The following is a 56,138-nucleotide window of genomic DNA, read 5'->3' as shown; positions in this document are numbered from 1 at the left end:
TGGCGATGCGGAGTGGTTTTTCGCGGCGGCGGTAACGCTGATAGTCGAACAGGCCCGAGCCGAGGAACAGGTTCGAGGTCGGACAGAACACGGCGACCGAGCCCGTCTCCGAAAGCGCATCCGCCTCGCGTTCCGAAAGATGGATGCAGTGGCCGAACAGGCTTTTGCGTCCCAGCAGCCCATAGTGCTCGTAGACATCGGTATAGTCGCTTGCCTGCGGGTAGAGTTGCAGCGTAAAGGCGATCTCGGCGTGATTTTCCGACAGATGCGTCTGCATGTGCAGATCAGGATGTTCGCGGCACAGCGCGCCCGCCATTTCCAACTGCTCGGGTGACGAGGTGATGGCGAAGCGCGGCGTGATGGCATAATGCTGGCGCCCCTTGCCATGCCACTCGGCGATGAGCGCCTTGCTGTCGTCATAGGCCGATTGCGGCGTGTCGAGCACCCCTTCCGGCGCGTGGCGATCCATCATCACCTTGCCGGCGATGTTGAGCATGTTGCGGTGATGCGACTCGGCGAAGAACGCTTCGGCAGACTCCTTGTGGACTGAGCAATAGGCGGCGACTGTCGTCGTGCCATGACGCACCATCTCATCGAGAAACAGTCTGGCGACGCGGCGGCCATGCTGCGCGTTCTGGAATTTGGTTTCCTCGGGAAAAGTGTAGGTGTTCAGCCAGTCGAGCAACTCGGCGCCGTAGGAGGCGATGACCTGCATCTGCGGAAAATGCGCATGCGCGTCGATGAAGCCCGGCAGCAGCAGATGCGGGCGGTGGTCGATCTTTTTTACGCCTTCATCAACCTTTTTCTCGACCTCGGCATAGGCGCCCGCGGCAACGATCCTGTCGTCGCGGAGCAGCAAGCCGCCGTCGTCTTCGTAAAGCCAGGCGGAATGGTCGTCGACGGTCTCGGGCCAGCGCAGGAAGGACAGCGTGCGGCCGCGCAGGAGTGTGCTGGTCATGCTTATTTCCCTGCCTCCTCGAACCATGCCACCAGCAGCGCCCGTTCCTTGTCGGTGATATGGGTGACATTGGCCGGCGGCATGGCGTGGCTGCGGCCGGCTTGCAGGTAGATCTCGCGGGCTTGCTCGGCGACACCGGCGTCCGTGTCGAGCATCACACCTTTCGGCGCATGGTAGATGCCCTCGTAGGACGGCTCTTGCGCATGGCACATAGAGCAACGGCCAAGCACCGTGTCGCGCACCGCGGGAAAATGCGCCGAGGCGACATAGACCTGTGCCGCCGAGGACGCCTTGACTTCGCCGGTCAGCACTTTCGGCGCGGTCGACAGCCAGATGATGACGACGAACAGCACGGCCGCCGCCAGCCAGGTCCAGGTCGGGTTGCCCTTGCGCGCATGCATGGTGTTGAAATAGTGCCGGATCAGCACGCCGATGATGAAAACCAACGAGGCGATCACCCAGTTGAACTGGGTAGCAAACGCCAGCGGGTAGTGGTTCGACAGCATCAGGAACAGAACGGGCAGCGTCAGGTAATTGTTGTGCAGCGAGCGCTGCTTGGCGATCTTGCCGTATTTCGGATCTGGCTTCCTGCCGGCGATCAGGTCGGCGACGACGATCTTCTGGTTCGGGATGATGACCATGAAGACATTGGCCGACATGATCGTCGCGGTGATGGCGCCAAGATGCAGGAAAGCGGCGCGGCCGGTGAACAGATGAGTAAGACCCCAGGCGATGAACACCAGCACGCCATAGAGCACCAGCATCAGGCCGGTGTCGCTCCTGCCAAGCGGCGAACGGCATAAGAGATCGTAGACCACCCAGCCAACGCCGATCGTCGCCAGCGACAGCAAGATGCCTGTAGGCACCGACATGGCAAGCACGTTGGGATCGATCAGGAAGAGGTCCGCCCCGGCATAGTAGACGACGCACAGCATGGCAAAGCCCGACAGCCAGGTAGCGTAGGATTCCCATTTGAACCAGGTCAGGTGCTCAGGCATTTCGGCCGGCGCCACGAGATATTTCTGGATGTGGTAGAAGCCGCCGCCATGCACCTGCCATTCTTCGCCGAAGGCGCCGACAGGCATGCCCGGACGCTGGCGCAAGCCGAGATCGAGCGCGACGAAATAGAAGGACGAGCCGATCCAGGCTATGCTGGTGACGACATGCATCCAGCGCACGGCGAAACTCAGCCAGTCCCAGAAAATCGCGAAATCCAACATTGAAAAGTCGTCCCTGCCGATTGGGTGACTTTACGGACTGGAGCGCAAACGGAAAGGGCCGAGCGGCATGATGACTTTCAAAAAAAAATGGAAAATACTAGGCTATCTCTGCGCAACGCATGAGAGTTCCAAAGCCGCATGGCCTATCTCGACAACATCGCCGTCTTCGTTCGCGTCGTCGAGCTTGGCAATCTGTCGGCGGCGGGGCGCGACATGCGCATTTCGCCGGCGGTCGCCTCCAACCGCATCAAGGAGCTCGAGAAGTATCTCGGTGTCAGGCTGTTCAATCGCACCACGCGGCAGCTGATGCCGACCGAGCACGGCACCGTGTTCTACTCCGGCGCCAAGCAGGTACTGGAGGCGATCACCGAGGCCGAAGCCGCCGTCTCGGCGCTTTCCGGCCAGCCGCGTGGCACCATCAAGGTGACAGCGCCGCTTGGCCTCGGCCGGCGGCTGGTGGCGTCGGGAATCCCCGATTTCCACGACAAATATCCTGACATCGAGGTGCGGCTGAGGCTTTCGGACCACAATGTCGACATCATGAAGGAAGGCATCGACGTCGCGTTCAGACTGGGCATCATCGAGGATTCCAGCCTGAGAATGCGCGGGATCATGGAGTGCGAGCGGGTGCTGGTGGCGGCACCGAAATATCTGGAGGCGCGCGGCGAACCGACCGAGCCGCAGGAACTGATCGGCAAGAAGCACGACTGCCTGATGTTGCGCTATTCCGGCGCGCGCGAATACGTCTGGACGCTGCAGACGGCCGACGGTCCGCGGAAATTCGAGGTGCACGGACCCTATGACACCGACGATGGCGACGTGCTGACCGGCTGGGCGCTGTCGGGCCGCGGCATCATCAACAAGCCGCGCTTCGAGGTCGAGCCGTTCATCCGCGACCGGCGGCTGAAGGCGATCCTGCCCGACACGCCACCGACGCCGGTCCAGTTCGCCGCCGTCTACCCGCACAAGAAGCTGCAGGACCCGAAGGTGCGGCTGCTGCTCGATTTTATGGCCGAGCGCTGCCAACGGCTGATCAAGGATATTCTGGCCGGCAAATGAGGCGCGGCCGATTCAGGGCGTGCAGACGCTACGGAAGCGCGCCTGCACGAAATGCAGCGCGGCGGGATATTATCCGTCAGCCGGCCATTGCCTTGCCACGAGAGACGGGGTGCGGCGCGGCTCGTGCGCCAGCATGGGCGACCAGGGCCGTCATGATCTCGGCGGCGGCAAGCGCCGCGATCACTTGCGGACGCTTGTCCTTGACCGCCTCGCCGCCGATCGGCGAGACGAGGCCGGCAAATTGCGCCTCGCTGCCGTCCGCCGCCTTCAGGAACCAGCTCCTGAATGTCGCCTTTTTGGTCTTCGAGCCGATCATGCCGACATAGGCGGCATCCCGGCGTTTCAGCGCGTCGGCGACGATCAGGAAATCCAGCGCATGGTCATGGGTGAGGATGACGAAAGCGGCGCCGGCCGGAGCCTTGCGCACCAATGCCTCGGGCATCGGCGTCAGCCTTGTTTCGACCGCTTCTGGCATGCCTTCCAACGCCTCGGCCCGCGTCTCGACAACGACGACACGGACCGGCAGCAAGGCCACCGCCGATGCCAGCGCCTGGCCGACATGGCCGCCGCCGAAGATGTAGACATGCGGCAGCTGCGCCTGCTCGGCGTCCGCCGCCGCGACCAGCTCTTGCGCCAACGCCGTATCGACCAGCCGGATCAGCACCTCGACCCTGCCGCCGCAGCATTGCCCGATCTCGGGCCCGAGCGGGACATCGAGCGTCGTGCGCGTATCCCTCCCCCTTGAGGGGAGGGTGGCGGCGAAGCCGTCGGGTGGGGTCGCCGCGGCAGTGCTCGACGCTCTGGCGGTGCCTTCTGAGACGACCCCCTCTGGCCGCTCCGCGGCCATCTCCCCCTCAAGGGGGGAGAAAAGCAGCTGCCGCGCTTTGTCGATCGCCATATATTCGAGCTGGCCGCCGCCGATCGTGCCAAAAATCGCCGCGCCCGAGACGAGCATGTAGGCGCCCTTCTCGCGGGGCGTCGAGCCTTTGGTCCCGGCCACCTCGACCAAGGCAACCCGGCCGGCGCCGCCAAGAAATGCTTTCAGGCTTTGCACTTTCGAGGTCATGTTTTTGCTTTCCCTATCGGGAAACATAGGGTTTTTCGGCCCGGATTGCACGCCTTGTACGAACCCGGGACCGAGTTCAAGCACCGGTCTTGGCCTCCTCCTTCAGCCGTTCGATCGCCATCAGCACCCGCTCCGGCGTCGCCGGTGGGTCGAGGCGCGGGCACATCCGGTGGTCGGCAACGCTTGCCACCGCATCCGACAGCGCATGCAGCACCGAGATGCCGAGCGGCAGCGGCGGCTCGCCGACCGCCTTGGAGCGGTGCACCGTCGGCTCACTCGCTTCCGGCCAATCGGCCAGCGTCACGTTGAAGATCTTCGGTCGGTCCGAGGCGAGCGGAATCTTGTAGGTCGACGGCGCATGGGTGCGCAGCCGGCCCTTTTCGTCCCACCAAAGCTCCTCCGTCGTCAGCCATCCCATGCCCTGGATGAAGCCGCCTTCGACCTGGCCAAGGTCGATGGCGCGGTTCAGCGAGCGTCCGGTCTCGTGCAGGATGTCGGTTCGCTCGACGACATATTCGCCGGTCAGCGTGTCGACCGAGACTTCCGAGCACGCGGCGCCATAGGCGAAATAATAGAAGGGACGACCCTCGCCCTTGTCGCGATCCCAGTGGATTTTCGGCGTCTTGTAGAAGCCCGCCGCCGAAAGCTGGATGCGCGCCATATAAGCCTGCCTTACGAGATCGGCGAAGGCGATTTCCTGGTTGCCGATGCGCACCCGGTTGGGCAGGAACAGCACCTGGTCGCGCGGCACCTGATATTTTTCGGCGGCGAAGTTGGTCAACCGCTCCTTGATCTGCCGGGCCGCGTTCTGCGCCGCCATACCGTTGAGGTCGGAACCGGACGATGCGGCGGTCGCCGAGGTGTTCGGCACCTTGCCGGTCGTCGTCGCGGTGATCTTTACCTGGTCGAGGTCGATCTGGAATTCTTCCGCCACAACCTGCGCCACCTTGACGTAGAGGCCCTGCCCCATCTCGGTGCCGCCATGGTTCAAATGCACCGAACCGTCGGTATAGACATGCACCAGCGCGCCGGCCTGATTGTAATGAGTGGCGGTGAACGAGATGCCGAACTTGACCGGCGTCAGCGCCAATCCACGCTTGATGAAGCGGCTGTTGGCGTTGAACGCTTCGATGGTGCGGCGGCGCGTCGCATAGTCGCAACTCGCCTCCAGCTCGGCGACGATGCGGTGGATGATGTTGTCCTCGACCGTCTGGTGATAGGGCGTGATGTTGCGGTCGCTGGTGCCATAAAAGTTCTTCTTGCGGATTTCGAGCGGATCCTTGCCGACGGCAAAGGCGACCTCCTCGATGACGCGCTCGGCCCCGACCATGCCTTGCGGCCCGCCGAAGCCGCGGAAGGCGGTGTTCGACACGGTGTTGGTGTAGAGCGGCGCCGATTGCGCGTGCACCGCCGGCCAGAAATAAGTGTTGTCGCAGTGGAACAGCGCGCGGTCGGTCACTGGGCCTGAGAGGTCCGCCGAGAATCCGCAACGCGCGGCGAACATGAAGTCGACGCCAAGGATATTGCCGTCGTCGTCGAAGCCGACCTCGTAGTCAACGAGGAAGTCGTGGCGCTTGCCGGTGGCGATCATGTCGTCGTCGCGGTCGGGCCGAATTTTCACCGCGCGATGGTGTTTTTTCGCAGCAATCGCCGCGAGCGCGGCAAACTGGTTGCCTTGCGTTTCCTTGCCGCCGAAGCCGCCGCCCATGCGGCGGATCTCGACTGTGACGGCATGGCTCGGCACGCCGAGGGCATGGCTGACCATGTGCTGGATTTCGCTCGGATGCTGGGTCGAGGCATAAATCGTGACGTCCTGATCCTCGCCGGGAATGGCCATGGCGATCTGGCCTTCGAGATAAAAATGGTCCTGGCCGCCGATGCGCATTTTTCCCTTCAGCCGGCGCGGCGCCGCGTTGATCGCGGCCGCTGCATCGCCGCGCCTCAGGGTCAGTGGCGGCGTGACCAGCTTGTCCTTGCTGGGATCGAGGACGCCGATGTCGGTGACGAAAGGCAATTCCTTGTATTCGACCTTGGCCAGCCTGGTGGCGCGGCGCGCCTGCTCGCGGGTTTCGGCGATGACGCAAAAGATCGGTTGGCCGAAAAACTGCACCTTGCCGGCGGCCAGCACCGGTTCGTCGTGGCGGCCGGTCGGCGAAATATCGTTTTCGCCCGGCACGTCGCTCGCCATCAGCACGTCGATGACACCGGGCGCTGCGCGCACCGCCGACAGGTCCATGCTGGTGATGGTGGCGTGCGTGGCCGTCGAAAGCCCGAGGCAGCCATGCAGCGTGCCAGATGATTCCGGCATGTCATCGATATAGACGGCGGTGCCGCGGACATGCTTGTGCGCGGAATCATGGCGCTGGTCGGTGGCAACGCCACCGGAGATTTTTTGCGCCTTGAGGTTGGGAGCGTGCGTGGTCATCACGCTGCCTCGTGGCGCGATACCTGGATCGGCGCCTTGGTGCCGCTGGTCTCACCGAAGAAGCGCAGCAGCAGGTTCTTTGCCGCCAGCGCCCGGTATTCGGCGCTCGCCCGCATGTCGGTCAGCGGGGTGAAATCCCTGGCGTACTCGGCCATGGCGGTCTCGACCGTCGCCTCCGTCCAGGGCTTGCCGAGCAGCGCCTTTTCCACGCCGAAAGCGCGCTTCGGTGTTGCCGCCATGCCGCCATAGGCAATGCACACCTCCGCCACCGTGCCGTCCTTGGCCAGGGTCAGCAGGAATGCGCCAAGTGCTGCGGTGATGTCCTCGTCACGGCGCTTGGTGATCTTGTAGACGGCGAATTTGGTATCCCTGCCCGGCACTGGGACATGCACGGCCTCGACGAACTCGCCCGGCTGCCGGTCCTGCTTGCCATAGGCGATGAAGAAGTCTTCGAGCGGGATCGTTCGCCGCTTGTTGCCGCGGCGCAGCGTCAGCCGCGCACCGAGTGCGATCAATGGCGGCGGCGTGTCGCCGATCGGCGACCCGTTGGCAATGTTGCCGCCGATCGTGCCCATATTGCGCACCTGGTCGCCGCCGATGCGATCGAACAGCGGCCCGAACGCTGGTATGCGCTTCGCCAATATTGAGAAAGCTTCGGTATAGGTGACACCAGCGCCGATCGAGATGATGCCCCCATCCTCGGAAACCGCGCAGAGCCCGTCGAGATTGCCGATGAAGATCGCCGGCGATATCTCGCGCATTTGCTTGGTCACCCACAGGCCGACATCGGTCGAACCGGCAACGATGGTGGCGCCCGGCTCCTTGTCGAGCACCGCGGCGAGATCGTCGGCATCGGCCGGCACGACCAGGCGCTGCTTGCCGGCGCCGATCTCGATGCGCAAACCATCCTTCATCGCTTCGAGCTTGCCCGTGATGGCTTTGCGCTCCGCCGCCAGCGGATCCTTTGCCGCCTTGCCGTAGCTGGCGATGGCACGTGCCGCCCGCATGATCGCCTCGTAGCCGGTGCAGCGGCAGAGATTGCCCTGCAGCGCCTTTTCGATGGCTGCATCCGACGGCTCCGGCGACCGCATCCACAGGGCATAAAGCGACATGACGAAGCCCGGCGTGCAGAAGCCGCATTGCGAGCCGTGGAAATCGACCATCGCCTGCTGCACCGGATGCAGCCTATCGCCGTCGCCACGCAGATGCTCGACGGTCACGACATGCGTGCCATCGAGCGAACCAAGGAAGCGGATGCAGGCGTTGACGCTTTCATAGACCAGCCGGCCGCCTGACAGCCTTCCGACCAGCACGGTGCAAGCGCCGCAATCGCCCTCGGCGCAGCCTTCCTTGGTGCCGCGCAGCGAGCGCTCGAGCCGCAGCCAGTCGAGCAAGGTCTCGTCGGGCGCCACCGTGGTCAGCACAATTTGCTCGCCATTGAGGATGAAGCGTATCTTGCTGCGTATGTTGAGCGTGGCCATGCCTCAGCTCCCGCGATAGGTCGAATAGCCGTAGGGCGATATGAGCAACGGCACATGATAGTGCATCGGCTCGGCCATGCCGAAGCGAATCGGCACGCTGTCGAGGAAGGCCGGTTCCGGCAGCCTCAACCCCTGCCGGCGCAGATAGTCGCCGGCGGCGAAGACCAGCTCGTATTCGCCGGTGCGGAATTCCGCGTCGGCAAGCAGCGGCGCGTCACAGCGGCCGTCGGCATTGGTGACCGCTGTCTTCAGATGCGTCCGCATGTCGTTGTTGATGCGGTAAAGCTCGATCGACAAGCCGGCCGCCGGCCTGCCGGTCGCGGTGTCGAGGACATGGGTCGTCAGACGTCCGCCTTCGGCTTTCGACGTTTCCGCCACTGGCTGCTCCCATTCCCGATACACTCAAACGTGCCTGACGAATTGTGCGCTAATTAAAGGCGATGCATAAGTCCCGGTCGAGTGAAGTGCTGCAAAAACACTTTCAAAAATTTTCGGGGGAATGCGCAAGCAATCCTTTCGACTATCCTGATCACACTATCCGGCAGGAGCGACAATGCGTTACGAACGAGACATGCGCGGCTACGGCGCCAATCCGCCGGATCCGAAATGGCCTGGCGGGGCGCATGTCGCGGTACAGTTCGTCGTCAACTACGAAGAAGGCGGCGAGAACTGCGTCCTGCATGGCGACAAGGCTTCGGAAGCCTTCCTGTCCGAGATCGTCGGCGCCGCACCCTGGCCCGGGCAGCGCCACTGGAACATGGAATCGATCTACGAATATGGCGCCCGCGCCGGCTTCTGGCGATTGCTGCGCCTGTTCACCGAGGCTGAGGTGCCGGTCACCTGCTACGGCGTCGCCACAGCGCTGGCGCGTTCGCCCGACCAGGTCGTGGCGATGCAGGAGGCCAGCTGGGAGATCGCCTCGCACGGGCTGAAATGGATCGACTATCGCGATCATGCGCCGGAGGACGAGCGCCGAGACATGGAAGAGACAATCCGGCTGCACTACGAGGTGACGGGGGCGCGGCCGACCGGCTGGTACACCGGCCGCACGTCGATCAACACCGTGCGGCTTGCAGCGGAAGAGGGCGGCTTCGACTATGTGTCGGACACTTATGACGATGAACTGCCGTACTGGTTCGAGCATGATGGGCCGGACGGGTCGGCAAAGCCGCAGCTCATCATCCCCTATACGCTCGACGCCAACGATATGCGTTTCGCCACGCCGCAGGGCTTCAACTCGGGCGACCAGTTCTTCGCCTATCTCAGGGACAGTTTCGACACGCTCTATGCCGAGGGCAAGGCAGGGCGGCCGCGCATGATGAATATCGGCCTGCACTGCCGCCTCGTCGGCCGGCCGGGCCGGGTCGCTGCGCTGAAACGCTTCGTCGACTACGTCAAATCGCACGACAGGGTATGGCTGGCGCGGCGCATCGACATCGCCAGGCACTGGCAAAAAACCCATCCGTTCCGGCCGCCGACGCTGCGCCCGTCGAAAATGGAATTAGAGGCCTTCGTCCAGGCTTTCGGTGGCGTGTTCGAGCATTCGCCGTGGATCGCCGAGCGCGCCTACCAACTGGAACTCGGCCCGGCGCATGACAGTGCCGGCGGCCTGCACAATGCGCTGTGCCGTGTCTTTCGCGGCGCCAGCGAGGCCGAGCGGCTCTCCGTGCTCAACGCCCATCCCGATCTTGCCGGAAAACTGGCGCAAGCCAAGCGGCTGACGCCGGAATCGGCCAGGGAACAGGCTTCCGCCGGGCTCGAGGCGCTGACCGACAAAGAGCGCGAGCTGTTCTCCAAGCTCAATGCCGCCTACGTCACCAGTTTCGGCTTCCCCTTCATCATCGCCGTGAAAGGCAAGACCAAGGAAGAAATCCTGGCGGAGTTCGAGCCGCGCATCGGCAACAGCCGCGCCGTTGAATTCGAAACCGCCTGCAAACAGGTCGAGCGCATCGCGCTGCTCCGCCTCAAGGACATGCTTCCGCAATAGGCCTGGCTTCCGCAACAGGCTCTGAACCGATGGATACGATGAAAATGGCCGACCGAATCTATTACGCGCCGCAGGGCGGCCACCCCGGCCAGAGTGAGCTGCTGACCGGCCGGGCCGTCTTCACCGAGGCCTATGCCGTCATTCCCAGGGGGGTGATGCAGGACATCGTCACCAGCGCCCTGCCGTTCTGGGACAAGACCCGCGTCTGGGTGCTGTCCCGCCCGCTGTCGGGTTTTGCCGAGACGTTTTCGCAATACATCGTCGAGGTCGCGCCCGGCGGCGGCAGCGACCGGCCGGAACCGGATGCCGGCGCCGAGGGCGCCCTGTTCGTGGTCGAGGGCGAGCTGAGCGTTTTGCTGGCTGGCGAGAAGCATGTCCTGCAGCCGGGCGGCTTTGCTTTCCTGCCGCCGGCCAGCGGATGGACCGTTCGCAACGAGAGCGGCGCTGCTGTCCGCTTCCACTGGATCCGCAAGGCTTACGACGCCGTCGAAGGCATTGATGTCCCGCAAGCCTTCTTTGCCAACGAACAGGACATTGCGCCGACGCCGATGCCCGACACCGAGGGCCGTTGGGCGACGACGCGCTTCGTCGACCCTGAAGACATGCGCCACGACATGCATGTCACCATCGTCACGCTCGAACCGGGTGCGGTCATCCCCTTCGCCGAGACGCATGTCATGGAGCACGGCCTCTATGTGCTGGAGGGCAAGGCAGTCTACCGCCTCAACCAGGACTGGGTCGAGGTCGAGGCCGGCGACTATATGTGGCTGCGCGCCTTCTGTCCGCAGGCCTGCTATGCCGGCGGTCCCGGAAAATTCCGCTACCTGCTCTACAAGGATGTCAACCGGCACGCCAAGCTTGGTGGCGCCGGCGTCGGGAGGCGCGCGCCATGACCCGCATCGTGGCGCGGCCGCTAACCCGCGAAAATTTTGCCGAGTTCGGCGAAGTCATCGATATGGGCGGCGGCAATCACTACCCGATCAATGGCGGCAAGGCCGAGCGCTATCACGACCTCGCCACCGCCGAAGCGCAGGGACCGAATGGGCGCGTGCTGATCTCCATGGTACGCGGCACGCATTACGATTTTCCGCTGAAGCTTACCATGGTCGAGCGTCATCCGTTCGGCAGCCAGGCTTTCATCCCGCTGTCGCCACGGCCGTTCCTGGTCGTCGTCTGCCATGATGGCGACGACGGCCCGGGCGAGCCGCACGCCTTCCTCACCGCGCCCGGGCAGGGCGTCAATTATCCGCGCAATCGCTGGCACGGCGTACTGACGCCGATCGGCGAGGGCCAGGATTTCCTCGTCGTCGACCGCGGTGGCGACGGCGCCAACCTCGAAGAGTGCCATTTCTCGCACGCTTACGAGATCCATCTCCCCGACGGGACCGCATGATGGCCGACGTATCGCTGATCGACCGCCTGCTCGACGTCATCGAGCATGACATCGTGCCAAAGACGGCCGAAGGCGTCGCCCACGGCAACAAGCTGTTCGGCGCCGCGATCCTGCGCAAGAACGACCGCTCGCTGGTGCACGCCGAAACCAACAACGAGACGGAAAATCCGCTCTGGCATGGCGAAGTGCACTGCCTGAAGCGGTTCTATGAAATGCCGAAGGCTGAGCGAGTCGACACCAAGGACGCGATTTTTCTCGCCACGCATGAACCCTGCTCGCTCTGCCTGTCGGCGATCACCTGGACTGGCTTCGACAATTTCTACTATTTGTTTTCGCATGAGGATTCGCGCGACAGCTTCGCCATCCCGCACGATCTGAAGATCCTGAAAGAGGTCTTCACCCTCGACCCCGGCGGCTACAATGCCGAGAACGCCTATTGGAAGAGCTTTTCGATCCGCAAACTGGTGCGGTCGTTGCCCGAGGCCGAGCGCCAGCGGCTGGAAACGCGGATCGGCACGATCGCCGCGCGCTATGAAGAATTGTCCAGCGCCTATCAGACGAGCAAGGACGAAAACGACATTCCGCTGAACTGACGCGGGATGCCTAGCTTACCTTCGCCTTCTTCAGTACCTCATTTATCCTGGCTTGCCAGCCTTTGCCGGTGGCCTTGAATTTGCTGACGACATCCTGATCCAGGCGGATGGACACAACCTGCTTGGGCTTCTCTACGGCCGGCCGGCCACGAGCACGTCTGATGCTCTCGAAAAGCTCCGGAAACACTTCCGCGAAAGGCCTGGCTTGCGCCAGCTGTTCGTCGGTCGCCTCCGCGTCATCCGGATCAGCAACAATTTGTCTTTGGATTTCCGCCTCCTCCTCATCGGTAAGCGGTCGAACGCGCGATTTAGGATTGCTCATATCCTGACCTTTCCTTTCTGCTGGCACGACGCATCGAGATTACCGAAATCGCTTCGGAACCGAGCGGCTTGAAAATCACGGCGAGAATAGTCTCCTCGTATCTGCCAATCGCTTTGAGCCGGCCGGCTTTAGCTGGGAGGACGGTCGCGGTCGCAAAGAACTCAATATCGAGTCTGGCAAAGTCAAGACCCCGATTTTCGAGATTCGTGACACGCTTCGGCTCATCCCAAACGATTTTCAGACGAGACCATCCTCAGTGCGTCGGGTCCAAGCGAATAAACGTAATACATAAAATAACGGAACAGCGCAAGATGGAGTCGATTGACATCCCGCCAAATCGTCGTCGCGGCGACACAGACCGTCGCCGGTTTGACTTCATGCCGTGAGCGCTTCATGCGTCACTGAGATCCTGGAGAGCATGCATGAAGACCATCACTGAATTTCCCCGCAAGGTCGTCGAATTTCCGGACATGGGGATCGTCATGCCGGATGGCTGCCGGCTGTCGGCGCGGGTATGGATGCCAGCCGATGCAGCCGACGGTCCGGTGCCGGCGATCCTTGAGCACCTGCCCTACCGCAAGCGCGACGGCACCATCTTTCGCGACCAGCTGACGCATCCCTATTTCGCCGGCCACGGCTACGCCTCGATCCGCGTCGACATGCGCGGCAATGGCGATTCCGAAGGGCTGATGGACGACGAATATTCCGAGCAGGAATTGCAAGACGCCTGCGACGTGATCGCCTGGGCGGCGGCCCAGCCCTGGTGCAACGGCAGTGTCGGCATGATGGGCATCTCCTGGGGCGGCTTCAACTGCCTGCAGACGGCAGCCAAGCGGCCGCCGGCGCTGAAGGCCGTCATCAGCCTGTGCTCGACCGTCGACCGCTATGCCGACGACATCCACTACAAGGGCGGCTGCCTGCTGATCGAGAATTTCGGCTGGGCCTCGACCATGCTGTCGTACTCGTCGCGGCCGCCGGATCCGCTGCTGGCCGGCGACAACCGATGGCGCGACCTGTGGCTGACCCGGCTGGAGAACCAGCCCTTCCTGGCGCCGCTGTGGCTCAAGCATCAGCACCGCGACGCCTATTGGAAGCGCGGCTCGATCTGCGAGGACTATTCCGCCATCCAGGCCGCGGTGCTGTCGATCGGCGGCTGGCATGACGGCTATCGCAACACCATTTCCCATCTCGTCGCCAATATCGAAGCGCCGGTCAAAGGCATCGTCGGCGCGTGGATCCATAAATACCCGCATTATGCGGCGCCTGAACCGCGCATCGGCTTCCTGCAGGAGGCGTTGCGCTGGTGGGACCGCTGGCTGAAGGGCACCGACACCGGCGTCGAGGCCGACCCGGCCTATCGCGCCTATGTCATGGACAGCGTCCGCCCCGCGCGCTGGCATCCCGAACGGCCGGGCCGCTGGGTCGCCGAACCGGTGTGGCCATCGCCTGATATCGAGACACAGGAAGTCGAACTGATCGCAGAAGGCAGCAAGCCGGCCATCGTCGCTTCGCCGCAAAGCTGCGGCCTTGCCGGTGGCGAATATTTTCCCTTCACCTTCGGCCCGGAACTGCCCGGCGATCAGCGCCCCGACGATGCGCTGTCGGTGTGTTTCGACCAGCCGGTGCTGACCGAGGCGATCGACATTGTTGGCGCGCCGGAGGTGTTGGTTCGGGTCTCGTCGGACCGGCGCCAGGCGAACATCGCGATCCGGCTGTGCGACGTGCATCCCGACGGAGCGTCCGAGCTGATCTCCTACGGCGTACTCAACCTGACGCACCGCAATTCGCACGAATTCCCCGAGGCGCTGGTGCCGGGCGAAACTGTCGGCGCCCGGATGGTGCTCGACCAATGTGCCTATCGCGTTCCATCAGGGCACCGCCTGCGTATTGCCGTTTCGAACGCCTACTGGCCGATGATCTGGCCATCGCCGGAACCGGTCCGGCTCGACCTGTCGGCGGCAATGCTGAAGCTGCCGCTGCGGCCGCTGGCGAAAGGCGACGAAGTCGCGTTCCCCACGCCGGAGGCAGCCGCGCCCTGGGCGACGGAGACACTCCGCGCTGCCAATTCCGAGCGTCATGTCAATTGCGATGAAAAGTCCGGAATGATCACGCTTTCCATTGTCGACGATTTCGGCGAGGTGCGCGATCTGGAGCATGGCCTCGCCAATGACAGCATCGCGCGAGAGACATGGACGATCCACCCCGACGATCCGTTGTCGGCGTCGGGCAAGACGCATTGGACCCAGACGCTGTCGCGAAATGGATGGTCGGTGCGCACCGAATCGTCCGCCGAAATGCGGTGCGACGCGCATAGCTTCCGGGTTAACGCCAGAATCGAAGCCTTTGAGGGCGAGAAACTGGTTTTCGAGCGTAATTTCGAGGAGAGCATTCCGCGCAATCTGCTTTGAGCGCTTATGCGGATTGGTCCAATTACGACGTACGATTTACGCCACGGCATGTCGCATTCGGTCTTGCTTACGGCGTTCCCTTGCGGTCATTATTCTCCTCACAGGAAACCATAAAAAACGACCACAAGGTCGAACCAACAGAGTGAGGAACTCAACATGTCGAACGAACTGGAATTTCTTAGCCGGCGCGTCGCATCTGGCAAACTGAGCCGTCGTGATTTTCTTGGCCGGGCGGCAGCGCTCGGCGTCACCTCGACCTTCGCCAACTCGCTGCTTTCAAGTGCGGCGCGTGCAGCAGGTCCGGTCAAGGGCGGCACGCTGAAGGCCGGCCTGGTCGGCGGCGAGTCCACCAACAGCCTCGATCCGGCGCTGATGATGACGCAGGTTCCGTTCGCCTTCGGCAAATGCTGGGGCGAAATGATCGTCGAGCTGTCCCCCGACGGCAAGCTCGAAAACCGCATCGCCGAGGAAATTGGTTCGTCGGACGACGGCAAGGTGTGGACGCTGAAGATCCGCGACGGCGTCGAATTCCACAATGGCAAGACGGTGACTGCCGAGGACGTGGCCGCCACGCTCGAGCGTCATTCCGACGAGAAGTCGAAGTCCGGCGCGCTCGGCTACATGAAGGGCATCGATACCATTAAGGCCAGCGGCAAGGAAGTCGTGCTGACCTTGAAGGAGGCGAACGCCGACCTGCCCTACCTGCTCAGCGACTACCACCTGATCGTCCAGCCCAACGGCGGCAAGGACAAGCCCGACGCCGGCATCGGCGCCGGCCCGTACAAGATCGTGACCAACGAGCCTGGTGTTCGCCATGGTGCCGAGCGTTTCGCCAATTACTGGCAGGGCGACAAGATGGGCCATGCCGACCAGATCGAGGTCATCGTCATCAACGATGCCACGGCGCGCACCTCGGCTCTACAGGGCGGCCAGGTCAACATGATCAACCGCGTCGAGCCGAAGATCGTCGACCTGATCAAGCGTCTGCCCGGTGTCACCATCCGCAACCATGCCGGCCCCGGCCACTACGTGTTCATCATGCATTGCAACACGGCGCCATTCGACAACAACGATCTGCGCATGGCGCTGAAGCTGGCGATCGACCGCGAGGAGATGCTGGACAAGATCCTGCGTGGCTACGGCTCGCTCGGCAACGATTTCCCGATCAACGCGTCCTATCCACTGTTTACTGAGATCGAGCAGCGCAAGTACGACCCCGACAAAGCCAAGTTCCACTACAAGAAGTCCGGGCACGACGGCACCGTGCTGCTCAGGACCTCGGATGTCGCCTTCCCCGGCGCCGTCGATGCCGCGCAGCTCTTCCAGCAGAGCGCCGCCAAGGCCGGCATCAAGCTCGAGCTCAAGCGCGAGCCCGGCGACGGCTACTGGCACGAAGTCTGGAACAAGCAGCCCTTCTCCGCCTCCTACTGGGGCGGGCGCTCGACGCAGGACCAGATGTACTCAACCGCCTATCTGTCGACCGCGGACTGGAACGATACGCGTTTCCTGCGTCCGGATTTCGACAAGATGGTGCTGGCGGCGCGCGCCGAGCTCGACGAGGCCAAGCGCAAGCAGATGTACCACGACATGGCCGTCATGGTGCGCGACGAGGGCGGCCTAATCCTGCCGATGTTCAACCAGTTCATCGACGCGACGGGCGCCAAGGTCGCCGGCTGGGTGGACGATCCGCATCAGGAGCTGATGAACGGATACGCTCTGGCAAAGTGCTGGCTCGAAGCCTGAGCCCGGCCTTGCGGATATGTCCTCACCCATCGTGAAACTGGTGGCCCAGCGCATTGCGCTGGGCATCCTGCTGCTGTTGGCCGTATCGGTCCTGATCTTCGCCGGCACCCAAATCCTGCCCGGCGACGTCGCGCAAGCCATCCTCGGACAGTCGGCGACACCGGAGTCGCTCGCCAATCTGCGCGAGCAGCTCGGCCTCAACGATCCGGCCCTTATCCGCTATTTCCGCTGGCTCGGCGGCGTCGTGACCGGCGATCTCGGCACCGCCATGTCGAGCGGGCAGGATATTGCGATGTCGATCAAGGGACGGCTATGGAACACGCTGTTCCTCGCCTTCTGGGCTGCGGTCGTGGCCGTGCCGCTTGCGATCATCCTCGGCCTGATCGCGGTGCGTTACCGCAATGGCTGGGTCGACAAACTGATCTCCGGATTGGCGCTCGCCTCGACGTCGTTTCCCGAGTTCTTCATCGGCTACGTGCTGGTCTATTTCTTTGCCGTGAAATACCAGATCTTCCCCGGCATCTCGACGGTCTATGACGAAATGCCTTTCGGCGAGCGCATGCAGGCGATCATGCTGCCGGCGGCAGCACTGACGCTGGTGGTGCTCGCCCATATGATGCGGATGACGCGCGCGGCGATCCTCAATGTCATGCAATCGGCTTATGTGGAAACCGCCGAGCTCAAGGGGCTCTCGGCATTCGCCGTCATTCGCAGGCATGCCTTTCCCAATGCGATCGCGCCGATCATCAACGTCGTCATGCTCAACCTCGCTTATCTCATCGTCGGCGTCGTCGTGGTCGAAGTGATCTTCGTCTATCCCGGCATGGGGCAATATCTCGTCGACCACGTCACCAAGCGCGACGTGCCGGTGGTGCAGGCGGTCGGCCTGATCTTCGCCGCCGTCTACATCAGCCTGAACATCATTGCGGACATAGCGGCGATCGTCGCCAATCCGCGTCTCAGACATCCGAAATAGAGGAGCGGGCATGCTCGACATAAAACGCATCCCGGTCCCGGCGCTGATCGGCCTGGTGCTGACGGCGCTGTTCGTGCTGGCGGCGATCTTCGCGCCGTGGATCGCGCCCTATGGCAATGGCGAGATCGTCGGCGATGTCTGGGGGCCGATGTCGGCGACACATTGGCTGGGCACCGACAATCTCGGCCGCGACCTTCTTTCGCGCATGATCTACGGCGCCCGCGTCACGCTGTTCATCGCTGTGCTGGCCACCGCGCTGTCGTTCTCGCTCGGCGCCATCCTCGGCTTCTCGGCGGCGGTGTTCGGCGGCTGGTTCGACACGCTGCTGTCGCGCCTCGTCGATCTCCTGATGTCAATCCCGACGCTGATCATGGGCCTCGTCGTGCTCTCGGTGCTGCCAACCAATCTGGTGACGCTGATCCTGGTCATGGGCATCCTCGACTCGACCCGCGTCTACCGCCTGTCGCGGGCGGTCGCCGTCGACATCAACGTCATGGATTTCGTCGAGGCGGCCAAGCTGCGCGGCGAAGGCAGCGTGTGGATCATCTTCCGCGAGATCCTGCCCAATGCGTTGTCGCCGCTGGTTTCGGAACTCGGCTTGCGCTTCATCTATGCGGTGCTGTTCCTGTCGACGCTGTCCTTCCTCGGCCTCGGCGTGCAGCCGCCTAGCGCCGACTGGGGCGGCATGGTCAAGGAAAACAAGGACGGCATCGTCTTCGGCATCGCGGCGGCGCTCATCCCTGCGGCGGCGATCGCCATGCTGGCGATTTCCGTCAACCTTGTCGCCGACTGGGTGCTCAACCGCACGACGAGCCTGAAGGGAGGGCGCGGCTAATGGCTGACCAGCGAGCAAAGTCCGTGCTGCTCGATATCCGCAATCTGCGCATCGAGGCCACCGTGTTCCCGCCGGGCGAAGCGCCGAAGAACATCGTGCTGGTCCACGACGTCTCGCTGACACTCGAGAAGGGCAAGGTGCTCGGCCTGATCGGCGAGTCCGGCGCCGGCAAGTCGACCATCGGCCTGGCATCGATGGGCTATGGCCGCGGCGGCGTGCGGATCACCGGCGGCGAAGTCATCCTCAACGGCCGCGACATCCTCAAGGGCGGCAAGGAGGGCTTTCGCAAGCTGCGCGGCCGCGAGGTCTGCTATGTCGCGCAATCGGCGGCCGCCGCCTTCAACCCGGCGCACAGGCTGATGGACCAGGTGGTCGAGGCGACGCTGCTGCATGGCACGGCGACACGGGCCGCGGCCGAAAAGCGCGCCATCGCGCTGTTCAAGAAGCTCAGCCTGCCGAACCCCGAAAGCATCGGCGAGCGCTTTCCACACCAGGTGTCCGGCGGCCAGCTGCAGCGTGTGATGACGGCGATGGCGCTGTGTTCCGAGCCAGACCTGATCGTCTTCGACGAGCCGACCACGGCGCTCGACGTGACGACGCAGATCGACGTGCTGGCGGCGATCAAGGACGCCATCCGCGACACGCACGTCGCGGCGCTGTACATCACTCACGACCTTGCCGTCGTCGCCCAGGTCTCGGACGAGATCATGGTGCTGCGCCATGGGCGGCTCGTCGAATGGGGCGGCACCCGCCAGATCATCAAGGAGCCGCGCCAGGAATACACCAATGCGCTGGTGTCAGTGCACGAGATAGAGCACCAGGAGCAAAAGCCCGGCACGAACCCGTTCCTGTCGGTCAAGAACATCACCGCCGCCTATGGCCGCAGCCATATCAAGGTGCTGAAGAACGTCTCGGTCGACATCTATCCGGGCCAGACGCTGGCGGTGGTCGGCGAGTCCGGTTCGGGCAAGTCGACGCTGGCGCGCGCCATCACCGGCCTGTTGCCGCCCGAACAAGGCACCGTCACCTTCGACGGGAGGCCGCTCGCCAACCGGCTTGCCGACCGGCCCAAGGAGGATCTGCGCCAGTTGCAGATGATCTACCAGATGGCCGACGTGGCGATGAACCCGCGCCAGACCGTCGGCACCATCATCGGCCGGCCGCTCGAATTCTATTTTGGTCTGCGCGGCCGCGAGCGCGACAAGCGCGTCGCCGAGCTGCTCGACAAGATCGAAATGGGCAAGGGCTTTGTCGACCGCTACCCGGCCGAGCTCTCCGGTGGCCAGAAGCAGCGCGTCTGCATCGCCCGCTCGCTCGCCGCCAAGCCGAAGCTGATCATCTGCGACGAAGTGACCTCGGCGCTCGACCCGCTGGTCGCCAACGGCATCCTGAAGCTGCTGCTCGAGCTGCAGAAGGAGGAAAACGTCGCCTATTTGTTCATCACCCACGACCTCGCGACGGTAAAGTCGATCGCCGATTCGATCGCGGTGATGTATCGCGGCGAGGTGGTGCGCTACGGCGCCAAGAGCCAGGTGCTGGCACCGCCGTTCGACGCCTATACCGACCTTCTCTTGTCCTCAGTCCCCGAAATGGAGATCGGCTGGCTGGAAAAGGCGATCAAGGGACGGCGCATGGCCAGCGCGGGCAATTAGACATCCGACGATCCGCCACACCCGGTATGACGACGCCAGCACGCGCGCGCCCTTCCCTTCTCCCCTTGTTGTGGGAGAAGGGAAGAAGCCACCTCTGGCAACACTGCCGCTCTTCGGCTAGCTTTCAGAGAATTCCGGGCGGAAAGCGGTGAACCTTTTTGAGCCGATCAGCGACAGAGCAGACAGGAGCCAGGCGGCTCGACCGGCCATGACGGCAGCCACGGAAACCGATCGCGCGCTTGTCGGCCGGGTCGCCAAAGGCGACCGTGCCGCCGTGCGGCTCCTGTTCATGCGCCACCACGCGCGGGTCTACCGCTTCGTGGTGCGCCAGACGGGATCGGAAATGATGGCCGACGATATCGCCAACGAGGTGTTTCTCGAACTCTGGCGCCAGGCGCCCGGCTTCGAGGGGCGCTCGGAAGTCTCGACGTGGCTGCTCGGCATCGCCCGCTTCAAGGCGCTGTCGTCGCTGCGCAAGAAAAAGGAAGACTGGATCGACGACGATGACGCGGCCCAGGTCGCCGACGGCGCCGACTCTCCGGAAGTCGTCACCATGAAGGAAGACAAGGGCGCGGCGTTGCGCCGCTTCATCGATGCCTTGCCGGAAGAACACCGAACGGTGATCGACCTTGCCTACTACCACGGACAGTCGGTGAGCGAGATCGGCGAGGTGCTCGGCATCCCGGTCGCCACCGTCAAGACCAGAATGTTCTACGCCCGCAAGAAACTTGGCGAGGCCCTCAAGGCCGCCGGTTACGACAGGGGGTGGCCATGAGCGCCGCTGAAAAGATGTCGCGCCGCGATGAAATGGAAACGCTGCTACCGTTCTACCTGAATGGCTCGCTGGAAGGTGCAGAGCTCGAAGCCGTCGAGGAATGGCTGGCGACCGACCCGGCAGCGCTTGCCGCACTCGGCGAGGCCGAAGCCGAATTCTCCAGCACCGCTGCATCCAATGAGGCGATCCGTCCGCCGGCCGATGCGCTCAGCCGCTTCGCCCGGGCGCTCGACGCCGAGGCCGGTCCAGCGCGCGCGCCGGCGGCGTCGTCCTGGCTGGCGCTAGCGTGGGGCCGCTTCACGGCGGTGTCCGCCGGCGTCGCCTGGGCTGCGGCCGCGGCTCTGCTGGCGCTTGTTGTGGTGCAGTCGTTTGACCAGCCCGGCGGCATGGACAGCGATTTCGAAATTGCCGGCCAGCAAGCCGATCTTGCGAAAATGCCGTTCGCGCTGGTCAAGTTCAAGCCGGATGCAAAGATGGCCGACATTGTCGCTTTTCTTGGCGAGCACCAGCTGAAGATTGCCAGCGGCCCGACCGCCGAGGGCGTCTTCCGCCTTGGCATCCCGGCGGCGACCGCCGCCGACTATGAAAAAGTGCTCGGCCTGATTGCCGCCCAGCCGTTTGCGGAGGCTGTGGTCGAGGGAAGGAAACCGGTTGATGGCGGCTAAGGCGGTCATCCGATTTGCGGCGCTGCTTGTGGTGGCGACGATGATCACTGCTGCGCCTGCCTTGGCGCAGACCAATGATCCGAACCTTACGCAGACGGAAATCGACTGCCTCAACCGGGCGACGGCGGCGGCCGATTGCATCGAGGACGACACAAAGGATACCAGCGGCGAAAGGCCCGGCGCAGGTTCCGCCGTCACAAATGCAGTGTTTCTTCCCGCGCTGATCGTCGACCTGTTCCCCAATCCGGTCGGCGACGGCCAGGCGCCGCTGCCGACGCCCGATCCGCGCCGCGATCCGGCCAGCGGTGCGTTGCCGCCGCCGGTCCCGCCCGCCGCTGCGACAGCGATACAACAAGCCGCGGCAGGCGGGCCGATCGTTTCGCCCAGCGATCTCGTCGCGGCCGAGCCGCCGCGCGCCGTCGTCGGTGATTTCGTGCCGGACGAGGTGCTGGTGACGGTGGAGGGCGACGCCGTCCAGCAGATCGCCGCCTCCTTTGGCCTCGAGGTGCGCTCGCAGCGCCAGTCTCAGTTGCTCGGCGCCACGCTGGTGCGCTTCGGCATTCCCGATGGCCGCCCGGTCGGCGTCGTGCTGGCGCAGCTTGCCGCCGACGGCCGCACTTTGCGGCGCGAGCCCAACCATATCTACTCGCTGCAGCAGGCAGCCACCATCGTCAATTATGCCTTCGAGCGCATCGCGCTCGATGCGAAAGAGGCGAGCGGCGAGAATGTGCGCATCGCCGTCATCGACACCGCCATCGACGATACCAATCCAGCACTCTCCGGCGTCATCGCCGATCAGTTCGACGCCATGCCCGATGTGCCGATCGAGGCGCGCGATCACGGCACCTCGATCGACGGCCTGATCGCCGGCGTCGGCGCGCTCAAAGGCATGGCGCCGGGCGCCAGGATCTACCACGCCCGCGCCTTCGAGGGCGGCAAGTCGACCATGGACGTCATCCTTGCGGCGCTTGACTGGGCGGCGGAGCAGGATGTCCGCATTATCAATATGAGCTTCGTCGGCCCGAAGAACGACCTGCTCGGCGTCGCCTGCCGCAATGCTCGCGCCCTGGGCATCGTGCTGGTCGCCGCCGCCGGCAACAACGGACCGAAGGCGCCCTACGGCTACCCGGCCGCCTTCGACGGCGTCATCGCGGTGACTGCCACCGATGCCAAGGACGGGCTGATGCAGCAGGCCAATCGCGGCGCCTACGTCTTCCTCTCCGCTCCCGGGGTCGAGATGGTGGCGCCGAGCGGCGCCGGTTCGGATGTGGTCACCGGCACCTCGTTTGCCGCTGCGATCGTCACCGGCGCGATCGCCAATCTGCTGCATGCCGCACCCGACCGTTCCGCCGACTGGGTCGAGAATGCGCTGGCCGCCACGGCAAGGGACCTCGGCCCCAAGGGCAGGGACAATGATTTCGGCTATGGGCTGTTGGACACCAAGGCGGCCGCGACGGCGAAGGAATAAACGCTTCTAGTTACGCATACCGTTTCCTCGTCAAAAGCCTTCTTGGGTCGAAATTTGCCCTTTCGACATGCGATACCTCTAGACCTACGGAACTGGCCTCATGAAAGCGAAGTATCAGGGGCACCGAATCTTAGATGCCAGCTCATCCTCTCTAGAAAACTGGGACCCTCCCGATCCGACTGATTTCTCGGTGATGATTGACTTCTATGCCTGTCCAGAAGGAGAGAATACAGCAGACGCATTTACGGCACATGTCTGCTCTCCGAGTTGGTTCTTTCAGTCTCGAAAAGAGAAGGTTGTTTCTGGAGAAAACACTATCTTCATGCACCGGTTTGACGGGGTAGAGCTTGTGAATTTTCTTAAGGAGCGCTGTATGGCTACGGAGGGTGACACTTGGGAAGCCATAGCGGCGCAGCTAACGAGACTCGGGCGCTGGGAATTCGATTACCGTCTTTAGCTATTCCAGACTGCCCCACTACCACCGGATCTCGGGTAGGGATCGAACTCGGTCACTAGGTCGGTGCGCCGGCGACCGATCCCCTGATCACCAGATCGACCGGCCAGACTTCGCCGCGGGCGCCCTCTTCCGATCCGGAAATCCGTGCCGCCAGCCGCTCGGCGACGCGCGCGCCGGCCAGGCGGATCGACGAACGCGTCGTCGACAACGGCACCGAAAAATTCTCCGGCTTCAGCCAGGGGAAAACGTCGTCGTGAGCGATCAGCGACAAGTCGCCCGGAATGGTCAGGCCGAGATCGCGCACCGCGCGCACGACGCCGAGCGCCATGATCAGGCTGGAGCAGGCGATCGCGGTCGGCGCATCGCTTTGCTCGAGCAACCGCCTGGCGGCGCGGTAGCCGTTCTCCTCGGTCATGGTGAGGGAACAGACATCGCCTTCGTCAAGCACCAGGCCGCTCGCCGCCAGCGCTCGGCGCACGCCACGCTCGCGGTGGATGGCGAAGGTCTCGCGGCCGTCGCCGTTGATCAGCGCCAGCCGCCGGTGACCGAGCTGGACGAGCAGCCGTGCCGCCTCGTGGAAGGCGCCCTCATTGTCGATGTCGGTGAAAGGGTAGTCGAGATCGAGCCCTTCGCTGCGGCCATGGACGATGAAGGGAATGCCGAGCGTGCTGACCAGCGCCACCCGCCGGTCGAGCGGCCGCGGCGAGGAGATGTAGACGGCGTCGACCTGCCGGTTGGCGACGATACGCCGATAGGTCGTCTCCTGGTCGTCGGCATCGGCCGGGGACAGCACCAGGTCGAGTTCGTGCGAACGGGCGTAGTCGCCGAGACCGGACAGGAATTCGACGAAATGCGGGTCGATGTCGACGGCCGCCCCGGTCGGCAAGACATAGCCGATCATTCCGGTCTTGCCGGTGGCCAGCCGGCGCGCGCTCGGGTTGGGGCGGTAGCCATGGCGCTTGGCGGCGTCGATCACCCGCCGGCGCGTTTCCTCGTTGACTTCCGGGTAGCCGTTCAGCGCGCGGCTTACCGTCGTCTGCGAAAGCGCCAGCATGTGGGAGAGCTGTTTGAGGTTCACCGGAGGCCTCCAAGCCTCAAAGCGCTTTAACTATGGGTTACCCAGTCCGCTACCGGCAGCACTGCCCAACGCAAAGACCATAAGCACCGTTTCCGACCAGTTTGAAGCAAAATTTGCTGCTGCTGCGCCAAAAAGCATGCTGCAGCGCACGTTATCGCTCTTTATGTCAGCGCATTAAATCGATTGACTCTCCAGCCTCTTGACACCTGATTAATTCAGTGGCGTGATTGAAAACACCAAAGCGCTTTGGAAGGCTCTTCGAAAGGTTGCGGTTCCTTTGCGAGTGAGTCACAGTCCTGCAGCGTCGGCGGACGGAATGGAGGTTCCGTCCGGTGTCTGTCACCACTGGGAGGGAATAGCTATGAAGAAAATGCTTCTGCTGAGCGCCGCCTTTGCCGCGCTCGCCCTGAGCGCACCGGCGCAAGCCGAACTGAAGTTCAAGCCGGGCGAAGATCCCCGCTTCAACTGGGCGAATTACGAAGAGCTCAAGAAGGTCGACCTCAAGGGCGAGACGCTGTCGATCTTCGGGCCATGGCGCGGCGAGGACGAGGGCCTCATCCGCACCGTTCTCGACTATTTCTCGGAAGCCACCGGCGCCGAGGTCAAATACTCCTCGTCGGAAAATTACGAACAGCAGATCGTCATCGACACGCAGGCCGGCAGCCCGCCCAACATCGCCGTGCTGCCGCAGCCGGGCCTGATCCAGGACCTGGCGTCCAAGGGCCTGCTGACGCCGCTCGGCGACGACACCGCCAACTGGATCAAGGACAATTACGGCGCCGGCCAGTCATGGGTCGATCTCGGCACCTTCAACGACAAGGACGGCAAGCCGGGCTTTTTCGCCTTCCCCTACAAGGCCGACGTGAAATCGCTGGTCTGGTACTCGCCGGACAATTTCGAGGAAGCCGACTACGAGGTGCCGAAGACGCAGGAAGAGCTCGCCGAGCTCGAAAAGCAGATCATCGCCGACGGCGGCACGCCATGGTGCATCGGGCTCGGTTCGGGCGGCGCCACCGGCTGGCCGGCGACCGACTGGGTCGAGGACATCATGCTGCGCACCCAGACGCCCGAGACCTACGACAAATGGGTGAAGAACGAGATTCCGTTCAACGACCCCGCGGTGGTCAACGCCATCGACATTTTCGGCAAGATCGCGACCGACGACAAGATGGTCGACGGCGGCGCCAAGGCGGTGGCGGCGACCGATTTTCGCGATAGCCCGAAAGGCCTGTTCTCGGTGCCGCCGAAATGCTATTTGCACCACCAGGCGTCGTTCATCCCGACCTTCTTCCCGGAAGGCACCGAGATCGGCCAGGACGCCGACTTCTTCTACTACCCACCTTACGCTGCCAAGCCCGACCTCGGCACGCCGGTGCTCGGCGCCGGCACGCTGGCCATGATCACCAAGGACAGCAAGAGTGCCCGCGCGTTCATCGAATTCCTGAAGATGCCGCTCGCCCATGAGATCTGGATGGCCCAGGGCGGTTTCGTGACGCCGTTCAAGTCGGTCAACAAGGACGCCTATGCCAGCGACGCGTTGAAGAAGCAGGGGGAAATCCTTGCCGAAGCCTCGACCTTCCGCTTCGACGGGTCCGATCTGATGCCGGGCAAGATCGGCGCCGGCGCCTTCTGGACCGGCATGATCGATCTCGTCGGCGGCAAGTCCGCCGAGGATGTCGCCACCGACATCCAGAAGAGCTGGGACGCGATCAAGTAGGCGGCCCAGCTGAACGTTCGGACTGCCGATCCTGAATGGATCCGGGCCTCAGTGGCCCGGATCCGACCGGCGGCCCGCGCCGCAGTAATCTATGTTTGTGAGCACATTCCGGCATGACGCGCGACCAGCACGAGTAGAACCCCGCCTTGCATCCGGTCGCATTCCAAACAACTGAATCGGCCCATGATCCCGCCGCCAAAGCCATTCTCGACTGGCGGATCATGCGCAGAGGGAGGGACCCGTGGCGGCTCAGATTTTCTCGGCCATAACAGTCATCATCATCGGCGTCGGCGGCTGCGTCGCCTATTTCTGGGGCGCCAACAAACTGGTGGACATCATCTTCCCGTCGCGCGGCGTCGCAGGTGCTGCGGCCATCGACAATCTGCGCCGGCAGGGGCTGATCCGGCCGTGGCTGTTCGTCGGCCCGGCCATGATCATCCTCACCATCTACCTGATCTACCCGGTGGTGGAGACGCTCAGACTGTCGTTCCTCGATCGCGGCGGCGCCAATTTCGTCGGCTTCACCAACTATGAATGGGCGTTCGGCGACCGCGAGTTCCGCAGCTCCATCCTCAACAACATCATCTGGCTGGCGGTCGTGCCTGCCGCCTGCACCTTCCTCGGGCTGATCATCGCCGTCCTCACCGACAAGATCTGGTGGGGCACCATCGCCAAGAGCCTCATCTTCCTGCCGCTGGCCATCTCCTTCGTCGGCGCAAGCGTCATCTGGAAATTCATCTACGAGTATCGCGGCGCGGGCCAGACGCAGATCGGCCTGCTCAACGCCATCATCCAGTATTTCGGTGGCCAGCCGCAGGTCTGGATATCGCTGCCGTTCTGGAACAATTTCTTCCTGATGATCATCCTGATCTGGATCCAGACCGGCTTTGCCATGGTCATCCTGTCCTCTGCCTTGCGGGGGATTCCCGAAGAGACGCTGGAGGCGGCCGTCATCGACGGCGCCAATCCGTTTCAGATCTTCTGGAAGATCATGGTGCCGCAGATCTGGGGCACGATTGCCGTCGTCTGGACCACCATCACCATCCTGGTGCTGAAGGTTTTCGACATCGTGCTGACCATGACCAACGGCCAATGGAACAGCCAGGTTCTGGCCAATCTGATGTTCGACTGGATGTTCCGCGGCGGCGGCGATTTCGGCCGCGGCGCCACCATCGCCATCATCATCATGATCGCGGTCATTCCGATCATGGTCTGGAACATCCGGCAGGCGAACAAAGAGACGGGAGGACATTGAGATGGCCGTGGCGACCGGAAAGTCCTTTGCCAGCCGTTTCGGCGTCCATATAGCTGTCTTCATCTTCGTCGCGATCTGGACCGTGCCGACGCTCGGCATTCTCGTCTCATCGCTGCGCGACAAGGATCAGATCATCGCCTCGGGCTGGTGGAACTCGTTCGCCAGTTCCACCCAGACGGAAGCGGGCCGGCTGCCACCCGCCTCGGCACAAGTCGAGAAGGACGGCAAGTTCGTCCTCGAGGGCAACATCTTCGGCGACGATCCGGCCCGCGACATCAGCGCCTTCGGCGTCAAGTCGTCGGCGCCGACGCAATATCCCGCCGGCACCACAGCCGATCTCGGCGACGGCGAGACCTTGCAGCTCAACGCCGACGGCAGTTTCGTCATGACCTCAACCAAGCCGTTCGAGGGCGAGCGCGGCCAGCGCGTCTACTACGCCTCGTCGGCGCCGCCGAAATTCACCACCGACAATTACGATACGGTGCTGTTTTCGGAAGGCATCGGCCGCTCCTTCATGAATTCGCTGACCGTCACCATTCCGGCGACGGTCATCCCGATCCTGATCGCGGCGTTCGCGGCCTATGCGCTGGCCTGGATGCGCTTTCCCGGCCGGGCGTTGCTCATCGCGGTGATCATCGGGCTCTTGGTCGTGCCGCTGCAGATGTCGCTGATCCCGCTGCTAAAACTCTACAACGGCGTCGGCAGCTTCTTCGGCGTGCCGTCGAAAACCTATCTCGGCATCTGGCTGGCGCATACCGGCTTCGGCCTGCCCTTCGCCATCTATCTGCTGAGAAGCTACATTGCCGGCCTACCGCGCGAAATCATGGAATCGGCGCGCATTGACGGCGCCAGCGATTTCGAGATCTTCGTCAAGATCGTGCTGCCGCTGTCGTTCCCGGTGCTTGCCTCCTTCGCCATCTTCCAGTTCCTGTGGGTGTGGAATGACCTGCTGGTTGCGATGGTTTTCCTCGGTACCGAGGGCGACCAGATCGTGCTGACCGCCAAGCTCAACGCGCTGCTCGGCTCGCGCGGCGGCGATTGGGAGATCCTGACGACATCGGCCTTCATCACCATTGTGGTGCCGCTGATCGTGTTCTTCTCGCTGCAGCGATATTTCGTCCGCGGGCTGCTCGCCGGCTCGGTGAAGGGAGGCTGAGATCATGCAATCCGCTGTGAAAGCGACGTTGAGCCCCGACCTCGCCGTCGATCGCGACTGGTGGCGAGGTGCCGTGATCTACCAGACCTATCCGCGCAGCTATCAGGACTCGGATGGTGACGGCATCGGCGACCTCAGGGGGATCATCGGCAGGCTGCCCTATATCGCGGCGCTCGGCGTCGACGCCATCTGGATCTCGCCGTTCTTCAAGTCGCCGATGAAGGATTTCGGCTACGACGTGTCAGACTATTGCGACGTCGATCCGATGTTCGGCACGCTGGCCGATTTCGACGCCCTGACCGCCGAGGCGCACAGGCTCGGGCTCAAGGTGATGATCGACGAGGTGCTGTCGCATACGGCCGACATCCATCCGTGGTTTAAGGAAAGCCGCTCGAGCCGCACCAACCCGAAGGCGGACTGGTATGTCTGGGCCGACGCCAAGCCCGACGGGACGCCACCCAACAACTGGCTGTCGATCTTCGGCGGTTCGGCCTGGCAGTGGGACACCAGCCGCCAGCAATATTACCTGCATAATTTCCTGGCCGAGCAGCCCGATCTCAACTTCCACAGCCGCGCGGTCCAGGACGCGCTGCTCGATGTCACCCGCTTCTGGCTGGAGCGCGGCGTCGACGGTTTCCGCCTCGACACCATCAATTTCTACTTCCACAGCCAGGGCCTCGAGGACAATCCGCCGCTGCCGCCCGAACAGCGCAACGACCAGACCGCTCCTTCCGTCAACCCCTACAACTACCAGGACCATCTCTACGACAAGAGCCGCCCCGAAAACCTCAGCTTCCTCGAACGCTTCCGCGCCCTGCTCGACGAATATCCGGCGACGGCGGCGGTCGGCGAAGTCGGCGATTCGCAGCGCGGACTGGAGGTGGTGGCGGCCTATACCGCCGGCAGCAAGCGCGTGCACATGTGCTATTCGTTCGACTTCCTGGCGCCCGAAAAGATCAGCGCGGCAAAGGTGCGTTCGGTGCTGGAAGCCTTTGGCGAGGTCGCCAGCGACGGCTGGTCGTGCTGGGCCTTCTCCAACCACGACGTGATGCGCACTGCCTCGCGCTGGGCGGCCGGCGAGGCCGACCAGACCGCTTATCTCAAGGTGATCTCGGCGCTGCTGATGTCGCTGCGCGGCTCGGTCTGCATCTATCAGGGCGAGGAACTCGGTCTTGGCGAAGCGGAACTGCAATTCGAGGATCTGCAGGACCCCTACGGCATCCGGTTCTGGCCGGAATTCAAGGGCCGCGACGGCTGCCGCACGCCGATGGTCTGGAATGGCGCCGACAGCAATGGCGGCTTCTCCACGGCAAAGCCCTGGCTGCCCGTGCCTGCCAAGCACCTTTCGCAGGCGGTCGATGTGCAGCAGGGCGACGACAGCTCGCTGCTCGAACACTACCGGCGCTTTCTCGCTTTCCGCCGTCTGCATCCGGCGCTGGCCAAGGGCGACATCGAGTTCATCGAAAGCCAGGGCGATACGGTCGCCTTCACGCGCCGCGAGGGCAATGAGCAGATCGTCTGCGCCTTCAATCTCGGCAGCCGACCGGCCGAGGTCGATCTCGGCGGTCGCTCGCTGCAGCCCTTGCCGGGGCACGGGTTTTCGGGACAGACTGACGCCGGCTTTATCCGCCTCGGCGGCTACGGCGCCTGGTTCGGGCGTATCGATTGAATTTGCAATTCACTGGAGGGAACCCATGGCCGATGTCACGCTAAGGCAAGTGAAGAAATCATACGGCAATCTCAACATTCTCCACGGCATCGACCTCGACATAAAGTCGGGCGAGTTCATCGTCTTCGTCGGCCCTTCGGGCTGCGGCAAGTCGACCTTGCTGCGGTCGATCGCCGGGCTTGAGGAAATCACCTCCGGCGAGCTCAAGATCGACGGCGAGGTGGTGAACGACGTGCCGCCGTCGAAGCGTGGCATCGCCATGGTGTTCCAGTCCTATGCGCTCTATCCGCACATGACCGTCTACGACAACATGGCGTTCTCGATGAAGATCGGCAAGGAGAGCAAGGCCGAGATCGACAAGCGGGTGCGCCAGGCGGCGGAAATCCTGCAGCTGACCAAATATCTCGACCGCCTGCCCAAGGCGATGTCGGGCGGCCAGCGCCAGCGCGTCGCCATCGGCCGCGCCATCGTGCGCAACCCCAAGGTCTTCCTGTTCGACGAGCCGCTGTCGAACCTCGACGCGGCCCTGCGCGTCGCCACCCGCATCGAGATCGCCAAGCTCAAGGAATCGATGCCTGCTACAACGATGATTTACGTCACCCACGACCAGGTCGAGGCGATGACGCTGGCCGACCGCATCGTGGTGCTCAAGGAGGGCCATATCGAGCAGGTCGGCACGCCGATGGAGCTCTACAAGAGACCCGGCAATCTGTTCGTCGCCCAGTTCATCGGCTCGCCGGCCATGAACATCCTGCCGGCGACGATCGACAAATCAGGCGACCCGACCATCGTCAGTCATGTCGGCGGGCGCAAGGCAACGGTGCCGATCGCCACGCCGGCGTCGGTGAAGGGCGATTCGGTGAGCTTCGGCGTTCGGCCGGAGGATCTGATGATCGCCACCGGTGCGGATTATCTTTTCGAGGGAACGGTGGATTATGTCGAGCAGCTCGGCGAGGTCCAGCTCGTCTATGTCGACATCGGCCGCGCCGACCTGCCGCTGGTGACCAAGCTGCCCGGCAATGTCGAGGTCAAGCGCGGCGCGGCGCTGCGGTTGAATGCCGATGCCGGCGACCTGCATATATTCGATGCCGACGGACATTCATTCACGCTCCACAAAGCGGAAGCAAAGGCAGCCTGAGAGCGGCAGCTGAACTGCTGGATGTTGGTGACCCAAAAACGAGAGCGGCGGGCAAAGCCCGCCGCTCTCGTGCGTTCCGGTCGCTGTTAGAGCGACGTGCGTCCAGGTGGACGCACAAAGGTACGCTCTAACACTTTAACCCTGCGCATCGTGCTTTCCGAAAATCGGAACCGATTTTCGGGCCGATGCGCTAGCGGCCGAACAGGTTCCGGTCGCTGCCCTGCGGGGCGGACTTCTGTACGTTGCCCGACGAGTTGAGCAGCTTGTAGACCGGCGAACCGGTATTGCGTACCGAAGACGTCTGCGTGTTGTCGACGTTGATGGTCGCCTGCTTGTTGATGTCGGTTCCGCCAAAGTTGTCGCTACCGGCAAAAGCGCTGCCGGCAGCAATCAAAAGCGCGGCGGCGGTAAGAACGATCTTCTTCATTTTCAAAACTCCTGGATTTTCTTGATTTCACCAGCGCGGCGGACAAACGCCGCCGCTGCTGTTGGAACGAACTGTTAGTTGTTGCCGAACAGGTTACGGTCGCTGCCGTTGACGGGTTTCTCGTCAGCCGGAACCGGATTTTGCGCCGAAGCCGAATTCCGAATCGAAGCCGTGTACGAGTTGCTGTCGACCGCAGCGGCCGGCTGGTTGGCACCGTTCGATCCAAAGTTGTCGCTGCCGGCAAAGGCGCTGCCGGTGATGGCCAGAACGGCGACGGCAGCAAGAGCGATCTTTTTCATTTTTAGGACTCCAGTATCTTAGTTTTCCGTCCGTCTAGCGGCGTTTCTTGGGAGGAATGCGCGTCGTTCGGACAGCCCCGATGTGGGAAGGCCATTCTGTGGATTCCAATCACGAAGTTGTTCCGTGTGGACCAAGAATCTACACCTTGAAATTGTACCAGAGACATCTCCCGCCATGGTTTTATGTGTTGTTTTCAACTATTTAGGCCAAATTAGCCATTCATGATTTGACGGATTGGCGGACCTGCGTTCACAGGGTGCTGCACGCATTGTCAACAGAAACGAACCGTTCGGTTCGATTTTAGAAGCGGCTAATAGTCACTTTTGTAAACTGTTAACCTTCCTGGCTCCGCCGCGGGTCGGATTCGATGTCACGGCAGCCGACAATGGCCGCCGACAAAGTGAGGTTTCAGCCCTGCAGATATAAACCTGTAGGTTTCGCCGGCCGTGTCGCGCCGCATGGATACGATGTCGCTTTCATGCCGGCAGTCAGCCGCCCGTCATGATTAGATCACGCCATCTCAGGTGCCGCTTGGTGACGACGAAGCGGAGAATTGGGAAGCCGGTCAGAACCCGGCGCTGCCCCCGCAACGGTGGTGGAGTTCAAGTCGCAACGGGAGACCACTGGGCCACAAGCCTGGGAAGGTGTCGCGATGAGTCCGCAAGGACACTCCAGAGCCCGGAAACCAGCCCGAGATTTCTAGACTCGACTGATCGCGGTGGGCGGTCAAGAGGTGGATGATGCATGTCCGGCCCTGTCGCCAGCGGCGTGCAAGCGGTCCTCCCTCCATCACCACCAGTTCAGTCCTTACACGAGGACAGGACATGGACGCGCGCAACGACATGCTGAGGCTCTTGCACGGCCGCAGGCAAGGCTATTCGCTCGAGCAGCCATTCTACACCGATCCAGATTTCTTCAAGCTCGACATGGAGCTGATCTGGTATCGCGACTGGCTGTTCATCGGCCACGATTGCGAGTTGCCGAAACCTGGCAGCTACATCACCGCCCAGATCGGCGACTACCCGCTCGTGCTGGTCCGCGACCAGCAAGGCAAGATCAATGCCTTCCATAATTCCTGCCGGCATCGCGGAAGCCGTGTCTGCAATGCCGACAAGGGCACTGCGGCGAAGCTGGTCTGCCCCTATCACCAGTGGACCTACGAGCTGGACGGCCGGCTCTTGTTTGCTCGCCAGATGGCAGACGGCTTCGACAAGAGCCAGTTCGGCCTGAAGCCGGTGGCTTGCGAAAGCGTTGGCGGCTACATCTTCATCTGCCTGGCCAACGAGCCGGCGGACTTCGCGCCGATGCGCGCCATGATCGAGCCTTACCTCCTGCCGCACCGGCTGCGCGAGGCAAAAATCGCCTTCGAATCGACCATCGTCGAGAAGGGCAACTGGAAGCTCGTCTGGGAGAACAATCGCGAGTGCTATCATTGCGCCGGCAACCATCCGGAACTGTGCAAGACATTCCCGGAAGCGCCGACCGTCACCGGCGTGCAGGGCGCCGACAGCGATCCGGAGATGCTCGCGCACTGGGCGAAATGCGAGGCGGCGGGCCTGCCGAGCAAGTTCCGCATCGATCCGGCCGGGCAGTATCGCGCCACCCGCGCGCCGCTGCTGCGCGACGCCGTCAGCTATACGATGACGGGAAGACGCGCGGTGAAGAAGAACCTTTCCGACGGCGTCTCCACCGACCGTATCGGCTCGCTGCTGCTCTATCACTATCCGACGACCTGGAACCATGTCCTCGGCGATCATGCCGTCACCTTCCGCGTGCTGCCGATCAGCGCCACGGAAACGGCCGTCACCACCAAATGGCTTGTCCATGAGGACGCGGTCGAAGGCTTCGACTACGACCTCGCCGAGCTTACCCATGTCTGGACCGAGACCAACGACCAGGACCGTCGCATCGTCGAGGAAAACGCCTTCGGCATCCTGTCGCCGGCCTATGAGCCCGGCCCCTATTCGGAACTGCATGAGGGCGGCGTCATCCAGTTCGTCGAATGGTACGCCTCCTTCATCGGGCCGCGCCTTGCCGAGGCCGGGCGGCCGACGCTGCGCAGCGTCGCCTGAGCGAGGTCAAGGGGATGAATGCGATGACGGACCTTGGCCTCTACCGCCATCTCGACGAGATGGCGCCCTGGAACGACAGGCTCCAGGTGCTGGAAGTCATCGGCGTCAGCGACGAGGCGCCTGACGTGAAGACCTTCACCTTCCGCTCTGACAACCAGACCTGGTTCCGCTACAGACCGGGGCAGTTCGTGACGCTGGAACTGCCGACCACCGAGGGTCCGCTGATGCGGACCTATACGCTGTCGTCCTCGCCGTCGCGGCCGTTCTCGATCGCGGTGACGGTGAAAGCGCAGGCCGGCAGCCTCGGCACACGCTGGATGTTCGACAATCTGAAACCCGGCGTTCGCGTGAAGGCCTATGGGCCGGCGGGCGACTTTTCGCTGCACAGCCATCCCGCGGCCAGGTATCTGTTCATTTCGGCCGGCTCCGGCGTGACGCCGATGATGTCGATGCTGCGCTGGCTGAACGATTGCGCGCCATGGACAGATGTCGGCTTCGTCAACTGCGCGCGAAAGCCCGAGGAGATCATCTTCCGCAAGGAGCTCGAGTTGCTCGGCAGTCGCATGCCGGGCCTGACGCTCGGCTTCATGATCGAGGAGCGGTCCAGCCGTGAGGGCTGGTTCGGCCATATGGGCCGGATCGACGCGATAAGGCTGCCGCTGCTGGCGCCCGATTTTCGCGAGCGCGAAATTTTCTGCTGCGGCCCCGACCCGTTCATGCGCGCCGTGCGGCAGATGCTGGAGGCGGCCGGCTTCGACATGGCCAAATATCATCAGGAAAGCTTTGCGGCCCCAGGGGTGGAGGAAATACCGGCTCCGTTCGGTTCGCCGGCAGAAGGTGGGCCGGCAGAGGGCGGGATCGAGGTACCTGCCGAGGCCGCAATGCTGATCCGCTTTTCGCTCTCGGATGTCGATGCCGAATGCGTTGCCGGCCAGACCGTGCTGCAGACGGCGCGGGCTTCGGGCGTGCGCATCCCCGCGGCCTGCGAGTTCGGCCTGTGCGGAACCTGCAAGGTGAAAAAGGTCTCGGGCACAGTCGAGATGAGCCACAACGGCGGCATCCTCGATCACGAGATCGACGACGGCTTCATCCTTGCCTGCTGTTCGAAGCCGCTGACGGCGATCGAGATCGACGCCTGACCGGCGGGGAGCTTAAACCCCGTATCGTTCGGTGCGGATGAGGCTTGCCGGAACGCCGGCATCGATCAGCGCCTGGGCGGCGGCCGACACGAAGGCATTCGAGCCGCAGACAAAGGCGAACCTTGGCGGCGCGGGCAGCCGCAGCATCGATTGCTCCATCATCGCGGCATCGACCCGCCGCGAATAGTCCGCCGGGGGCCGGGCGGCCTCGCGGGTGAGCGCCAACACCAGATCGAAGCCATCCCGGCGATCGTGGAGGTCGATCAGCTCGTCGCGAAAGATCACCTCGTCCCAGACCCGTGCGGAAAATACCAGTGCCACGGGCACCGCCGATCTGCGCGCGGCACGATGGCGGATTATCGCCATCAGCGGCACCACGCCGGACCCGCCGCCGACCAGCAGAAGCGGGCCGCCGTCGCTGTCGGACCAGACGAAGTGGCCGCCGAGCGGTCCGCGCAACTCGACCTCGTCGCCGACCGCCGCGATATCGTGGAAGAAGGGGGAGACCTCGCCATCATCGAGCCTTTCGATCGCCAGTTCGATCGTCCCGCCGGCTTCCGGCGCCGAGGCGATGGAGTAGGAGCGGCGCGCCTGATAGCCGTCCGGCGCCGTCAGCCTGACATCGACATGCTGCCCGGGACGATAGGCGAAGGGTCGCGACGGCTGGAGGAAAAAGCTGGTGACGCGCGGCGTGCGCTTTTCGATGCGGGCGATGGTCACCGTCTGCCAGGGCGACTGCGCCGCCGGCCCGTCGCTCATGGATCGCCCGTATAGCGCTGCTCACGCCAAGGGTCGCCATAAATGTGATAGCCGCGCAGCTCCCAGAAGCCGGGCTCGTCGCGCTCGGTGAACTGCAGCCCGTTCAGCCATTTGGCCGACTTCCAGAAATAGAGATGCGGAACCAGCAGCCGCGCCGGGCCGCCATGGTCCGGCGTGATCGGCTTGCCTTCGTAAAGCAGCGCCACCATCGCCTTGCCGGCAGTGAGATCCTGCGTCGGCACGTTGGTTGTATAGCCGTCGAAGGACAGCGCCAGCACGAAGGCGGTCGGTGGCTCGATGCCGGCATCCGCCAGAATATCGTCGACCAGCACGCCTTGCCACGCCGTGTCGAACTTGGTCCATGCGGTGACGCAATGGATGTCGCGCGTCATCTTGGTCAAAGGCAGCGCGTTGAACTCTGTCCAGTTCCACGTCTTGATCGGCCGCGGTCCTTGCTTGAGCGTGAACGACCAGTCCTCGGTGCGCACACGCGGCGTCGGCCCGGCCGACAGCACCGGAAACCCTTGCTCGAGATACTGCCCCGGCGGGATACGCGCATCCGCATCCGTCGGGGGCTTTCGTCCTGAAGAGAAGCCGCGGGTGACCATCGAGACAATCCGTTTGCATCAGGCCGCCTGTCGGCCTTCACCAATGTTGTCAAAGATACTCTGGCGGGCAACCAGATTCTTGGCCTATGCGCCGTCTGTTCGCCTGAGATAACCGGTGGCGATCTCGCGCATCCGTTTGGCGTCGAAGCTTGGCCCATGGCCGCCATGGCCGATGCTGATAGGCAGATCGAGCAGCCGCTGCATGGTTCGGCGATAGGCTGATCGGTCGGAGTCCGGCAGGTCGTCGATCAGCATGGCGTCGTAGATGGCGTCGCCGGCGAAGAACAGGCCGTCGGCCTCATCGAACAGCGCGATCGAATCCGGCGAATGGCCGGGCAGATGCAGCACGCGGAATTGCCGGTCGCCAAGGTCGACCAGATCGCCCTCGTCAAGCGTCCGCGTCAGCGGCGCCGGCGGAATCTTGTAATCGGCTGCTCTCCAGCCGGGCGCCGGCAGCTTCGAAACAGCGCCGTCGAGATCATGAAACATATGGGCGTAGGTGACGGCGTCGTCCATGATGTCGAATTGCGCGGCACTCATCCTCGGCCCCGCCCGCACCGGGAATTCGTGCAGCGAACCGACATGGTCGAGGTGGATATGGGTGGCGACGACGAGCAGCGGCTTGCCATCAGGCGTGTCGATCTCCGGCGCCAGCGGGCAAATCCCCATGCCGGTGTCGACAAGCAGGTCGACGTCGCGGCCGCGCAGATGCCAGATGTTGGCGCGCACGAAATCATGCACGAACGGCTCGGTCAGCATCGTCGTATCGGCGTCGATGACGGTCTTGCTGAACCAGTCAAGCATCTAGGGGATATCCGGCATCACGAGATTCCCGGCTTCCGAAGCGAGCCGGCTCAGACGAACGGCTTTCCGACCTTGTACTTTTCGGGAACCAGCCGCTTCAGATAGGCCATTCCTGCGTCGGAGAGTTGGTTGGCATCCGGCAGCATGAAATCGTCGGGCATGTGACGGGTCTTGCCGGCAACGTTTTTCAGCGGCACCTTCTTCAGCCCGGTTTTCTCGCCGTCATATTGCAGCGCCACCGAGCCGCCGCCCTGTTCGGCGACAGCGACCGCAAAGACGCCGGCATCGAAGGCTTCCTGCGCATCGACGACATTGATGGCGCCAACATAGCCGCGCGGCATGTAGCCGAGCGCATCGACGCGCGCCCGCTTGCCCGGCAATCCTTCGGCCAGCGCGCGCTCGAGGGCGGCCGGCAGGTCGCTGCCCGACAGCTTGACGTTGCCATGCGCATCGCGCTCCAGTTTCTCCGGCGGGACAAGGCTTTCGACCAGCGCCTTGCCATCGGCGGTGCTGACGCCTTCGGACACGGCGACGATGCAGCGCTTGTGGCGATCGAGCGTGGCGCGAACATCGTCGATGAAGGCCGCGGCCGAGAACGGACGCTCCGGCACATAAACGAGGTGCGGGCCGCTGTCGGGATCAAGCTGCCATGCGGCGGCGGCGGCGGTGAGGAAACCGGCGTGCCGGCCCATGACGATGCCGACATAGATGCCCGGCAGAGCACGGAAATCGAGGTCGACCGAGAGAAAGGCGCCGGCGACGAACTCGGCTGCCGAAATGAAACCCGGCGTGTGGTCGTTCTCCTCGAGATCGTTGTCGATTGTTTTCGGCGCATGGACGAAAGCCATCTTGCCGCCGGCGGCGTCGGTCAGGATCTGCTGCGTGCCGGACGTGTCGTTGCCGCCGATGTAGATGAAGGCATCGGCGCCCGCCTTCTTCAGGCCGTTGAGGATGATCTCGCAATAGGCCTCGTCCGGCTTGTCGCGCGTCGAGCCAAGCGCGGCGCTCGGCGTCGCCGCAATCAACCGCAACCGGTCCTCGGCAATCGCCGAAAGATCGACATAGTTGCCGTCGCGGATGCCGCGCACGCCATGGATGGAGCCCAGGACCTTGGCGCCGGGATGCCGCTTGCGGATTTCGAGCGCGGCGCCCACCATCGTTTGGTTGATGACGGCGGTCGGGCCGCCGCCTTGCGCGATGACAAAAGTTCCGGACATGCTTCACGTCTCCCGAGCAGTGGCTTTGCAAGGCACATTCGCCTGTCTTGCGAGATCGCGCAACGGGAGAGTCGAGCGGCCGCGTCAGCCGCCTCGAGTGCAGACGACGACCGGGAGGGTCAGACGACGACGACCGGGTTCTTCCTGGAGACGCGGCTGTAGAGGTCGATGATGTCCTGGTTGATCAGGCGAACGCAGCCCGACGACATCGCCTGGCCGATGCTCCACCATTCGGGCGAACCGTGGATGCGGTAGCCGGTGTCCTGGCCGTTCTGGTAAATGTACAGCGCACGCGCGCCGAGCGGGTTGTCGAGGCCGCCGGGCTGCCCGGCCTGCCATTTCACCAGTTCCGGCTTGCGGGCGATCATTTCGGCCGGCGGCCTCCAGGTCGGCCATTCCTTGCCGTACTGGATGTTGGCGCGGCCGGACCAGCGGAAGCCTTCCTTGCCGATGCCGACGCCGTAACGGATCGCGTCACCGCCGGGCTGCACCAGGTAGAGCAGCCGCTCCTGCGAATGGACGACGATGGTGCCGGGCTGCTCGCCGGTCGGGTCGACGACGATCTGGCGGCGGAACTCCGGCTTGACCTTGAGGTAGGGCACTTCCGGCAGCGTGAAGCCGCCGTCGGTGACGGAGGCATACATCACACCAGGGCTGGTGATGTTCTTGTCGACGCTGATGCTCGGGCGGACAGGGGTGATCGCGCCGGTGGTGACGCCGTCGAGTTGCAGCGCCGACAGGTCGAGCGTCTGGCTGCAGCCGGCGACGCCGAGCAGCGCCAGCGCACCGGCGCCGGACAACACTGCGCGGCGGGAAAGCTGGATTTCGGAAATTTCGATTTCGTCGCCATTGTGCGGCGGCGTCAGACCTTGCGGCAACTCACGCATCTACCCAAACCCTACGCTGTCGGCGGGAAACACGGTCCGGCCGGATAGAGTGCATTTTCACCAATCATGGTTGAAAAAGCGTGAAGAACCGTCGCCCGATGTTTACCAGGGGCATTTTCGATTTTTGCCCCTTTACATCTTTGCGAGGCCAAGGATTTATCCTCTTCTTTGAGCTCAAGGAGATGAGCATGTCCTTCGAAAACTGGGCCGCCTTTGCCGCCGCCTCGACGATCCTTCTTGTCATTCCCGGCCCGACCATCCTTCTGGTCGTGTCCTATGCACTCGGCCAGGGCTGGCGCACCGCGCTGCCGATGGCGGTTGGCGTGGCGTTTGGCGATTTTACCGCGATGACGCTGTCGATGCTGGGCATCGGCGCGCTGCTGGCGGCGTCGGCCACCGTGTTCACGGTGCTGAAGGTGGTCGGCGCCGGTTATTTGATCTATCTCGGCATAAAGCTGTTTCGCGCCGGCGGCACACTCAAGGCCGAGCCGCGCCTGGACGCGGTGTCCTCGGCCAAGATGATGGCGCATGCCTGGCTGGTCACCGCGCTCAATCCGAAAAGCATCACCTTCTTCGTCGCCTTCCTGCCGCAGTTCCTCGACCGGCATGCCGATTTCTGGACGCAGATGCTGATCTTCGAGACGACTTTCCTGGCGCTCGCCTTCGCCAATGCCTTCGGCTACGCGCTGATCGCCGCAAGGGCGCGCAACGTCGTGCGCAACCCGAAGGCGATCCGCATCTTCAACCGCACCGGCGGCACGCTGCTGGTCGGCGCCGGCATCGCCACGGTGGCGATGCGCTCGGGCAATTGAGGACATGACATGGCAGTCAGGGATGCATTCGGCCTGACATTTTCGGGTGCGACCGAGGCCGCGTTCTCGTCCTACAGCCAGGCCGTCCGCGAACTGCAATGCTTTATCGGCGATCCGGTCGGCTCGGCCGATCGCGCCATCGCCGAGGATCCTGGGTTCGTCATGGCGCATGTGTTCAAGGGCTATCTCTTCGGCCTCGCCACCGAGCGCGAGGCGGCAGCCGTGGCCAGGATATGTCACGAGGCGGCACTGCCGCTTGCCGCCACGCCGCGCGAGCAGGCGCATGTCGCAGCACTTGGCCATCTTGCCGCAGGACGCTGGCATGAAGCCGCTCGTCTGCTCGAGGATATCGCCATCGAGTTTCCGCTCGATGCGCTGGCGCTGCAGACCGGGCACCAGATCGATTTCTTCACCGGCAATGCCCGCATGCTGCGCGACCGCATCGGCCGCGCGCTGCCGTCGTGGCAGAGCAGCATGCCGGGCTACCACGCCATACTCGGCATGCAGGCGTTCGGGCTGGAGGAAATGGGCGACTATGCGCGCGCCGAAAAGCTTGGCCGCATGGCAGTCGACATCGAGCCCCGCGACGGCTGGGCGCAGCACGCCGTCGCCCACGTCATGGAAATGCAGAGCCGGCAAAGGGACGGCATCGCTTGGATGCGCGCTAACCCCGAAGCGTGGACGAAGGAAAGCTTCCTGAAAGTGCACAATTGGTGGCATCTGGCGCTGTTCCACTACGATCTCGGCGAGACCGAGAAGGTGCTGGCGCTCTATGACGGGCCGATCTACGGCGAGCGCTCGACGCTGGCGCTCAACATGGTCGATGCCTCTGCGATCCTGTGGCGACTGCATCTCGGCGGCGTCGATGTCGGCGCCCGCTGGGCAGCACTTGCCGCAAACTGGGCCAAGGCCAGCGCCGGCAACTATGCCTTCAACGATGCCCACGCAATGATGGCCCTCGTCGGCGCCGGCCAGGAAGCGCCGGCTCGCACCTTGCTCGAAGCACTGCGCGAGGCCATGCACGGCAACGACGACAACGCCGCCTTTACCCGGGATGTCGGCCATCCCCTGACGCTCGCCATCAAGGCATTCGGCGACGGCAATTATGCCGAGACGGTCCGGCTGATCCGGCCGATCCGGGCGATCGCCCACCGCTTCGGCGGCAGTCATGCGCAACGCGACGTCGTCGACCTGACGCTGATCGAGGCGGCGCTGCGGTCGGGCGACCATGCGTTGGCAAGGGCACTTGCCGCGGAACGCGCGCTGGCGCGGCCCGACAGCCCGCTCTCGGCGCTGCTTTCGCGGCGGGCTGCCGATTTGTCGGAGAATTGACCCGAGGCGGATCTTGTCTTAAAAACTGCCAAGTCAGATTTTTTCGAGATCCGAAAAAATTAATGGCAATGGGAGGACACCATGTATCTCGGCCTCGATCTGGGCACGTCGGGCGTCAAGGCGCTGTTGATCGATGCCGGGCAGAGCATCATTGGCTCCGGCCACGCGTCACTCGACGTGTCGCGGCCGCACCCCGGCTGGTCGGAGCAGAACCCCGCCGACTGGATCCGCGCCTGCGGGGAAGCGATCGCCGAGCTCAAGGTTTCTCATCCAGGACAGCTCGCCGCCGTTAAAGGGATCGGCCTCTCCGGCCAGATGCATGGCGCCACCTTGCTCGATGCCGGCGACCAGGTGCTGCGCCCCTGCATCCTGTGGAACGACACGCGCAGCCATGCCGAGGCGGCCAAGCTCGACGCCGACCCGCGTTTTCGCAAGCTGACCGGCAACATCGTCTTTCCCGGTTTCACCGCGCCAAAGCTGGTCTGGGTGAGAAACAATGAGCCGGATATTTTCGCCAAACTGGCAAAGGTCTTGCTGCCGAAGGATTTCCTGCGGCTCTGGCTCACCGGCGAGCATATTTCGGAGATGTCGGACTCGGCAGGCACGTCCTGGCTCGATGTCGGCAAGCGGGACTGGTCAACCGACTTGCTTTCCGCGACGTCGCTCGATGAAGGGCAGGTGCCGTCGCTGGTCGAAGGCACTGAGAAGGCCGGCGCCTTGCGCAGCGAATTGGCCTCGAAATGGGGGATGCAGGCGGGCATCCCGATCGCCGGCGGCGCCGGCGACAATGCGGCATCGGCTTGCGGCATGGGCACGGTCGCCGCCGGCCAGGCCTTTGTCTCGCTTGGCACGTCAGGCGTGCTGTTTGCCGCCAATGCGTCCTATCTGCCCAACCCGGAAAGCGCGGTGCACACATTCTGCCACGCGCTGCCCGACACCTGGCACCAGATGGGCGTCATCCTGTCGGCAACCGATTCGCTCAACTGGCTGTCCGAGATTTCAGGCAAAGGCGCCGGCGAGCTGACCGCCGAGCTCGGCGATACGCTGAAGGCGCCGACCGGCGTGTCCTTTCTGCCCTATCTCTCCGGCGAGCGCACGCCGCACAATGATTCGGCCATTCGCGGCTCATTTACCGGGCTTGCGCATGAATCGAGCCGCGCCGTGTTGACCCAGGCCGTGCTGGAGGGCGTGGCTTTCGCCTTTCGCGACAGTCTCGAAGCCCTGGCCAAGGCCGGCACGACGCTGACGCGGGTGACGGCGATCGGCGGCGGCTCGCGCTCGCACTACTGGCTGAAGGCAATCGCCACCGCGCTCGGCCTGCCCGTCGACATTCCCGCCGACGGCGATTTCGGCGCCGCCTTCGGTGCAGCGAGGCTTGGCCTGATCGCGGCGACGGGCGCCGAGCCGCTCAGAGTGTGCACGGCGCCGGCCACCGATGCCACCATCGAACCGGTCGCCACGCTAAGCAACGCCTATGCGGATGCCTATCAGCGCTACCGCTTGCTTTACCCGGCTATCAAGCCGGCGACCGCATGAGTGGTTTCCCACCTCCACCGCGGCCCGAGGTTTCCTCACTGTGCCGGGACCTTGTCGAGAAAGCCGGTGACGCGTTTCAGGCGGCCATTCTCGATGACGCCGATGTCGGTGCCTTCGATGACGGAATCAGTGCCTTCCGGCCCGAGATTCCACGAGAAGCGGATCGTGTCGCCAAACCCGTCCGGCATGCCCTTCAGCGAAAACCGGAAGCCGGCAAAACGCTGCTGGACGCCGTCGATCAGTGCGGCGACGCCGTCATGGCCGTCCCCCTGCATGATCGGATCGCGGTAGCTGACGTCATCTGTGAAGGCCGCCTTGAGCAAGGCTTGCCGGCGCGCGGCGTCGCTCTCGTTCCAGGCGGCGACGTAGTTTTCGGCGATCGTGTTGAGGTCCGTCATGGTCCGTCTCCGTTGTTGATTGGCTTTGACATGACCCTTTTCATCCAGCGCCAGCGCGAAACCAATTACGCCTGAGGTAATCAGGACCCACCCCTGCGAGAGGACAGACAGACATGACCAGCGGCTTTTTCGGCGACATCCAGAAGATCAAATACGAGGGGCCGGATTCGACCAATCCGCTGGCCTACCGGTTCTACAATCCCGATGAAATTGTCGCCGGCAAGCGGCTGGAAGACCATTTGCGCTTTGCCGCCGCCTACTGGCATTCCTTCGCCTGGCCGGGCGGCGATCCGTTCGGCGGCCAGACCTTCGAGCGGCCGTGGTTCGCCGAGGCCGGTGGCACCGACACGATGGAGCTGGCCAAGATCAAGGCCGATGTTGCCTTCGACATGTTTTCGCTGCTGGGTGTTCCCTATTTCTGCTTCCACGATGCCGATGTGCGGCCGGAGGGAAAAGACTTTTCGGAAAGTGCCGCGCGGCTTGACGAGATATCAGACTATTTTGCGGCGAAGATGAAGCAGACCGGGGTCAAGCTGCTTTGGGGAACGGCCAACCTGTTCTCCAATCGCCGCTTCATGGCGGGGGCCGCCACCAATCCCGACCCGGACGTCTTTGCCTATGCGGCAGCGACGGTGAAGCACTGCATCGATGTCACCAAGCGGCTGAAGGGTGAGAATTATGTGCTGTGGGGCGGCCGGGAGGGCTATGAGACGCTGCTCAACACCGACCTTGCCCGCGAGCAGGAACAGGCCGGCCGTTTCCTCAACCTGGTCGTCGACTACAAGCACCGGATTGGCTTCAAGGGCACTATCCTGATCGAGCCGAAGCCGCAGGAGCCGACCAAGCACCAGTACGACTATGACGTCGCCACCGTGTACGGCTTCCTCAAACGCTTCGGGCTGGAGAAGGAGGTCAAGCTCAACATCGAGCAGGGCCACGCGATCCTGGCCGGCCATTCTTTCGAGCATGAACTGGCGCTGGCCAATGCGCTCGGCATTTTCGGCTCGATCGACATGAACCGCAACGACTACCAGTCGGGCTGGGACACCGACCAGTTCCCCAACAATGTGCCGGAGATGGCGCTGGCCTATTATCAGGTGCTGCAGGCCGGTGGCTTCAAGTCCGGCGGCACCAATTTCGACGCCAAGCTTAGGCGACAGTCGCTCGATCCGCAGGATCTGCTGATTGGCCATATCGGCGGCATGGATTGCTGCGCACGCGGCCTCAAGGCCGCCGCGCGCATGGTCGGGGACAAGGCGCTGTCGGCCCCGCTGGCCGAGCGCTATGCCGGCTGGAACTCGGCCGAGGCCAAGGCGATGCTTGCCGGCAAGCGGACGCTGGAGGAGATCACCGAGCGCGTCGTCAAGAAGAAGATCGAGCCGCAGCCGAGGTCCGGCCGCCAGGAACTGCTCGAGAATATCGTCAACCGGTACGTCTGAAGTGCCGCACCGGCGGGTCTCTTGACGATCCGCCAGCCCGGAACAGCTTTGCCGCGAGGGCGGAACCGACGACAAGGTTTTGCCTCGCACCGCCCCTCAATCGCCTCGCTCTTGCCTTCAAACAGCCGTCACGAATCCTGTATATGTGTTTCGTGGCGAAAACAGAAAGAAGGAGGCGAAACGATATGCAGCACGAACGCGAAATCGACGCCCTGCTCTCATCTGGCGAGGCCGGATCGATCATCGACCGGCTGATGGCGCTGCCGCACCCGAGTGATGGTGCCCGCGGTGCAAACGAATGGGATCGCGCGGTCGCCAGCCGCTTCGAGACCCACCTTGCGAGACAGATGCGCTCGCAAATCGACGGCAAAAGCGACCGCCGGGACGCTGCCTGATCCACCTTTGTCTATGCATGTCGTTACCCCAAAACCGCTACGCACCCTCGGTTCAAGCCCGAGGGCATGCTTTTGGGCGACATGCATTATCCCCTACGCAGCCTGACCGGCGCTTCGCCGAAAGCTCTTGAAAACGCCCTGGAAAACGCCGCGGCGGACGAGAACCCTGTTCGCCCGGCAATATCGGCCATCGCCACGCGCGTGTCGACCACCAGCCGGCGCGCGGCGCCGAGCCGCAGCCTGAGATAGTAGGCGCCCGGCGTCTCGCCGATCGACTTGCGAAAGATGCTTTCCAGCGTTCGTGCCGTCACCCCGGCGCGCATTGCCACCGCGGCGATGGTCAGGGGCTGGTCGACATGGGTTTCCATCAGCCGGATGGCTTGCGCCAGCCGCCGATCGTAACCGTCGAGGCGGCCGAGCGAGACCAAAGGCTGCGCGTCGGTCGCCGCGCGTGCCTGGTCGTAGATGAAAACACTTGCCACATCGAGCGCGACGGCCATGCCGAGCCGCGTGCGGATCAGATGCAGCATCAGGTCGAAGGTCGGCGAAGCGCCACCGGAGGTGAAGACCGGCCCGTCGATGACGTAGCGGTCGGGGCGGACATCGACATCGGGAAAGGCCGAGGAGAAATCCTCCATATCCTCCCAATGGGTGGTGGCGCTGCGCCCTTCCAGCAGACCGGCGCGGGCGACCAGCCAGGTACCGGCTTCGACGCCGCCGCAGGCGCGCGCGGCGCGCGCCGCGCGGCGCAGGCCGGCAAGCAGCGCCGATGTGGCATAGTTCTGCGTGCCGAAACCGGCGACGACGACAAGCACATCCGTCGTATCCGCCGCATCGAAGCGGCCGCTGACCGCAACCGGCAGGCCGCATGTGGTGACCGGCGCTTCGCCGGTCACCGAAACCAGCCTGAAATCGAACAGCGTCTCGCCGGCTATACGGTTGGCGGCGCGCAGCGGATCGACGGCCGAGGCCACGCACATGATCGACGACCCGGAAAACACCAGCAGCGTCACCTTGAGCGGCGAGCGTTCGGCGCGAAAGATCGAAGGCTTTTCGCTTTTCATCATGCGGCCTTCGTAAAACGCAAAACAGTTTCCGGCAAGTCAGGCATTGTTGCCGTCTAGTCGATTTGGCCGATGTTTGATTGGCCCTATGTTTGTTTGATCAGGACCGTCTGTGCCGATTGGGAGGAAAGTCGATGCCGCTTGCGATGAACCGTGAGGTTTTCATTACCTGTGCCGTGACCGGGTCCGGCAGCTCGCAGGACCGCAGTCCGCATGTGCCTCGTTCGCCCAAGCAGATCGCCGATTCGGCCATCGATGCGGCAAAGGCGGGTGCGGCAATCGTCCACTGCCACGTGCGCGATCCCGAAACCGGCAAGCCGCGCCGCGACGTGCAGCTTTATCGCGAAGTAACCGAGCGCATCCGCGCGGCAGACGTCGACGTGGTGCTGAACCTGACCGCCGGCATGGGCGGCGACATGGTGTTCGGCTCGCCGGAAAACCCGCTGCCGCTGAACGAGAAGGCCACCGATATGGTTGGCGCCACCAACCGGGTGGAGCATGTGCGCCAGTGCCTGCCGGAGATCTGCACGCTCGACTGCGGGACGATGAATTTCGCCGAAGCCGACTATGTCATGACCAACACGCCCGGCATGCTGCGCGCCATGGGCGGCATGATGACGGCGCTCGGCGTCAAGCCGGAGATCGAGGCCTTCGACACCGGCCATCTCTGGTTTGCCAAGCAACTGGTCGAGGAAAAGGTACTGGATCCGGACGCGCTCGTGCAATTGTGCATGGGCGTGCCATGGGGCGCGCCTGATGATCTCAACACCTTCATGGCCATGGTCAACAATGTGCCGTCGAACTGGAATTGGTCGGCGTTTTCTATCGGCCGCAACCAGATGGCCTACGCCGCCGCTGCGGTGCTGGCCGGCGGCAATGTCCGCGTCGGGCTCGAGGACAATATCTGGCTCGACAAGGGCGTGCTGGCGACCAATGCGCAGCTGGTCGAGCGGGCGGTCAGCATCGTGTCGAACATGGGCGCAAGGGTCATCGGCCCGGATGAGGTGCGCAAGAAGCTCAATTTGACGAAGCGCGCGCCGCTTTGAACAAGCAATCGGTAGGGAGGAGCCGCCGATGAAGACCGTGAAATTCACCGCCATGAAGGACGGCGACCGCGACGATTACGCCTTCCTCACCGAGCACGAGATCGACTATGCGGCGAAGACCGGCGAACGGCTGCTTGACGCGCTTGTCCAGCTCGACGAGGGGCTGTCCGGCTACAAGGTCACCCGGCTCGGCCATTCGCTGCAGGCGGCGACGCGCGCATGGCGCGACGGCGCCGACACCGACTGGATCGCCTGCGCGCTGCTGCACGACATCGGCGACATCTACGCACCGTACAATCACGACGAATATGCAGCTTCGATCCTAAAACCTTTCGTGCGCGAGCAGTGCACCTGGGTGGTAGAAAAGCACGGTGACTTCCAGCGCCTCTATTACGCCCACCATCTCGGCGGCAATCCGCATGCGCGCGACCGTTTCGCTGGCCATCACTATTTCGACGATTGCGACCAGTTCTGCGAGCGTTGGGACCAGTCGAGCTTCGATCCGGATTATGAGACGTTGCCGATCGACTTCTACAGACCCTTCGTGCTCGAAGTGTTTGCGCGCAGGGCCTATGACCCCACCGTGATCCGCGCCGGCGAGCGCGTGCCTCTCATCGATTCCAAAGTAGCCAGGACAAGAAACGGAGCCTCCGCATGAGCATCATCACCAAGGCGGCTGCAATCGGCGGCGGCGTCATCGGCGCCGGCTGGGTGGCGCGGCTGCTCTTGAACGGCATCGACGTGTCGATTTTCGATCCCGACCCCGAATCAGCGCGCAAGGTCGGCGAAGTGATGAAAGGCGCGCGCCGCGCCTACAAGCAGATGCTGCCCGATGGCCTTCCAAAAGAGGGCCAACTGACCTTTGCCAAGACCATTGCCGAGGCTGTCGCCGAGGCCGATTTCATCCAGGAAAGCGTGCCGGAACGGCTCGACCTGAAACATCGCGTGCTGGCCGAGATCGACCTCCATGCGCCGGCCAATGCCATCGTCGGCTCCTCGACCTCCGGCATCAAGCCTACCGACATGCAGGTGGCGATGAAGAAGCATCCGGAGCGGCTGGTCGTCGGCCATCCGTTCAACCCGGTCTATCTCTTGCCGCTGGTTGAGATCGTCGGCGGCGAACAGACCTTTCCCGAGGCGATCGAAGTCGCCAAGGAGATGTACGCCTCGATCGGCATGAAGCCGGTGGTGATCCGCAAGGAGATCGAGGCGTTTGTCGGCGATCGCCTGCTGGAAGCGGCATGGCGCGAGGCGCTGTGGCTGATCAAGGACGGCATCTGCACGGTCGAGGAACTCGACGACATCATGCGTTATGGCTTCGGCCTGCGCTGGGCGCAGATGGGCATGTTTCAGGTCTATCGCGTCGCCGGCGGCGAGGCCGGCATGCGCCATTTCATGGCGCAGTTCGGGCCGTGCCTGAAATGGCCGTGGACCAAGCTGATGGATGTGCCGGAGTTCAACGACGAACTGGTCGACCTGATCGCCACACAGTCGGACGATCAGGCGGATGGCCTGTCGATCCGCGAGCTCGAAAAGATCCGCGACGACAATCTGGTCGCCATCATGGATGCGCTGTCGAAGCAGAACAAAGGCAGGGGCTGGGGCGCCGGCGCCTTGCACAAGGACTATACGAAGCAGCTCGCCACGCTTGCGGCGAAGAAGCCCACCGCCTCCAAAGCGGCCGAGAAGGCCAAGGCGGAAAAGCCGAAGAAAAAGAAGAAAGGCTGAGACCATGGATTTTGGCCTCTCCGAGGAACAGAAACTGATCGTCGAGACGACGCGCGCCTTCGTCGAGAACGAGCTTTACCCGCATGAGCGCGAGGTGGAGCGCACCGGCGTGCTGCGCCGCGAACTGATCGAGGAGATCAAGACCAAGGCAATCGAAGCCGGGCTCTATGCCGCCAACATGCCTGCGGAGGTCGGTGGCGCCGGCCTCGATACGGTGACCTGGCTGCTTTACGAAAAGGAGCTCGGCCGCGCCAATTACGCGCTGCACTGGACCTGCGTGGCGCGGCCTTCCAACATCCTCTTGGCCGGCACGCCGGAGCAGCGCGAAAAGTATCTTTATCCCTGCATTCGCGGCGAGAAATGGGATTGTCTGGCGATGACCGAGCCGGGTGCCGGCTCCGATCTGCGCGGCATGAAGGCGACAGCCGTGCAGGACGGCGACGACTGGGTGCTGAACGGCACCAAGCATTTCATCAGCCATGCCGACCTCGCCGATTTCGCCATCGTCTTCATGGCCTCGGGAGAGGAAGAGTCTCCGCGTGGAAAACGCAAGAAGATCACCGCCTTCTTCGTCGACAAGGGCACCAAGGGTTTTACGGTGCGTGACGGCTACCGCAACGTCTCGCACCGCGGCTACACCAACGCCATCCTCGAATTCGACGATTGCCGGCTGCCCGGAGCCCAGGTTCTCGGCGAGGTCCACAAGGGTTTCGACGTCGCCAATTCATGGCTTGGCGCAACCCGCCTGCAGGTCGGCGCGACCTGTCTCGGCCGGGCCGAGCGGGCGCTTGGCCATGCCGTCGAATACGCCGCGCAGCGTCAGCAGTTCGGCCAGCAGATCGGCAAGTTCCAAGGCGTTTCATTCAAGCTTGCCGATATGGCGACCGAACTGAAAGCGGCCGACCTGATGGTGTTCGAAGCCGGCTGGAAGTACGATCAGGGCACCGTCACCGATCAGGATATGGCCATGGCCAAGCTGAAGGCCACCGAAATGCTTGCCTTCGTCGCCGACGAAGCGATCCAGATCCATGGCGGCATGGGGCTGATGGACGATCTGCCGCTGGAACGCATCTGGCGCGACGCCCGCGTCGAGCGCATCTGGGAAGGCACGTCGGAAATCCAGCGCCACATCATTTCGCGGGCGCTGCTGCGCCCGTTCGGGGGCTGATCGATGCACAAACTTGAGCGCCTCTTGCGCCCGCGAACGATCGCCGTCTTCGGCGGTGCGCAGGCGGCTGCCGTCGTCGCACAATCGATCAAGATGGGCTTTGCCGGCGAGATCTGGCCTGTGCACCCGACCAAGGATGATGTCGCCGGGCGCAAAGCCTACCGCTCGGTGGCCGACCTGCCCGGCGCGCCGGACGCCGCCTTTGTCGGCGTCAACCGGCATTTGACCATCGAGGTGGTCAAGGCGCTGGCCGAGCGCGGTGCCGGCGGCGCCGTCTGCTTTGCCGCCGGCTTTCTCGAGACCGAGGCTTATGACGAGCATGGCGAGCGATTGCAGGCGGAACTGGTCGCTGCCGCGGGCCAGATGCCGATCATCGGACCGAACTGCTACGGCCTGATCAATTATGCCGACGGCGCGCTTTTATGGCCCGACCAGCATGGCGGTATCAGGCTGGTCGAGGGTGGCCGCGGGGTCGCCATCATCACCCAGTCGTCGAACATCGCCATCAACATGACGATGCAGAAGCGCGGCCTGCCGATCGCCTTTCTGATGACCGCCGGCAACCAGGCGCAGACCGGCCTTTCCGAAATAGCGCTTGGCCTGATCGAGGACGATCGGGTCACTTCGCTCGGCCTGCATATCGAGGCCTTCGATTCAGTAGCCGGCTTCGAAAGGCTGGCCGCGCGGGCGCGAGAGCTGATGAAACCGATCATCGCCATGAAGGTCGGCCGCTCCGAGCAGGCGCGGCAAGCAACGGTGTCGCATACCGCGTCGCTGGCCGGCTCGGACGCTGCCTCGGGCGCCTTCCTGAAGCGGCTCGGCATCGCCCGCGTCGATTCCATCCCGGCCTTTATCGAGGCGCTCAAGCTGCTGCACGTCACCGGCCCCCTGCCCGGCTACCGGCTGTCGTCGATGAGCTGTTCGGGCGGCGAAGCGTCTGTCATGGCCGACAGCGCCGAAGGCCGCTGGGTCAATTTCCCGGCGCTGACCGACACCCACCGCGCCCACGTCAAATCGACGCTCGGGCCGCTGGTTGCGGTGGCCAACCCGCTCGACTACCACACCTTCATCTGGAACAACGAGCCGGCGATGACCGCCACCTTCACCGCCATGGTGTCGGGCGGCTTCGACCTCAACATGCTGGTGCTCGATTTCCCGCGCCCCGACCGCTGCTCCGACACCGACTGGTGGACGACGCTGCGCGCCTTCGAATCGGCGCTGAAGACCAACAAGGCGCAGGGCGCGATCGTCTCCTCGCTGCCAGAAAACCTGCCCGAGGAATACACCGCCGGGCTGATGGGACGCGGCATGGTGCCGTTGTTCGGCATTTCCGAAGCCGTGGACGCCGCCCAGGCGGCCGCCTTCATTGGCTGGGCCTGGTGCGCGCCGCAGGCGCAGCCGATCGACACCTCCGCTTCCGGGGCGCCGGCCGGCGACCATGTCACGCCTGATGAGGCCGAGGCGAAAGCGCGGCTGATCGAGGCCGGGCTCCCCGTGCCGAGCGGTGAACGCGCAGGCAATGCGGTCGAGGCGGTCATCTCCTCGATGGCGCTCGGTTTTCCGGTTGCGCTGAAGGCTTTGGGCGTCACCCACAAATCCGAGCTTGGCGCGGTTCGGCTCAACCTCAGGGACGCCGAATCCGTCAGCACGGCCGCCCATGATCTCGATGCGCTCGGCACCGGCCTCTATGTCGAGCGCATGGTGCGCGACGGCGTCGCCGAGCTGCTCGTCGGCTTCACCCGTGACCCGATGTTCGGCGCGGTGATGACGCTGGGCACCGGTGGCGTGCTGGTCGAGCTGCTGCGCGACAGCGTCACGCTGATGCTGCCGGCGACACGCGACGACATCGAGGCGGCATTGCGTGGGCTCAAATTGTTCCCGCTGCTCGAAGGCTATCGCGGCCGGCCCAAGGCCGATCTCGCGGCGGCGATCGACGCGATATCAGGCATTGCCGCCTTCGTGCAGCAGAATGCCGGCGAGATCGAGGAGCTCGACATCAATCCGCTGATCGTCTGCGCGCTAGGCAAAGGCGCCTGGATCGCCGACGCGCTGCTGGTGCTTGGAGAAAACAAGAATGTCTGACGTCATCACCACCCGCCGCGAGGGCACGATCCTCGAAGTCGTGCTCGATCGGCCCAAGGCCAACGCCATCGACCTCAACACCTCGCGGCTGATGGGTGAGACCTTCAAGGCGTTCCGCGACGATCCGGATCTGCGGGTCGCCATCGTCAGGACTGCCGGCGACAAGTTCTTCTGCGCCGGCTGGGACCTGAAAGCCGCGGCCGGCGGCGATGCTGTCGACGGCGACTATGGCGTCGGCGGGTTCGGCGGACTGCAGGAATTGCGCGATCTCAACAAGCCGGTCATCGCCTGCGTCAACGGCATGGCGGTCGGCGGCGGCTTCGAGCTGGCGCTGTCCTGCGACCTCATCTACGCGTCGGATCACTCCTCCTTTGCGCTGCCGGAAATTCGCGCCGGCACGCTGGCCGATGCAGCGACGATCAAGCTGCCGAAGCGCATTCCCTATCATGTCGCCATGGACCTTTTGCTCACCGGCCGCTGGATGGATGTCGCCGAGGCGCATCGCTGGGGCCTGGTCAACGAGGTGCTGCCCAAGGAGAAGCTCGAGGACCGCGTCTGGGAGATCGCCCGGCTGCTGGCCGGCGGTCCGCCGCTGGTCTTTGCCGCGATCAAGGAGACGGCGCGGGTCGCCGAATCGCTCACCTTCCAGGACGCGATGAACCGGGTGACGCGCCGCCAATTGCCGACGGTTGACGCACTGTACGGCTCGGAGGACAATCTCGAAGGTTTTCGCGCCTTTGCGGAAAAGCGCGACCCGGTGTGGAAGGGGAAGTGAAGGTATTGCGAAGATGATGGCGATCCGGCCCACCCCCCTCTGCCCTGCCGGGCATCTCCCCCTCAAGGGGGGAGATTGGCAGCTTCGGCTATACATCCCATCCTGCGACGTTGAAGATTGGCGAAAGCCGACACGACATCCGATCTCCCCCCTTGCGGGGGAGATGGCCGGCAGGCCAGAGGGGGGTGCCCAGGCTCAACCTTGGCCGCCCATCCTGCGCCCATGACCGACTACAAAAAACTCATCGACGCCGAGACCTGGGCCTTTATCGAGCGGACCAATTCCTATTATCCGCCTGATGCGATCGACTACACGATCGACCAGCAGCGCGACATCTACGACCGCATGTGCCGTGAGTTCTCTGCCGGCCGCCCAGACAACGTTACGGCGGAGACCACCGCCATTGCCACGTCGCATCCCATCCCGATCCGCATCTACCGCACACCCGCGCCGGAAGCGGCGGCGATGGTGCTTTATTTCCACGGCGGCGGTTTTATCCTCGGCGGGCTCGACAGCCATGACGACCTCTGTGCCGAGCTTTGCAGCCGCACCGGCTATGAGGTGGTTTCGGTCGACTACCGGCTGGCGCCGGAACATCTGCATCCGGCCGGCTTCGACGATGCCATCAGCGCCTTCGAATGGGCGGCGACGAGCTACAAGCGCCCGATCCTGCTTTGCGGCGACAGCGCCGGCGGCAATCTTGCCGCCGCGGTCAGCCATGCGACGCGCGGCCATGCACGAAGGCCGATCGGCCAGGTGCTGATCTATCCCGGCCTTGGCGGCGACCGCTCGCAAGGCTCTTACGTGACACATGCCGAGGCGCCGATGCTGACGGTCCGCGACCTCGATTTCTACACGAATATCAGGACCGGCGGCGAAGACCGCACCGGCGATCTCACGCTGTCGCCGCTGGCCGATGCCGATTTTGCCAATCTGCCGCCGACCGTGCTGATCACCGCCCAATGCGACCCGCTGTCGTCAGACGGCGAGGCCTATCGCGACCGCGTCGTCGCGGCGGAGGGATACGCCTACTGGTTCGAAGAGCCGGGGCTGGTGCATAGCTATCTCAGAGCCCGGCACACGGTCGGTCGTGCGCGCTCGAGCTTTACCCGGATCGTCGACGCGGTGTCGGCTCTGGGACGCGGCGAATGGATCTGGTGAGGGTCCTACCCCACTGCCCGCGACGCCGCCCGGCCGGCGCTGCGGCCCGGAAAAGATGCAGCCGCCGAGAAACGTGCCTTCCAGCGCCGCGTGCCATGAGCGAATCGACGAGGAAGATGCCGCCGAGCGACTGTTCAGGCTCCTGGTCGACAACGATGGTCTTCTTGCCGGCCTCGGCCAGCTCGGCCGCGGCGACGAGCCCGGCAAGGCCGGCGCCGACAATGATCACATCCGCATCGTCAGCCACTTTCTCCTCCCCGGGCTCTCCTCCCCGGCTTGACGATTGTCAGACCGTCTCCCAGCCTTCCTTCTCGCCGGCGCGGAAGATGGCGTCGATGACCTTCTGGTTGAGCACGGACTCTTCCAGCGTGAAGACGCGGTCGGTGCCGCCCTGTGCCGCCCGCGCGAAGGCCTCGACCTCCAGCCGGTACTGCTGCATGCCGGGGAAACGGAACACTTGCGCCTCGCTGTGGTTCTGGTTGTGCAGCTCGATGCGATGGTGGTCGTAAATCCCGGCGTTGAACGGCGAAAGCACCTCGATGAAGCCCTTCTCGCCGTGGAACACCATCACCTGCCGCGCCGCCATCTGCGTCGACAGATAGAACGACAATTCGAAGTCGCCGAAATCGGCGCGGATCGAGGAGTAGATGTCGGTGCCAAATGTCTTGTCGCGCTCGATCGTCGCCTGGACGCGCAGCGGCTCCTTACCGGTCGAAAAGCGCGTCGACACGGTCGGGTAGACGCCGATGTCGGGCAGCGCGCCGCCGCCGAGGTCGAGCTGGTTGCGCATGTTCTTGGGATCGACATTGTAGTAGGAGAACGCGCCCTGGACATGGCGCAGCCGGCCGATGGCGCCGTTCGCGATCAGCTCGCGCACCTTGATCCATTGCGGGTGGTAGACGACCATGAAGGCTTCGCAGACCAGCACGTTTTTGGCGTCGCGCAGCTTGATCAGCGGCGGAATGTCCTTGGCATCGAGCGCCAGCGGCTTTTCGACCAGAACATGCTTGCCGGCCTCGATCGCCTTGGCGGTCCATTCGACATGCTGCGCGGTCGGCAGCGGGATGTAGACGCCGTCGACCTCCTTGGATGCGAGCAGCTCGTCATAGGAACCGAAGGCATGGGGCGCGCCGAAACGGTCGGCCAAGGCACGGGCTTTCGACAGGTCGCGGCTGGCGATTGCCGACAGCACGCCGTTCTCCGCCTCGACCATTGCAGGCAAAAGATGCTCGCGGCCGATCTTGGCCGTCGACAAAACACCCCATCGGAACATCAGCCTTCTCCCTCTCGATTGCAGGAATGGAGGTTTGCCCGAAATCGGCGAAAAAGCCAATGCGGAGCGTGGCGGTGAACAGGGCGATCAACTGGGGTTTGTCGGACGCCGGCGCTGCCCCTGCGGAACCTGGGTTCCTCGCCCCACGAAGTGGGGAGAGGTGGCCCGGCGAAGCCGGGACGGAGAGGGGCCTTCGCGGCGGCTGGAATTCGCTGTTTGA

At 63.6% G+C, this 56,138-nt stretch carries 52 protein-coding genes, 1 pseudogene and 1 riboswitch (1 of these 54 only partly in view); of the genes and pseudogenes, 33 read left to right on the top strand and 20 right to left on the bottom strand.

What is annotated here, in order from left to right; genetic code table 11:
• Positions 1–958, bottom strand: partial view of a guanine deaminase gene (gene guaD, locus BQ8794_RS07610; RefSeq protein WP_077374981.1) — the 5' portion only. It extends 356 nt beyond the left edge of the window; 958 of the gene's 1,314 nt are visible here — the first part of the coding sequence; its start codon is at positions 956–958; its stop codon lies beyond the left edge, outside the window.
• Positions 959–960: 2 nt separating this feature from the next.
• A complete protein-coding gene (locus BQ8794_RS07605) occupies positions 961–2,178 on the bottom strand; it encodes a urate hydroxylase PuuD (protein WP_077374978.1) in 1,218 nt (405 codons plus the stop codon).
• Between the two features lie 138 nt (positions 2,179–2,316).
• Between BQ8794_RS07605 and BQ8794_RS07600 the strand changes: the two genes are divergently transcribed.
• Positions 2,317–3,237 (top strand): LysR family transcriptional regulator, encoded by a 921-nt coding sequence (locus tag BQ8794_RS07600; protein WP_077374975.1) that lies wholly within the window; start codon positions 2,317–2,319, stop codon positions 3,235–3,237.
• A 76-nt stretch (positions 3,238–3,313) separates the two neighbouring features.
• Here BQ8794_RS07600 and xdhC read toward each other — a convergent pair whose 3' ends face one another.
• The 4 genes from xdhC to uraH form a co-directional block, all read right to left on the bottom strand.
• On the bottom strand, positions 3,314–4,303 hold the full coding sequence (gene xdhC, locus BQ8794_RS07595; protein WP_077374972.1) for a xanthine dehydrogenase accessory protein XdhC: 990 nt from the start codon (positions 4,301–4,303) through the stop codon (positions 3,314–3,316).
• Positions 4,304–4,379: 76 nt separating this feature from the next.
• A complete protein-coding gene (gene xdhB / locus BQ8794_RS07590; protein ID WP_077374969.1) occupies positions 4,380–6,728 on the bottom strand; it encodes a xanthine dehydrogenase molybdopterin binding subunit in 2,349 nt (782 codons plus the stop codon).
• Entirely contained in the window at positions 6,728–8,209 is a 1,482-nt protein-coding gene (gene xdhA / locus BQ8794_RS07585; RefSeq protein WP_077374966.1) for a xanthine dehydrogenase small subunit, read from the bottom strand. Before xdhA ends, xdhB begins: the two co-directional genes overlap by 1 nt.
• A gap of 3 nt (positions 8,210–8,212) precedes the next feature.
• On the bottom strand, positions 8,213–8,587 hold the full coding sequence (gene uraH / locus BQ8794_RS07580; protein ID WP_077374963.1) for a hydroxyisourate hydrolase: 375 nt from the start codon (positions 8,585–8,587) through the stop codon (positions 8,213–8,215).
• A gap of 175 nt (positions 8,588–8,762) precedes the next feature.
• Here uraH and puuE point away from each other — a divergent pair, with 175 nt between their 5' ends.
• From puuE to BQ8794_RS07560, 4 genes are read left to right on the top strand one after another with little or no spacing between them, the layout of a single operon-like run.
• On the top strand, positions 8,763–10,196 hold the full coding sequence (gene puuE, locus BQ8794_RS07575) for an allantoinase PuuE (protein ID WP_077374960.1): 1,434 nt from the start codon (positions 8,763–8,765) through the stop codon (positions 10,194–10,196).
• A gap of 44 nt (positions 10,197–10,240) precedes the next feature.
• Positions 10,241–11,089 (top strand): bifunctional allantoicase/(S)-ureidoglycine aminohydrolase, encoded by an 849-nt coding sequence (locus tag BQ8794_RS07570; RefSeq protein WP_425293523.1) that lies wholly within the window; start codon positions 10,241–10,243, stop codon positions 11,087–11,089.
• Positions 11,086–11,589, top strand: a complete 504-nt coding sequence (locus BQ8794_RS07565; RefSeq protein WP_077374952.1) for an ureidoglycolate lyase — start codon at positions 11,086–11,088, stop codon at positions 11,587–11,589. The genes BQ8794_RS07570 and BQ8794_RS07565 overlap by 4 nt, the downstream gene beginning before the upstream one ends.
• Positions 11,589–12,182 (top strand): nucleoside deaminase, encoded by a 594-nt coding sequence (locus BQ8794_RS07560; RefSeq protein WP_077374949.1) that lies wholly within the window; start codon positions 11,589–11,591, stop codon positions 12,180–12,182. Before BQ8794_RS07565 ends, BQ8794_RS07560 begins: the two co-directional genes overlap by 1 nt.
• A gap of 10 nt (positions 12,183–12,192) precedes the next feature.
• On the opposite strand, the gene BQ8794_RS07555 is transcribed toward BQ8794_RS07560, so the two are convergent.
• Together BQ8794_RS07555 and BQ8794_RS07550 are read right to left on the bottom strand one after the other, a co-directional pair.
• Positions 12,193–12,504 (bottom strand): BrnA antitoxin family protein, encoded by a 312-nt coding sequence (locus BQ8794_RS07555; protein WP_077374946.1) that lies wholly within the window; start codon positions 12,502–12,504, stop codon positions 12,193–12,195.
• Complete coding sequence (locus BQ8794_RS07550; RefSeq protein WP_077374943.1) at positions 12,491–12,745, bottom strand: BrnT family toxin; 255 nt, start codon at positions 12,743–12,745, stop codon at positions 12,491–12,493. Before BQ8794_RS07550 ends, BQ8794_RS07555 begins: the two co-directional genes overlap by 14 nt.
• 181 nt (positions 12,746–12,926) lie before the next feature.
• On the opposite strand from BQ8794_RS07550, the gene BQ8794_RS07545 reads away from it, so the two are divergent.
• The 9 genes from BQ8794_RS07545 (at position 12,927) to BQ8794_RS07505 (ending at position 23,483) form a co-directional block, all read left to right on the top strand.
• A complete protein-coding gene (locus BQ8794_RS07545) occupies positions 12,927–14,912 on the top strand; it encodes a CocE/NonD family hydrolase (RefSeq protein ID WP_077374940.1) in 1,986 nt (661 codons plus the stop codon).
• A gap of 156 nt (positions 14,913–15,068) precedes the next feature.
• Complete coding sequence (locus BQ8794_RS07540) at positions 15,069–16,655, top strand: ABC transporter substrate-binding protein (protein ID WP_077374937.1); 1,587 nt, start codon at positions 15,069–15,071, stop codon at positions 16,653–16,655.
• A 16-nt stretch (positions 16,656–16,671) separates the two neighbouring features.
• Complete coding sequence (locus BQ8794_RS07535) at positions 16,672–17,631, top strand: ABC transporter permease (RefSeq protein WP_077374934.1); 960 nt, start codon at positions 16,672–16,674, stop codon at positions 17,629–17,631.
• Positions 17,632–17,641: 10 nt separating this feature from the next.
• Positions 17,642–18,466 carry an ABC transporter permease gene (locus BQ8794_RS07530; RefSeq protein ID WP_077374931.1) on the top strand — a complete coding sequence of 275 codons (825 nt, stop codon included), beginning with the start codon at positions 17,642–17,644 and terminating at the stop codon, positions 18,464–18,466.
• The gene (locus BQ8794_RS07525; protein ID WP_077374928.1) at positions 18,466–20,118 is read left to right on the top strand and encodes an ABC transporter ATP-binding protein; all 1,653 of its coding nucleotides are present in this window, start codon (positions 18,466–18,468) and stop codon (positions 20,116–20,118) included. The genes BQ8794_RS07530 and BQ8794_RS07525 overlap by 1 nt, the downstream gene beginning before the upstream one ends.
• A gap of 208 nt (positions 20,119–20,326) precedes the next feature.
• Positions 20,327–20,893: a sigma-70 family RNA polymerase sigma factor gene (locus BQ8794_RS07520; RefSeq protein WP_077375233.1), complete on the top strand. Its 567-nt coding sequence runs from the start codon at positions 20,327–20,329 to the stop codon at positions 20,891–20,893.
• On the top strand, positions 20,890–21,558 hold the full coding sequence (locus tag BQ8794_RS07515; RefSeq protein WP_077375236.1) for an anti-sigma factor: 669 nt from the start codon (positions 20,890–20,892) through the stop codon (positions 21,556–21,558). The genes BQ8794_RS07520 and BQ8794_RS07515 overlap by 4 nt, the downstream gene beginning before the upstream one ends.
• On the top strand, positions 21,548–23,026 hold the full coding sequence (locus BQ8794_RS07510; protein WP_077374925.1) for a S8 family serine peptidase: 1,479 nt from the start codon (positions 21,548–21,550) through the stop codon (positions 23,024–23,026). Before BQ8794_RS07515 ends, BQ8794_RS07510 begins: the two co-directional genes overlap by 11 nt.
• A 100-nt stretch (positions 23,027–23,126) precedes the next feature.
• Positions 23,127–23,483: an Imm8 family immunity protein gene (locus tag BQ8794_RS07505; RefSeq protein ID WP_077374922.1), complete on the top strand. Its 357-nt coding sequence runs from the start codon at positions 23,127–23,129 to the stop codon at positions 23,481–23,483.
• Positions 23,484–23,538: 55 nt separating this feature from the next.
• Here BQ8794_RS07505 and BQ8794_RS07500 read toward each other — a convergent pair whose 3' ends face one another.
• Entirely contained in the window at positions 23,539–24,561 is a 1,023-nt protein-coding gene (locus tag BQ8794_RS07500) for a substrate-binding domain-containing protein (protein WP_077374919.1), read from the bottom strand.
• A 361-nt stretch (positions 24,562–24,922) separates the two neighbouring features.
• Between BQ8794_RS07500 and BQ8794_RS07495 the strand changes: the two genes are divergently transcribed.
• The 5 genes from BQ8794_RS07495 to BQ8794_RS07475 all read left to right on the top strand — a co-directional run bounded on the left by BQ8794_RS07495 (position 24,923) and on the right by BQ8794_RS07475 (position 31,496).
• Positions 24,923–26,278 carry an ABC transporter substrate-binding protein gene (locus BQ8794_RS07495; RefSeq protein ID WP_077374916.1) on the top strand — a complete coding sequence of 452 codons (1,356 nt, stop codon included), beginning with the start codon at positions 24,923–24,925 and terminating at the stop codon, positions 26,276–26,278.
• 241 nt (positions 26,279–26,519) lie between these two features.
• A complete protein-coding gene (locus BQ8794_RS07490; RefSeq protein WP_077374913.1) occupies positions 26,520–27,533 on the top strand; it encodes a carbohydrate ABC transporter permease in 1,014 nt (337 codons plus the stop codon).
• Position 27,534: 1 nt separating this feature from the next.
• Positions 27,535–28,689, top strand: a complete 1,155-nt coding sequence (locus BQ8794_RS07485) for a carbohydrate ABC transporter permease (protein WP_077374910.1) — start codon at positions 27,535–27,537, stop codon at positions 28,687–28,689.
• Between the two features lie 4 nt (positions 28,690–28,693).
• Positions 28,694–30,358 carry a beta-galactosidase BglA gene (gene bglA, locus BQ8794_RS07480; protein WP_077374908.1) on the top strand — a complete coding sequence of 555 codons (1,665 nt, stop codon included), beginning with the start codon at positions 28,694–28,696 and terminating at the stop codon, positions 30,356–30,358.
• A 25-nt stretch (positions 30,359–30,383) separates the two neighbouring features.
• Positions 30,384–31,496, top strand: a complete 1,113-nt coding sequence (locus BQ8794_RS07475; RefSeq protein WP_077374905.1) for an ABC transporter ATP-binding protein — start codon at positions 30,384–30,386, stop codon at positions 31,494–31,496.
• Positions 31,497–31,686: 190 nt separating this feature from the next.
• Here the strand turns inward: BQ8794_RS07475 and BQ8794_RS07470 are convergent, their stop codons facing one another.
• Together BQ8794_RS07470 and BQ8794_RS07465 are read right to left on the bottom strand one after the other, a co-directional pair.
• Entirely contained in the window at positions 31,687–31,923 is a 237-nt protein-coding gene (locus BQ8794_RS07470; RefSeq protein WP_077374902.1) for a DUF680 domain-containing protein, read from the bottom strand.
• Positions 31,924–31,997: 74 nt separating this feature from the next.
• Complete coding sequence (locus tag BQ8794_RS07465; protein ID WP_077374899.1) at positions 31,998–32,222, bottom strand: DUF680 domain-containing protein; 225 nt, start codon at positions 32,220–32,222, stop codon at positions 31,998–32,000.
• A 506-nt stretch (positions 32,223–32,728) separates the two neighbouring features.
• Positions 32,729–32,931: riboswitch (cobalamin riboswitch) on the top strand.
• A gap of 116 nt (positions 32,932–33,047) precedes the next feature.
• On the opposite strand from BQ8794_RS07465, the gene BQ8794_RS07460 reads away from it, so the two are divergent.
• Both BQ8794_RS07460 and BQ8794_RS07455 read left to right on the top strand, forming a co-directional pair.
• A complete protein-coding gene (locus BQ8794_RS07460) occupies positions 33,048–34,295 on the top strand; it encodes an aromatic ring-hydroxylating oxygenase subunit alpha (protein ID WP_077374896.1) in 1,248 nt (415 codons plus the stop codon).
• A gap of 23 nt (positions 34,296–34,318) precedes the next feature.
• Complete coding sequence (locus tag BQ8794_RS07455; protein ID WP_077375229.1) at positions 34,319–35,434, top strand: FAD-binding oxidoreductase; 1,116 nt, start codon at positions 34,319–34,321, stop codon at positions 35,432–35,434.
• Between the two features lie 12 nt (positions 35,435–35,446).
• Here BQ8794_RS07455 and BQ8794_RS07450 read toward each other — a convergent pair whose 3' ends face one another.
• The 5 genes from BQ8794_RS07450 to BQ8794_RS07430 all read right to left on the bottom strand — a co-directional run bounded on the left by BQ8794_RS07450 (position 35,447) and on the right by BQ8794_RS07430 (position 39,709).
• Entirely contained in the window at positions 35,447–36,193 is a 747-nt protein-coding gene (locus BQ8794_RS07450; protein WP_077374892.1) for an FAD-binding oxidoreductase, read from the bottom strand.
• On the bottom strand, positions 36,190–36,801 hold the full coding sequence (locus BQ8794_RS07445) for a sulfite oxidase-like oxidoreductase (protein WP_077374888.1): 612 nt from the start codon (positions 36,799–36,801) through the stop codon (positions 36,190–36,192). The genes BQ8794_RS07450 and BQ8794_RS07445 overlap by 4 nt, the downstream gene beginning before the upstream one ends.
• 84 nt (positions 36,802–36,885) lie before the next feature.
• Entirely contained in the window at positions 36,886–37,605 is a 720-nt protein-coding gene (locus tag BQ8794_RS07440) for an MBL fold metallo-hydrolase (RefSeq protein ID WP_077374885.1), read from the bottom strand.
• Between the two features lie 50 nt (positions 37,606–37,655).
• A complete protein-coding gene (locus tag BQ8794_RS07435) occupies positions 37,656–38,822 on the bottom strand; it encodes a diphosphate--fructose-6-phosphate 1-phosphotransferase (protein WP_077374882.1) in 1,167 nt (388 codons plus the stop codon).
• A gap of 119 nt (positions 38,823–38,941) precedes the next feature.
• Positions 38,942–39,709: a L,D-transpeptidase gene (locus BQ8794_RS07430; protein WP_077374879.1), complete on the bottom strand. Its 768-nt coding sequence runs from the start codon at positions 39,707–39,709 to the stop codon at positions 38,942–38,944.
• Positions 39,710–39,897: 188 nt separating this feature from the next.
• Here BQ8794_RS07430 and BQ8794_RS07425 point away from each other — a divergent pair, with 188 nt between their 5' ends.
• From BQ8794_RS07425 to xylB, 3 genes are all read left to right on the top strand, one after another.
• Positions 39,898–40,521 (top strand): LysE family translocator, encoded by a 624-nt coding sequence (locus tag BQ8794_RS07425; protein ID WP_077375225.1) that lies wholly within the window; start codon positions 39,898–39,900, stop codon positions 40,519–40,521.
• A gap of 9 nt (positions 40,522–40,530) precedes the next feature.
• Positions 40,531–41,853, top strand: coding sequence for a tetratricopeptide repeat protein (locus BQ8794_RS07420; RefSeq protein WP_077374876.1), 1,323 nt, complete (start codon positions 40,531–40,533; stop codon positions 41,851–41,853).
• Between the two features lie 81 nt (positions 41,854–41,934).
• On the top strand, positions 41,935–43,389 hold the full coding sequence (gene xylB, locus BQ8794_RS07415) for a xylulokinase (RefSeq protein ID WP_077374873.1): 1,455 nt from the start codon (positions 41,935–41,937) through the stop codon (positions 43,387–43,389).
• Between the two features lie 35 nt (positions 43,390–43,424).
• Here the strand turns inward: xylB and BQ8794_RS07410 are convergent, their stop codons facing one another.
• Positions 43,425–43,787, bottom strand: a complete 363-nt coding sequence (locus BQ8794_RS07410; RefSeq protein WP_077374870.1) for a nuclear transport factor 2 family protein — start codon at positions 43,785–43,787, stop codon at positions 43,425–43,427.
• A gap of 113 nt (positions 43,788–43,900) precedes the next feature.
• On the opposite strand from BQ8794_RS07410, the gene xylA reads away from it, so the two are divergent.
• Positions 43,901–45,226, top strand: a complete 1,326-nt coding sequence (gene xylA / locus BQ8794_RS07405; RefSeq protein WP_077374867.1) for a xylose isomerase — start codon at positions 43,901–43,903, stop codon at positions 45,224–45,226.
• Positions 45,227–45,411: 185 nt separating this feature from the next.
• Complete coding sequence (locus BQ8794_RS07400; protein ID WP_077374864.1) at positions 45,412–45,621, top strand: hypothetical protein; 210 nt, start codon at positions 45,412–45,414, stop codon at positions 45,619–45,621.
• A gap of 86 nt (positions 45,622–45,707) precedes the next feature.
• On the opposite strand, the gene BQ8794_RS07395 is transcribed toward BQ8794_RS07400, so the two are convergent.
• Entirely contained in the window at positions 45,708–46,688 is a 981-nt protein-coding gene (locus tag BQ8794_RS07395) for a GlxA family transcriptional regulator (RefSeq protein ID WP_077374861.1), read from the bottom strand.
• Positions 46,689–46,819: 131 nt separating this feature from the next.
• Here BQ8794_RS07395 and bcoG point away from each other — a divergent pair, with 131 nt between their 5' ends.
• The 7 genes from bcoG (at position 46,820) to BQ8794_RS07360 (ending at position 54,645) form a co-directional block, all read left to right on the top strand.
• Entirely contained in the window at positions 46,820–47,731 is a 912-nt protein-coding gene (gene bcoG / locus BQ8794_RS07390) for a 3-dehydrocarnitine:acetyl-CoA trimethylamine transferase BcoG (RefSeq protein WP_077374858.1), read from the top strand.
• A gap of 28 nt (positions 47,732–47,759) precedes the next feature.
• Complete coding sequence (locus BQ8794_RS07385; RefSeq protein WP_077374855.1) at positions 47,760–48,389, top strand: HD domain-containing protein; 630 nt, start codon at positions 47,760–47,762, stop codon at positions 48,387–48,389.
• Positions 48,386–49,459, top strand: coding sequence for a 3-hydroxyacyl-CoA dehydrogenase NAD-binding domain-containing protein (locus BQ8794_RS07380; RefSeq protein ID WP_077374852.1), 1,074 nt, complete (start codon positions 48,386–48,388; stop codon positions 49,457–49,459). The genes BQ8794_RS07385 and BQ8794_RS07380 overlap by 4 nt, the downstream gene beginning before the upstream one ends.
• A gap of 4 nt (positions 49,460–49,463) precedes the next feature.
• Positions 49,464–50,627, top strand: a complete 1,164-nt coding sequence (locus BQ8794_RS07375; RefSeq protein WP_077374849.1) for an acyl-CoA dehydrogenase family protein — start codon at positions 49,464–49,466, stop codon at positions 50,625–50,627.
• Positions 50,628–50,630: 3 nt separating this feature from the next.
• Positions 50,631–52,709 carry an acetate--CoA ligase family protein gene (locus tag BQ8794_RS07370; RefSeq protein ID WP_077374846.1) on the top strand — a complete coding sequence of 693 codons (2,079 nt, stop codon included), beginning with the start codon at positions 50,631–50,633 and terminating at the stop codon, positions 52,707–52,709.
• On the top strand, positions 52,702–53,484 hold the full coding sequence (locus BQ8794_RS07365) for a carnitinyl-CoA dehydratase (protein WP_077374843.1): 783 nt from the start codon (positions 52,702–52,704) through the stop codon (positions 53,482–53,484). The genes BQ8794_RS07370 and BQ8794_RS07365 overlap by 8 nt, the downstream gene beginning before the upstream one ends.
• A gap of 222 nt (positions 53,485–53,706) precedes the next feature.
• Positions 53,707–54,645, top strand: coding sequence for an alpha/beta hydrolase (locus BQ8794_RS07360; protein WP_077374840.1), 939 nt, complete (start codon positions 53,707–53,709; stop codon positions 54,643–54,645).
• 100 nt (positions 54,646–54,745) lie between these two features.
• Here the strand turns inward: BQ8794_RS07360 and BQ8794_RS37165 are convergent.
• Positions 54,746–54,892 (bottom strand): annotated as a pseudogene (locus BQ8794_RS37165) (FAD-dependent oxidoreductase); the annotation flags it as partial.
• 39 nt (positions 54,893–54,931) lie between these two features.
• On the bottom strand, positions 54,932–55,918 hold the full coding sequence (locus tag BQ8794_RS07350; RefSeq protein ID WP_077374837.1) for a Gfo/Idh/MocA family protein: 987 nt from the start codon (positions 55,916–55,918) through the stop codon (positions 54,932–54,934).
• Between the last annotated feature and the right edge of the window lie 220 nt (positions 55,919–56,138).

Source organism: Mesorhizobium prunaredense (assembly GCF_900156895.1).
Classification (GTDB): domain Bacteria; phylum Pseudomonadota; class Alphaproteobacteria; order Rhizobiales; family Rhizobiaceae; genus Mesorhizobium; species Mesorhizobium prunaredense.
The sequence above is the reverse complement of the archived record's forward strand: the minus strand, read 5'-3'. Positions and strand labels throughout refer to the sequence as shown.

Bases quoted from the DNA above. Each gene is read 5' to 3' on its own strand.
- BQ8794_RS07605 (WP_077374978.1), bottom strand. From the start codon at position 2,178: ATGTTGGATTTCGCGATTTTCTGGGACTGGCTGAGTTTCGCCGTGCGC.
- BQ8794_RS07600 (WP_077374975.1), top strand. From the start codon at position 2,317: ATGGCCTATCTCGACAACATCGCCGTCTTCGTTCGCGTCGTCGAGCTT.
- xdhC (WP_077374972.1), bottom strand. From the start codon at position 4,303: ATGACCTCGAAAGTGCAAAGCCTGAAAGCATTTCTTGGCGGCGCCGGC.
- xdhB (WP_077374969.1), bottom strand. From the start codon at position 6,728: ATGACCACGCACGCTCCCAACCTCAAGGCGCAAAAAATCTCCGGTGGC.
- xdhA (WP_077374966.1), bottom strand. From the start codon at position 8,209: ATGGCCACGCTCAACATACGCAGCAAGATACGCTTCATCCTCAATGGC.
- puuE (WP_077374960.1), top strand. From the start codon at position 8,763: ATGCGTTACGAACGAGACATGCGCGGCTACGGCGCCAATCCGCCGGAT.
- BQ8794_RS07570 (WP_425293523.1), top strand. From the start codon at position 10,241: ATGGCCGACCGAATCTATTACGCGCCGCAGGGCGGCCACCCCGGCCAG.
- BQ8794_RS07565 (WP_077374952.1), top strand. From the start codon at position 11,086: ATGACCCGCATCGTGGCGCGGCCGCTAACCCGCGAAAATTTTGCCGAG.
- BQ8794_RS07560 (WP_077374949.1), top strand. From the start codon at position 11,589: ATGGCCGACGTATCGCTGATCGACCGCCTGCTCGACGTCATCGAGCAT.
- BQ8794_RS07555 (WP_077374946.1), bottom strand. From the start codon at position 12,504: ATGAGCAATCCTAAATCGCGCGTTCGACCGCTTACCGATGAGGAGGAG.
- BQ8794_RS07545 (WP_077374940.1), top strand. From the start codon at position 12,927: ATGAAGACCATCACTGAATTTCCCCGCAAGGTCGTCGAATTTCCGGAC.
- BQ8794_RS07540 (WP_077374937.1), top strand. From the start codon at position 15,069: ATGTCGAACGAACTGGAATTTCTTAGCCGGCGCGTCGCATCTGGCAAA.
- BQ8794_RS07535 (WP_077374934.1), top strand. From the start codon at position 16,672: ATGTCCTCACCCATCGTGAAACTGGTGGCCCAGCGCATTGCGCTGGGC.
- BQ8794_RS07530 (WP_077374931.1), top strand. From the start codon at position 17,642: ATGCTCGACATAAAACGCATCCCGGTCCCGGCGCTGATCGGCCTGGTG.
- BQ8794_RS07525 (WP_077374928.1), top strand. From the start codon at position 18,466: ATGGCTGACCAGCGAGCAAAGTCCGTGCTGCTCGATATCCGCAATCTG.
- BQ8794_RS07520 (WP_077375233.1), top strand. From the start codon at position 20,327: ATGACGGCAGCCACGGAAACCGATCGCGCGCTTGTCGGCCGGGTCGCC.
- BQ8794_RS07515 (WP_077375236.1), top strand. From the start codon at position 20,890: ATGAGCGCCGCTGAAAAGATGTCGCGCCGCGATGAAATGGAAACGCTG.
- BQ8794_RS07510 (WP_077374925.1), top strand. From the start codon at position 21,548: ATGGCGGCTAAGGCGGTCATCCGATTTGCGGCGCTGCTTGTGGTGGCG.
- BQ8794_RS07505 (WP_077374922.1), top strand. From the start codon at position 23,127: ATGAAAGCGAAGTATCAGGGGCACCGAATCTTAGATGCCAGCTCATCC.
- BQ8794_RS07495 (WP_077374916.1), top strand. From the start codon at position 24,923: ATGAAGAAAATGCTTCTGCTGAGCGCCGCCTTTGCCGCGCTCGCCCTG.
- BQ8794_RS07485 (WP_077374910.1), top strand. From the start codon at position 27,535: ATGGCCGTGGCGACCGGAAAGTCCTTTGCCAGCCGTTTCGGCGTCCAT.
- bglA (WP_077374908.1), top strand. From the start codon at position 28,694: ATGCAATCCGCTGTGAAAGCGACGTTGAGCCCCGACCTCGCCGTCGAT.
- BQ8794_RS07475 (WP_077374905.1), top strand. From the start codon at position 30,384: ATGGCCGATGTCACGCTAAGGCAAGTGAAGAAATCATACGGCAATCTC.
- BQ8794_RS07470 (WP_077374902.1), bottom strand. From the start codon at position 31,923: ATGAAGAAGATCGTTCTTACCGCCGCCGCGCTTTTGATTGCTGCCGGC.
- BQ8794_RS07465 (WP_077374899.1), bottom strand. From the start codon at position 32,222: ATGAAAAAGATCGCTCTTGCTGCCGTCGCCGTTCTGGCCATCACCGGC.
- BQ8794_RS07460 (WP_077374896.1), top strand. From the start codon at position 33,048: ATGGACGCGCGCAACGACATGCTGAGGCTCTTGCACGGCCGCAGGCAA.
- BQ8794_RS07455 (WP_077375229.1), top strand. From the start codon at position 34,319: ATGACGGACCTTGGCCTCTACCGCCATCTCGACGAGATGGCGCCCTGG.
- BQ8794_RS07450 (WP_077374892.1), bottom strand. From the start codon at position 36,193: ATGAGCGACGGGCCGGCGGCGCAGTCGCCCTGGCAGACGGTGACCATC.
- BQ8794_RS07445 (WP_077374888.1), bottom strand. From the start codon at position 36,801: ATGGTCACCCGCGGCTTCTCTTCAGGACGAAAGCCCCCGACGGATGCG.
- BQ8794_RS07440 (WP_077374885.1), bottom strand. From the start codon at position 37,605: ATGCTTGACTGGTTCAGCAAGACCGTCATCGACGCCGATACGACGATG.
- BQ8794_RS07435 (WP_077374882.1), bottom strand. From the start codon at position 38,822: ATGTCCGGAACTTTTGTCATCGCGCAAGGCGGCGGCCCGACCGCCGTC.
- BQ8794_RS07430 (WP_077374879.1), bottom strand. From the start codon at position 39,709: ATGCGTGAGTTGCCGCAAGGTCTGACGCCGCCGCACAATGGCGACGAA.
- BQ8794_RS07425 (WP_077375225.1), top strand. From the start codon at position 39,898: ATGTCCTTCGAAAACTGGGCCGCCTTTGCCGCCGCCTCGACGATCCTT.
- BQ8794_RS07420 (WP_077374876.1), top strand. From the start codon at position 40,531: ATGGCAGTCAGGGATGCATTCGGCCTGACATTTTCGGGTGCGACCGAG.
- xylB (WP_077374873.1), top strand. From the start codon at position 41,935: ATGTATCTCGGCCTCGATCTGGGCACGTCGGGCGTCAAGGCGCTGTTG.
- BQ8794_RS07410 (WP_077374870.1), bottom strand. From the start codon at position 43,787: ATGACGGACCTCAACACGATCGCCGAAAACTACGTCGCCGCCTGGAAC.
- xylA (WP_077374867.1), top strand. From the start codon at position 43,901: ATGACCAGCGGCTTTTTCGGCGACATCCAGAAGATCAAATACGAGGGG.
- BQ8794_RS07400 (WP_077374864.1), top strand. From the start codon at position 45,412: ATGCAGCACGAACGCGAAATCGACGCCCTGCTCTCATCTGGCGAGGCC.
- BQ8794_RS07395 (WP_077374861.1), bottom strand. From the start codon at position 46,688: ATGATGAAAAGCGAAAAGCCTTCGATCTTTCGCGCCGAACGCTCGCCG.
- bcoG (WP_077374858.1), top strand. From the start codon at position 46,820: ATGCCGCTTGCGATGAACCGTGAGGTTTTCATTACCTGTGCCGTGACC.
- BQ8794_RS07385 (WP_077374855.1), top strand. From the start codon at position 47,760: ATGAAGACCGTGAAATTCACCGCCATGAAGGACGGCGACCGCGACGAT.
- BQ8794_RS07380 (WP_077374852.1), top strand. From the start codon at position 48,386: ATGAGCATCATCACCAAGGCGGCTGCAATCGGCGGCGGCGTCATCGGC.
- BQ8794_RS07375 (WP_077374849.1), top strand. From the start codon at position 49,464: ATGGATTTTGGCCTCTCCGAGGAACAGAAACTGATCGTCGAGACGACG.
- BQ8794_RS07370 (WP_077374846.1), top strand. From the start codon at position 50,631: ATGCACAAACTTGAGCGCCTCTTGCGCCCGCGAACGATCGCCGTCTTC.
- BQ8794_RS07365 (WP_077374843.1), top strand. From the start codon at position 52,702: ATGTCTGACGTCATCACCACCCGCCGCGAGGGCACGATCCTCGAAGTC.
- BQ8794_RS07360 (WP_077374840.1), top strand. From the start codon at position 53,707: ATGACCGACTACAAAAAACTCATCGACGCCGAGACCTGGGCCTTTATC.
- BQ8794_RS07350 (WP_077374837.1), bottom strand. From the start codon at position 55,918: ATGTTCCGATGGGGTGTTTTGTCGACGGCCAAGATCGGCCGCGAGCAT.